This is a genomic window from Pseudoalteromonas sp. bablab_jr011, from assembly GCF_016464045.1.
Taxonomy (GTDB): Bacteria; Pseudomonadota; Gammaproteobacteria; order Enterobacterales; family Alteromonadaceae; genus Pseudoalteromonas; species Pseudoalteromonas lipolytica.
Genome location: NZ_JACDWU010000092.1, coordinates 1 through 55463 on the forward strand (window position 1 = coordinate 1; position 55463 = coordinate 55463).

A 55463-nucleotide genomic window follows, 5' to 3' on the forward strand; every position below is an offset into this window, starting at 1 on the left:
ATAGAGTGTTTTCGGGCTATGACGAAATTGTTGATGAAGTTTCAAAAGCATGGAATCACTTTATTTCAATACCGGAGCGAGTGATGAAGATATGTAATCGGGAATGGATAAAGTTGATTTAATCTTTATGCGGAATGGTATAAGTACGCAGTCTAACAAAATTAACGAAGGGTATTGTGCAATAGGAGGAGTCCATATAAGGCACTTGAGTGCCGAAAGTGTCTGATATGCTCTTCACACATAACCAGAGACATTCACGGCTAAAGCCGTTCCTACGCTTTGTAATCACGATGTTCAATCACGCTTTCCATGTTGTTTAATCATGATGACAAGGTTGAAGGCTCTAAAATTGGCTACTTCACTTTACGCTAACCAAATTAGCGCGTAGGTGGCACTTGAGTGCCGAAAGAGTCTGATATGCCCTTCACACCTAATCACTGATATTCACTGCTAAAGCCGTTTCCATGCTTTATAATCAGATGTTTAATCACGATGTACAAATCAAAAGTGAATAGAGTAGTGGGCTCAAATCTTTAAAATAGGCCCACTTTATCAAGCATTCATTCTCATCTATTAATAATGAGTCTTCACTTGGCAAGCTGCCTGACGAATTAGTACCCTATTTACCCTTTGTTGCAATTTTCATCTTGGTTTAGTACCTGAGCTATGTAAAACTAATCGGGTTTTTAACCACAATCAGGTGACATGAATGTCTCAAATAAAAGCTTGGAAACTTATTAGCCTGTTTTGTTTGGTAAGCTTGCTTATGGGCTGTGAGTCGAAGGAAGAGCAGCTGAAACAAACAATACAACAATCCATAGAAAAAGCTGAAGTAGAGTTAAATCAGTTGGGTACTGCGCTTGATAATGGCTCTCTTCGTAATTCGACTTTACTTAAACAGTATGCAAAGGTCCTCACGGAGCAGCAACCACAACTTTCTGAAATTGCGCGTGTTATTAGCCTTGATGCAACCCGAGAAGGTGCTATTTACAGTGGGCTTAAACAGCGTTTAGCGGATGTCAAAGCAACGAGCTTAATTCCGCCTTATGAAGACACCCTTCATCAACTTGATTTAATTCGTGACGCCGCAAAACCGTCTTTATTCCAAGACGCTTTAACTGACCCAATAAATATGCTCGCCGATATGTCAAACGGTGCGCTTGCGCGTGTTGGGGCAATTAGTGAGGCTGCAGAAGGTGAAAGCGTAGGAAATCAGCTTGTTGGCAACCCTAATTACGGCCAATGGCAAACCAATAGTAGCGGCACTAGCTTTTGGGTTTGGTATGGCATGTATCGCATGCTCGGTGATGTGTTTGATCGTGTTGAATATGGTCGTTGGAGCCGCAACAGAAAATACAGCTATTACAATGACTATGGCCGTTATCGTTATTCGAGCCCTAAACAAATTAAGGCACAACAAACTGTTGAGACACGAACACGCCAGTCTTATCAACGTCAAGGTAAACAATTCACTAGCCCGTATGCAACCAAGCGAAGCGGTGCATCAGGGTTAAGCCGTAGCAGCTATACGCCGCCACGCACACGTAGTAGCTATGCTTCTAGTAGTAGTTACAGTAAAAGCTCCGGGTCATTACGCAACAGCTCGAGCAGAACATCACGTGGCATTAGCCGCGGTAAGTAGTGAAAAGAATAACCATCGGAGTTACAACACATGTATGAATTTAATGGAATAACAACGTGGTCATTGCAAGCTTTAGCAATCGACTTTGCAATCATTATCGCCTTATTTGTAAGCTTAAAGTTTATTAAAGGCTGGGTATCTAATCTACATGCCAATGATGAGATTACGGAACGTGACAATTTTGCGTTTGGTATTAGTTTTGCAGCAGGGCTTGTTGCGTTAGCCATTGTACTTAGCGGTGTGAGCAGTGGTGCATTTGCAGTCAGTTTACAACAAGAAGCACTACAAATGGTGGGCTATGGTGTAATGGCGATTGCGCTCATTAAGCTTGGTCATTTCTTCCAAGATAAAGTGGCGCTGCGTAAAGTGAGTTTGCATGACGAAATCGTCAAAGGTAATGCAACAGCTGCACTTATTGATTTTGGACATGTTGTTAGTGTTGCCATTGTTATTCGTTCAGCTTTATTTTGGGTTGCTACTGAGGGGTGGCATGGTCTTCCGATAGTAATAGCCGCATTTGTGATTGGCAGTATCGCCATGTTGTTGGTGAGCCAATACCGAGTTCAGCTGTTCAAACGTACAAATCGCAGTGGTGATTGCTTACAGCAAGCGGTGATTGACGGTAACTTAGCAGTGGGAATTCGTTATGCAGGCTTCTTAGTGGGCAGTGCATTAGCGCTTACAGCAGCATCAGGCATAGCCCCGTACGCTGCGGATAATATTGGAGCAAGCTTAGGGTATTGGGCATTGAGTGCCGCGCTAAGTATCGTAGCCTTTATTTTATTGCACTTACTAACGATTAAAATCATTTTAGCAGGGTGTGATATTTCCGATGAAGTTAATCGCCAGAAGAATGTCGGTGTAGCGGCAATTTCTGCTGCGGTATCATTTGCTATAGGCTCTACCATGGCCACGTTGTTAGGTGCTTAATTAAGTGTCACATACAGCGGCTTCGCCAAGTAGAGCCTCTCTACTTGGGCATGATTTTTTATTAATTACTGTGATGGCCGTACTCGCTGGGTGCGGCCTAATTTATGAATATCTACTATCGCATTATGCAGGGCGTGTTCTTGGCTCTGTTGAGAGCGCCATTTATGCCATGATAGGCACAATGATCGTGGCAATGGGGATCGGGGCATTTTTAGCGCGTTGGTTTAAAGACGCATTTACTGCATTTGCATGGCTTGAAAGTATCATTGCCTTAGTCGGTATGGGGTGTATTTTAGCAATTGCCAGTGTGATAGCTGTTAGTTATTCATTGCCTCATCTCTTCTCTAGCATCTTTAACTTACCAGCAGATACCGTACTGGATGGCTATGTATTTGAAAAGCTACAAGAGTGGTCGCGTTTTTTACCTTATGTGTTTGGTCTGTTGCTTGGGCTTTTAATCGGTATGGAAATCCCGTTAATAGCACGTATTCGTCAGCAAGTTTATGGCCGTTTTTTAGAGAATAACGCGGGTACAATTTACGGTGCTGATTATATTGGCGCTGGGGTCGGTGCTGCAATTTGGGTGAGTATTATGCTGGCAATGCCAATCATGCAGGCTGCTGCTTGGACGGCATTGTTTAATATTATTGCCGGGCTGATCTTTTTATGGCGTTACCATCAACACGTGCGTTTTGCGAAGGTGTTATTAATGTGTCACGTGTTGCTATTAGTATTCTTCGCTTTTGTGTTAGTGCTTGGTACGAGCTGGATGAAAAATCTTAGTAACGTTTTATATAAAGATAAAGTCATCTACTCGCAAGCAACTAAGTATCAGCACTTGGTGTTAACCGAGCGTTTGAGTCGCAATCAGCCAACTGCGATCACAGATTTATACCTCAATGGTCGTTTGCAATTTTCAAGCGTTGATGAGCAAATTTATCATTCGATGCTGGTGTATCCTGCGATGCTAGCTTCAAATCGCCATGACCGTGTGTTAATTATAGGCGGCGGTGATGGGTTGGCGCTTCGCGATGTTTTAAAGTGGCCAGTAAAGCATGTCACCTTGGTTGACTTAGATGGTCAGCTGTTAAACTTATTTGGTAATGATGTGGGCGACTATGATGCGCCAGAGACTATCAGAAAACGCTTAATTGAGCTGAATAATCACTCGATGAGCGATCCTCGAGCACAAATCCTTATTGCAGATGCCTTTTTGGAAGTTGAAGCTATGCTTGCGAAAGGAGAGCGTTTCGACACCATTTTAATTGACTTACCAGACCCTAATCATCCTGACTTAAACAAATTGTACAGTGATTATTTCTATAATCATGTTCGTCAGTTATTAGCCCCAGATGGTGCAATGGCAGTGCAGTCAACGTCTCCTTATCACGCCAAAAAGGCGTTCTTAAGCATTGCCAAAACAGTCAGGGCTGCCGGTTTTAATTACGTAGAGCAATACCAGCAAAATATCCCTTCATTTGGCCAATGGGGATGGACTATTGCTACCACCACAGGCAAGCCTGCGAGTAGCCGAATTCGCGAAACAGACAAATTACCAGTACCTTCTCGCTGGGTAAGTAAAGAGTATTTATTGGCATCTTTTGTTTTTCCGAATCATTATTTTGAACAAGTAAATACAATTGAAGTCAATAGATTAGGTTCTGGAACTCTGTATGATTATTATCGTCAAGCGTGGCAAGTTGAAACCGAATTGTACAAAAATTGATATTTTATAGTTGACATAATATGTCGGCTATGCAAATCTTAACTCAGACATAATATGTCAAAACGTAAAAAGGTGAGACATGGAATTAAATGAACTATCAATCAAACTGGCTTCTTTTGAAACAGAAGGTGTGAGCTTTGAGTCTTTCTTGATTGCCAACCCAGGCGAACAAGATGTATTGCAAGTTATCGTCGATGGGAATGATGAGTTACCTATCTTTGTTACGCAAACCGAGGAGCAGCTACTGTGTATTAGCTACTTGTTTGCAGAGGACGAAGTAAAAGCAGATATGCGTGATGAGTTAAACGAAACCTTATTACGTTTGAACGTGCCTATTCCATTAAGCGCATTTGCAAAGATTGATGATAAGTACGCTATTTTTGGTGCACTGTCGGTTAATTCATCGTTTGATGATATTACCCATGAGCTGGTAACACTCGCTGATAATGCGATTGATGCACTTGAAGCCGTGACGATTTATTTAAACGATTAATTAGCAATTTCTGGAGTTAAGATTATGAGTATTTTAAAGAAACTATTTACAGCTGTACGTGGTGGCGCTCGTGAAGCAGGGCAAGCGATTGTTGATGCAAACGGTATCCGTATCTTCGAACAAGAAATTGCTGATGCACAAAACGCGTTACAACGTGCTAAAAAAAGCCTAACAGAAGTGATGGCAAAAGAGATGCAAACAAAGCGCAAAATTAGTGCGTTAGATGCCTCTATTGCTGAACATGAAGCCTATGCAGGCCAAGCGCTTGAAAAAGGCAATGAAGCATTAGCGCTTGAGATTGCTGAGAAAATCGGTGACTTTGAAACAGAAAAAGCAGAGCATGAAGGCGTGTTAGCCGGTTTTAGTAATCATATTGTGACACTAAAACAGCAAGTAAAAGAAGCTGAAAAGTCGATTAAAGAGAACCAACGTCAATTAACGATGGTTAAGACAACTGAAAGCGTGCAACAAGCAACGATGGCAGTAAACAGCACACTGAATACAAACAGCTCATCAATGACATCAGCGCGTGAGTCGTTAGAGCGCATTAAACAGCGCCAACAAGACCGTCAAGATCAGCTTGGCGCAGCTAAGCAGTTAGAAGCGGATACGAATGGCGATGATTTAAAAGCGAAAATGGCTGAAGCGGGTATTGGTGATACTAGCCCTAAAAGTGCAGACATTTTGGCGCGCATTAAAGCTAAGCAAAACAGCTAATTTTATTAGCGGAAAGACAAAAGGTAACCCATGCACAGGGTTACCTTTTTTGCTTCAACAAGGAGTCAGCCAATGTTTAACTTTTTCAAATCTAAAAAAGCCCCAGAGCGCCAATTAACTGAACCTAGCCAATTACAAGTAGGTGATATGCTGAGCGTGATTGATTCGTTTGCTTATCCAAACTGGTTAAAGGGGCAGACATTACGTGTTATTGATGTACAAACGTATCAGTACCAACGCAGTGCTGAGTATGAGCTCGTTCTTGAGAGTGAATCGGGCCAAGTGGTGTTCTTGCAAATTGAATCTGATGATGGTGAGCAATGGGCAAACTTCGCGATTAAAATTCAACGCGATGATGTAGACGAAATATTTACGCTTGATGAGTTTGCACGTATCTTCGATGAAGATGAGTTAACCACAATTAGCGTGCAAAACACCCCTGAACGTTTTAGCCACTTTTTAGCTAAGAGCTACAAGCAAACTGAAGCGCCTTATGTATGTTATTTCCATAATAAAGATTATCGCAATAAACCATTACCTCGCTACGAAGATGAAGGCGGTGAACCATGCGAAATGATTTGTTTAAGCTCGGATGACGAGAGTTATGGCTTGAACATAGAAATTTGGGAAGGTGGTGAAACCGAGGTATCACTCACGCTAACACGCCCGATTAGTGATATTGTTGATTTATTTCCTGGGGATGCCAAGTGAGTGATGCAAAAGCAAAATGGCAGCGTCAGGAGCAAGCGGTTCGTGCCACGCAAATGGCGTTTGATCTAAGCAGTGAAGTACAAAAATCAATTAAAAAGCAAGCAATTGATCAAGAACTGACCCCATCAGATATGATTCGGAAAATTCTTGAGCTCGACGTTAAGTCTAAAAAAACCAGACAACGCTTATCGTTTAATTTAAATGACGAAGAAATTGCTCTGTTAGCTGCGCGTTTTGGTGTTGATGCAGATGATAAACGTGCGGTAAAGCAGCGAGTTGCAGAGCTATTGATTGCCCACAGCCAACGTAAATAAGGGGTGTAGTTTTGCCTTTGTGACATTAAGCCCTTACACTGAGGGGGAGATGTTTTAAAGAAGTGGCGTGTTGTGGATATTATTTTAATTGCGTATTTAGTTATTTTTGCATTATTTGGCACCGCCGCAAGTTACTTTGTGCGTTACATTTATGCTTACTGGGTGCACAACACGATGCATGTGCACTACATCTATAAGGCCGGAGTGTGTATCATCAGTGTGGTGATTGTATCCGGCCTTATGACATTATTTACTTAATTTCGATTGCTTGGCATTGCTCTGAAATACACAAAGATTGTACAGGCAAAACTGGCGAGCAGTCGTTAACACTTAACGGTTGTTCTGAATCTTTTTCTAATGAAGTGATCTGCTCAGCCAGCTGCTCGGCCTGCTCTTGTGGGGTGTTTAGCGTTGAATAAACCACATAGCGGCTTGGGCCACCACATGCGCGCTCACCTACTTCTAACACCTTACACTGGAAGCTTGCACTGCAACTATTGTTACTTACGATCTCGTCCAGTTGTTCATTTAAATCACTTAAATCAACACCTGTAGAGCCGCCAACAGAGGTGCTCTCACAGCCTGTTAATGCAAGCGCTGCCAACATCGTTGTGGTGATGAAAAGTTTATTGAAAGTCGATGAACGAACCATTATTGCTTATTCCTTAGTATACACTTGCCGCTGAGCCATCGATTTTAACACAAGTATTTGCAGAACACTGTGTGCCTGGTGCCGTTAGATGCTGACAAATACTCATAACGTCATTGGCTGCATTGTATTGGCTTTCAAGGCTCGTGATTTTTTGAGCTATTTTCTCAACTTCACTGCTATTGGCTGTTTTAGTTGAATACACAACATAGCTGCTTGGGCCACCGCATGCACGGCTACCAACAGGAAGTACTTTACACTGGCTACTGTTATCGCAGCTTGGGTCTTGAATGAGTTGTTTGAGCTGTTGATGGGCAGCAGTAATTGTTGTTTTTTCGGGTGCCGACTTGCTGATTTCAACTGCTTGAGGTGCATTTTCAAGTTTACTGGTTGTTGCTTGTAATTCGGTTTGTTTGGTTGTTGCTGCATCAGAGCACGCGGTAAGTAGCGCGGGAAATAATACAGCTAAAAGTGAAAAGCGCATAATGGACCTATAAATCGTTGAATAAGTACTCACCATCATACACTTTGCACTCAGAGGGGCAATAAAAACGTTGTCTTTCAGTAAGTAGCTCTGTCATTACAGAGCTACATTGTGTACAGGTTTAATTGCTATAAGCCACCTTTTGTAAGCTTTGCTGGGTCGAGCAATGTATTCAATTCTTCGCGTGAAATGTCAGTATGCTCAGCGGCAACATCAATAATAGGGCGACCTTCTTGATAGGCCAGTTTGGCAATTTTAGCGGCTTTCGTATAGCCGATCACCGGATTAAGTGCGGTGACTAAAATAGGGTTTTTAGCTAATGCTTTATCAACATTGTCTTGATTAACACTGAAACTGGCAATGGCTTTATCGGCAAGTGCCTCACTACTATTTGCCAACAGCTCAATGCTTTGCAGTATGTTTAATGCAATCACGGGTAACATCACGTTAAGCTCAAAATTACCGGCCTGACCTGCTACTGTAATGGTAGCATCGTTACCAATGACTTGCGCACTGACCATGGCGGCAGCTTCTGGGATCACAGGATTCACTTTACCAGGCATGATCGATGAACCGGGCTGTAAAGCTTCTAATTCAATTTCACCTAGACCAGCAAGCGGACCTGAGTTCATCCAGCGTAAGTCATTGGCTATTTTCATTTGCGCCACAGCTAAGACCTTGAGCTGTCCAGATAATGAAACAATGGCATCTTGTGAGCCAATGTTGTAAAAAAAGTTTTTACTTGGACTGAAACGGATACCTACGTTTTCGCTTAGGTGTTGGCAAAAAGTAGCAGAAAATGCAGGGTCTGCATTGATACCAGTACCAACCGCGGTGCCTCCTTGAGCCAGCTCGCAAACACGCTCAAGTGATTGGCGTATGCCTGTCATTGCGTTATCGATTTGGCATTGCCATGCTGAGAGTGTTTGCGCAAAACTGACGGGCATTGCATCCATTAGGTGAGTACGCCCCGTTTTAATAATATGACCCACTTTAGCTTGTTTACTCTGTAAGCGTTGGCTCAGCTTGTCTAGTTTAGGAAATAACTCGTAAATAATATTAATTGCACTGCTGACGGCAATTGCAGTGGGGATCACATCATTAGAACTTTGCCCCATGTTGACGTCATCATTCGGGTGTACTGGCTCATTAGCAAGGGTCGTTGCCAGTGTGGCAATAACCTCGTTAGCATTCATGTTCGAGCTGGTGCCGGAGCCGGTTTGGAATACATCGACAGGAAACTGCGAAAAGTGCTTACCATCAATGATGGCTTGGCAGGCTTGTTCAATCGCATTCGCTTTTACTTGGCTCAAATGTCCTAGCGCTGCATTACTCTGCGCCGCTGCTTGCTTAATGTAGGCAAGGGCAGTAATAAATTGCTTTGGCATGGTCAAGCCGCTAATTTTAAAGTTGTTGATAGCACGTTGAGTTTGAGCTTGATACAAGGCATTTACGGGAACGTGTAGCTCACCCATACTATCTGATTCGGTTCTAAATTTGCTCATAAACACTCCTAAATAGGGTTAAACTCTTGACTTAGAACGCAGGCTTCTCGCTCTAAGCAAAAATATTTTTCAATACAGTTATGAGTTTTGTAGTAACGCTTTAACGCGAGCTGCGGTTTGTAGAGTTGAGCTAAACATTGCTTACGAATAGCATTGTGAACTAGAGAATCGCACATTTTCTCAAGTAGTTCATGAAACGTACGCCTTAAATACAATTCTTGTAAAATAAAGCTTTGATGTTTTTCGTAATAGCGTGCGATGTTTAATCCCGCTTCAATATAGCCCGCAACCAACGCTGGAGCATGAAGCCCCGGTCTTTGACAAACACATTTCATTTGCCGCTGATAATTGAGCATAGCATTGTGAGAGTACATAAGAAAACCGATTGGCTGTAATGATAACTATTATCATTACAGCCAATCGGTTTTAGTGCAAGTCTTATATAACGGTGTTAAGACTGAATAGATTAACTGCAGAGGTTTAATTATAACCAAGAATAAAAATCTGGTCTGTTTCATGTTTTTTCGGCGCCTGTACATTTTCTTTATTGCATTGAGAAAGAAGATCAATCACGGTTGCTCTGTCATCACAACTTGTTAAGGCGGCTTTTTCGCTTTCTGCACGCTCGCTCGCGGCAATGGCTGCATCGACAGCAGTGTAAGGTGAGATATACATTATATTGCTCCTATTGGTTTGCTCATTACTGAATTTGCATAAGCTATACCAATCATGTTTATAAAATATAATCCTTTGAATTAAATGAATTTAAATTATTTTTAATGCAATAGAGCGCGACATTATTGTGGATTTTTGCTTTACTGTTGTGCATTAATTACCAAACATGGTGCAAAAACTGGTATGGAAAAACCATTCTCTCAAGCCTGTGAAAATAACAAATCACCCATTCTTCACGTATTAAAAGACTTTTTTGCCGATGTAGAAAATGTACTCGAAATTGGCTCAGGTACAGGGCAACATAGTGTGCACTTTGCCAAGCATTTAACGCATTTGCAGTGGCTATGCAGCGATCGTGAGGTGAATCACTTAGGTATTTTACAATGGCATCAGGAAGCATCGTTAGCTAACTTGCATGCCCCTTTGTCACTAGATTTACAGTATGCTTGGCCTGTTGATAGCGTGAACGCAATCTATACCGCCAATACACTGCATATTATTAGCTGGCCGCTGGTTGAGCGTTTCTTTCAAGGGGTTGAAAAGCATTTAGCCCACCAAGGAAAGTTATGTATTTATGGGCCATTTAAATACCAAGGCAATTATACAAGTGCCAGTAACGCTGAATTTGATACCTTTTTAAAGCAACAAGATGCAAACAGTGCAATACGTGATTTTGAAGCTATTTGCCAACTTGCAGAGCAGGCAGGCTTAACGTTTGTTGAAGATGTACAAATGCCAGCTAACAACCAATTACTGCTGTTTAAACGGCAGTAGGGTATCGCACTGTGCTTTATAGAGTGCCATGTGTTGGCGCTCTCTGGCGATAAAATCGTTGATAGCCGCAGCAAAATCAGGCTGTTGAATATGGTGTACTGAGTAAGTGTAAACGGGCTGAAACCCTCGGCTTATCTTATGCTCACCTTGTGCTCCAGAGTGAAACTGTTTTAGCTTATTGGCAATGCAGTATTCAATCCCTTGGTAATAACACAGCTCAAAATGCAGGCTGTCGATTTCATCATTGGCGCCCCAGTAGCGACCATACAGACACTGTTTATCTTTAAAGCTTAAAGTCGCAGCGATAACTTCATCAGCCTGTTTAGCAAGCATCAATACTAACTGTGTGGGCATTGTATCTCGTAGTCGTTGAAAAAACGCATTATTTAAATAACCTGTGTGACCTGAGCGTTTAATATAAGTTTGGCTATAAAAGTGGCTAAAGAGCTGCATGTCCTGAGCGCTTATAGTGTTACCTTCTCGCCACTCGATGGTTATGTGTTGTTGAGTGATTTTGGCACGCTCTTTTTTTATCGACTTTCGCTTGCGTGCTGTCAGTGAGTCTAAAAAATCATCAAAGTGAGAGTATGCTTGATTAAACCATTGAAACTGGACGCCTTGACGTAGCATAACAGCATCGCTTTTTAGTGATTCAGCCTGTTGCTGGTGGCAAAAGTTGATATGCCAGCCCGACCATTGCCTATCGTGCGCAGTATTTGTTAATACTTGCGTTAAATAATTATAAACACTGTCTGGATTGGGGTGGTTAATGCTCAGTCTTTGACCTTCAATGGGGGTAAAAGGCACGGCAGATAACCATTTGGGGTAGTAATCTAAACCATGTTGTTGATACGCCTCTGCCCATGCCCAGTCAAACACATATTCACCGTAAGAGTGATACTTTATATACCCGGGTAGTAGAGCAACGATATGTTTTTGCTGGTAAATTGCCAGGTGCATTGGTTGCCAACCTGTGTTTTTACTCACGCAGCCACTGTGCTCAAGCGCAGCTAAAAAAGCATGATCGGTAAAGGGGGTATCATGAAAAAAACGCTGCCAAATTGTCGTATCAATATCCGTTATTTGATTAAACCAACGGTGATTAAATTGGCTCATTGTTCAGAGGCTCTTTCAACGTCTTTAATAAAGTCTGTGATGTGCAAGCTGAGCTTATCGAAATATGGATTGAAGGTGAGTCTTGCAAATGGCTTATACTTCGCTAAATTCTCTGCTGTGCGCTCACCAATAACAATTTCAGGCTGATATTTACAGGCTTTGTATAGGGTATCGTCATCTAAATAACTGCCACAATTTCGATAGCGGGCAGTGCGGCCATAGTGTGGATTGCTTGGTTTATTAACGATACCAATATGTGACATGCCTTGAATATTTTTACAGTCTTCGGTGTCGCAGTCATCGCTAATTATCGGGTAATCGGCAGGAAAACTATTGGGTATATTTTTATCATCACCGTAATAAACAAGACGATTAAGTTGGCTGTTTTTATGAGTTTTGGGATTGTGTAGCTTAGCTAATAATTTAAACGTTACTTGATTATCAATCGTGGTATCAACATCGCTAAAGGTGCTAAAAAAAGCAACATCAGGTAGTGAACGGTGTTTTAGTTTATCTAAGCTGATGCGCTTCATGGCTTCATAGCTGGCTGATGCGGCATTAAATGGAAAGGACTCATATTTTGCAAAATCGAGATCGGCATCTTTATCTATCCAGTTTATAAAGGGTATCGCGTCAACCCACTTGGCTAGCCAGCCATTTTTATTATGGGGCTCAGTCGCGGGTGAAAACAGCATCGCGCCGATAATGTGTTTATCAACGGGACCTTGGGTTAAATAATCAATGATCATTGCTGCACCTGTTGAATACCCCCCTAAAATGACCTGATCAAAATCTTTTAACGTGCGCTCAATAGCGTAAGTGCTCGCCTTGTACCAGTCGTCGGCATTAATCTCTTTGAGTGCTCCTGGTGCTGTACCGTGCCCTGGTAATAACAGGGTACGTACCGTGTAACCTTGTTGATAATACACTTGAGCTAGATCATGGTAGGTAAAAGGTGAGTCGGTTAAGCCATGGATTAATAGCACTGCCTTACGGCTCTGTTTTTGTGTTAACTCAAAGGGGCTGATTAAATCTGCTACTGTTGCATTTGCAGGGCGTAATCCTTGCGCAACGAGTTGCTTATAGGTGTCTGTATAGACTGGGCAAGGCAGCGTTGCGCGGGGATTTTCGCTGCTAATTTCAAGGTAAGCAGCTGTAAGGTAGTCACTATACGCTTGCTCGGTGTTATAACTAAAGGTGCTGTGTGAGCGAGGAAGAGGTTCTCTGAAAAGCCCTTCCCGCTTACTTTTCATCATGAGATTTTCATCTTCCAGTTGGGTTAAACACGTTTCTTGCTGTGCCTGTAATGGGGGGCTGCCGAGTCCAAAAAGAATGAGAATAAAGGCAACTAAGTTGATGAATTTCATTGTATAAGAGTCCTTTTAAGTATTCAGCTTATCGCGTTATTGTCGTATTGCAAGTACGCAGCGTCACGCTAAAGGTAAATGGCGTTTAGTGAATGCTTGCTTTAATACCACCGTCGATTCGATATTGGCAATACAATTGATACTGCCTAATTTATGTTTTACAAAACTTTCGTAGCTTTCTAAGTCAGCGGCAATTATTTTTAATAAATAATCATAGCTGCCTGAAATAACCGAGCATTCCAGTACGTGTTCAAGCTTTTCCACTTGCTGTTCAAACTGCTCTGCAGCAGCAACCGAGTTTTGATTTAAGCGTACAAACGCATAAACAGAGACATTTAAGTCAACCGCTTTGGGGTTAATTGCAGCATGATAACCACTAATCACATTACTTGATTCAAGCTTCTTAATTCGGCGCAGGCAAGGAGTGTCAGAGAGGCTGACTGATTGAGCAAGCTCAGACACAGATGTACGTGCATTATCTTGTAGTGCGTTGAGTAATTGTTGGTCTTTTTTGTCTAGTTTCATTTCTATTTGAGTGATTTTCACTAATTATCGCAAATTCTAGCTTATATTTTAGCGATTAGCACTCAGTGAACTCTGTTAACATTATCGCAATATATTTATTTTGGAGTAAGCCTGTGACTGAGAACACCAAGGCATTTGATAGCTGGCTGCGTACCCGATTTGTTGAGATCAATAGCGAACTAGAAAAACTATATTGGCAACAAGACGATAAAGCGAATGTAGAAGGCGTTGGCGAACACCTTAAACACCAGTTAGAGCAGGAAGGGAATGAGCATATTCGTGCCTTATTAGCAGAAGGCAATACCGACGAAGGCTTTGATAATGCCTTTGATTTATTAGGCAATGTTGGCTTATTTATGGCTGCATGTCGTCGCCATGAAATTACTGAACCCTCACGCGAAACCACTTCTCCCTTGGTTGATGCGTCGGCACTTGCTATGCACATTGGCGCATCCATTGGTGTTACACCACGCTTTGCGACTGCTCATTTAACCACCCACAATAAAGCGGTTGATGGTCTTTATAAGCGCTTTACAAATCTTGAAGATGAAAAAGTCTTTGTTGATTACAACACCAAAGGAATTTTGGCTTACAAACGTGCGGCAGATGCGTTACTAAAAATTCAACCATTAGGAATTTCGCACCCAATTGCCGCTGATTTATTGGCTGTAGCCAAACATGCATTACTGGATGTCATCGAGTCAAATAATGCGCTGTATAACAAACTCGATACTGATCGTTTCTTTTACTGTGTGCGCCCTTATTACAAACCCTATCGCGTAGGGAAAGAGGTTTATCGTGGTGCAAATGCCGGTGATTTTGCAGGCATTAATGTGATTGATATGTTGCTTGGACTTTGTTTTGCTAACGAGCCAAGCTATTCGCAAATGCTGGTGGATAAATTTTTATACATGATGCCAGAAGATCAGCAAATATTGCGTGAAAGCATGCGGATGACGAGTATCATGGATGACTTTTTAGCCGCAGAAACTGAACGAGATAGTGAATGGCTGCAAACAAACTTAAAGTTATTTATTCAAGTTTGTAAATTGCATGGTGACACAGCAATCGGTCATCATAATCAACTCGTGAGTAAGTACATTGCACAGCCATCACAAAAAATGCAGCAACAACATATGGATAAAGTCACGGCGAGTGGGCCACCGTTACATGTGTTGCTTAACTCTCTTGAGCAATTACGTGATCGCCGAGCCGCAGCAAAACGCGACGATATCCGCACTCGCTACGATGATTTAACTAAGCTAAAACAGTGGATTAAGTAATGCGTAAACATGACTTTATACTCGCCCCAGGAAGCTATTTATTAAATCATTCTGTGGGCCGCGCTTTAAAATCGGCAGAGCCGTATTTTCATGAGCATTTTTTTGCCGCTTGGCAAAATGAAAATAAAGAGCCTTGGCAGCAATGGTTACACGGCGTTGAGGCATTTACATCAAGCTTAGCGCGGCTGTTTAATTCGGATGCAGAGCTATTTTGCCCACAAGTGAATTTATCGAGTGGCTTAACAAAGTTAGTGATGTCGCATCCGCGTTTGCAACAGACAAACTGCACAGTATTAATGGCAGAAAGTGATTTTCCTAGCATGGGATTTGCGATGCAAAAAGCGCTCCCTGCATGCGCTGAAATTGTGTTTATTGGCGCTGATGAGGATTTAACCGATGCTCAGGTTTGGCAATCATATTTGGCTAAGCAAGCGTTCGATTTAGTGTTTGTGAGTCATGTGTATTCAAATACTGGCCAGCAAGCTCCGATTGCTGAAATCATTCAAATTGCAAAGCAATCCAATACGCTAAGCCTGATAGATATCGCTCAGTCGGCAGGTATTTTAGAGGTGGATTTAACAGCACTTGACCCCGATTTTATGCTTGGCTCGAGTGTTAAGTGGTTGTGCGGTGGCCCAGGTGCTGCTTATTTGTGGGTCAATCGTCATCAACTTGCATTGTGTCAGCCAAAAGATGTTGGTTGGTTCTCTCATCAAAATCCATTTGAGTTTGATATCAAGCATTTTACTTATCATCATACGGCACTGCGTTTTTGGGGAGGAACGCCATCAGTCGCACCGTGTATTTTAGCTGCGCATAGTATTCGCTACTTTGCCGATTTAGGCATTGATAAAGTACGCGCCCATAACTTAGCAATGCTTGCTACGTTGCATGCTGAGCTGAGTGAATATATGCGTTCGCCAAGTGCAGCAGATAAATGCTCCGGCACGGCAATCATGCATTTTGGTCGTCAACAACAGGCGGTTAAAGCGGCGTTGCATGAGGCTAATATCGCTGTTGATGAACGTCATTTAGGGCTAAGGGTCTCAGCCCATGTTTATAATGACGACAATGATATAAATGACTTTATTAAGACTGTGAAAAGCGTTTTAGATTAAGTGCTTGTCGCGCTTTTGCCTTTACAGAACGCCAGTGTGTCATCGGCTTTTTCGGTACCAGCGCTAAAATGTGTTCGAAATCGATGTCATCAATATGCATTTCATTACTGTGCGCAAACATAATGCGTTGAGGTTTAAGGGCTTTTAGCATTAATAAAGAGTTTAAATACAGTTTAGGATAAAACACAGGAAAGGGTGGCATAAGCTGCCCTTTCACTTTTACGAGTAAGTCGGCAATGTAAATTCGCTCTGTGGGAATATGGTACAAGCTAATATCGCGGTCGGTATGACCTGGCGTATGCAGTGCTTGCCAGTCATCAAAATCCGGCAGGGTAGAGTCGGTTGCTAAGTAATAGTCGGCATCTAGATATCGGCTATACCAAAGATTGCGTCTTTCTTTGTTTAGCCGACCTGCAACCCACCATGCAAGAGCGATATCGGTCAAGTGCATTAAAATACCATCGAGGCCTTTATACCATTGCCCCGGTGCATTAGATGTCGCAATTTTTGCACCGCTTAGTTTTCTTAGGGCATGGGCGCCACCGGCATGATCGGGGTGCATATGAGTCACAACAATCAGTTTTAAATCTGTCAGAGGGCGGTTGAGTTGTTCGGTAATATAGTTAAATACGGTGTCGACATCAGCGCGGCAACACCCATCGAGTAGCATTAGTTTGTCGGGATATTCAACTAAGTAAATATTTTGAATATAACCTTCGATTGTGTGTATGTGCATTACCCTCGCTCCCTTAATTAACCCGTCTCAATTGTTATATCATGCCTGACCAGTTTAGGAAAATTAGGGGGTTTGTGTGCCTTTCAGTTGCTTTTTACGCTCTTCTAATTGTTTTATCTGTTGTTCAAATTGCGTAAGTTGGTTTTCATAGTATGAATTTATGCGCTTACTTTGTTTACTTATTGCATCGTCAATCGAATCTGCACCTAATCTGTTCGCCGCATCTTGAGTCATTAACTTAAGTTTTTCTATTCGTTCGCGCTGTTGTTGCTTTAGGTTTTTACGTTCTAATTCTAGTTGTTGAATTTTGCGATCGATTTCTTGGACTTGTAGGTAGTCATCAACGCTTAGCTCAGGCTGTTTTTTTGTATTATCGGTGAGTTGTTTAGGGGGAAGGTTGATTTTTATGATAGTGGCGTCTTTTCCACAGGGTTGCTCTGAGAAAGTGGCAACACCCTTTATCATGCATTTATAGACAGTTGCTTGGCTGCTATTCGCGCCTAACAGTAATGTTAAAGTTAACAAAGCTGAACTGATCATGGCGTCTCACCGATAATTTAACTGAGACTTAGCATGCATGATTAACAATAAAAGGTGCAAGTTTTTGGGCATAAAAAAACCGCTAAAAAGCGGTTTTTAATAATAAAATGGTGGAGAAGGAGGGATTCGAACCCTCGATAGAGCTACAAACCCTATACTCCCTTAGCAGGGGAGCGCCTTCGGCCACTCGGCCACCTCTCCAACGCATAATTCAGATTGTAACTTGCTGATAATTATCAACAAATAAAAATAAGTGGTGGAGAGATAGGGATTTGAACCCTAGAGGGGCTACAAACCCCTGCCGGTTTTCAAGACCGGTGCATTCGACCACTCTGCCATCTCTCCACAAAGTGTTGCGAGAATAATACTTAGCTGAATCGGTTGTGTAAATAGGAAAAAGTTCGTTTGCTTGTTTTTTGAGCGTAAAGACGGTGTTTTTTGTAAAAAGCTTTAAATTTTTGCTGTTTTAGTGCTTTTAAAAAGAGGGGAGCAGCAAACGAGGAGCTAAAGAAGATGCTTCGTTAGTGGTTGGGTGTTTGCTGCACCTAAAAAGTAACCATGGTTGGGGATTACTTATATTGTACTGCACCGCCAAGCGCTAGCTTTTTGCCGTAGCGATTAAGTTTTGCCAACATTTTTGCTTTGCGGTTAGTTGGTTTTACGGCAACATGAGTTGCAGCATTTTGATTTAAAGTGTTAATTGGGTTCATTACTTTGCTCCAGATTGTGTTTGGTTGAAAACATGGGTATTTTGCAGGCAAAGTGAACAAAAATAAAACGATAAAATTTGAGTCTACCGGATAACTTTTTCTTATCTGAATGTGCCTTGTTAACGGTGGGTTAAGTTACGTGTCTCATTGTTTTTTGAATAATTATGCTAAGGGAGTTCGCTCTAAAACCCTTGTTTATAAGAGTTTTTAGATTTTGAAACTTTGTTTTATGCGTTTTTAAAGTTTCAAATTGAGTATTTATTCAGATTAATTTAATTTGAATAAAAAGGGGTTTCTTACTGAGAAGATGAAGTGATAGTTGATGTTAATAATAATAAAGCCAAGTGACAAAAAAAATACTAAGCAAAGTGTCGAATGGTTATTAAACGAATGCACATTACGGCACATTGAGCCGCAACTTTTCTTTACCACGGGACACTTTGAAAGTGACCATAAAGCAATTGCGAATCTTGCAAAGCACGTTAATCAGGCTGTTGTTATTGGTGGCGATGGTTCACTGCATTTAGCCATTAATGCACTGTTTGGTTGTGATTGTTCAATTGCCTTATTGCCAGCAGGGACCGGTAATGACTTTGCGCGAGGCTTTGCTTTTAAGCCGCAACAATGGCGAGACGCTGTCTTTTCAGGCCATACTCAGTTAATTGATGTTGGGAAAATTAATCAGCGGTATTTTATTAATGTGGCTGGGGTCGGTTTTGATGCGGATGTTGTTAGTCAATTAAATCAAGTGGGGCGGTTTACTGCGTTTGGTTATCTATGGCAGGGCATTAAACAGTTATTTTCTTTTCAAGCAAAGTCTTTATCAGGGGTATTTGCCGACAAGCATGAAGAGTTCACTAATTTAGTGACTTTATTTGCTAACCATCATTATTTTGGTGGAGGCTTAAAAATTGCGCCTCATGCCATATTGAATGATGGAGAGCTTGAGTGTTATCGCATGCCAGCAGGTAACTTAGTGAAGAATTTACGCAGTTTTTTACATCTCATTTTTGTAAAACATCATAACTTAAACGAGCTTCAATACTGCCGTTTGTCTCGTGCCGAAATACACACTGCCGGTTTACTAATAGAGGCTGATGGCGAGTTGGTCGGTGTGACACCTGCAAAAGTTGTCATGTATCACCAAGCATTACGTTTTCATTTACCATAAAAAAGCGCCTGCTATTTTTAGCAGGCGCTTGGTGTTAGAGGTGACATAATCACTTCTAACTGGGGACAGAGCGATTTTGCAGATTATTTCTTGTAGCAAAAAACGCTTTAATTCGTTGTGTGGGCGTTAATACAATGGCATTGCCAAATAGCACTAAACTAAACCCTATAAATGTGTTGGTTTGCCACTCAAACCCTTCAAACAATGTACTCAGTACGACTGCAACCAGAGGAAATAATACAATGACGTAACTGGCGCGCTCGGGACCAATATTTTTCAACAGCGCAAAATAACAAGCAAATGCGATGACAGTGCCAAATATGGCTAAGTAAAGTAGCGATACCCAGTAACTTGCAGGTGCAGTGAATGTCAGTTGCACGTCGCTTATTAATACATACACGGCTAAGCCAATAGCACTGTAAAGCATGCCCCATGCATTCCCCTGCATAACGCCAATATCACGCTGAGAATTGCGGACGCTGATCATATTACCTAATGAAGCCACAAAGGTCCCTGACAGCGCAAGTAGTAACCCGACCAACGTACCATTACTCAAGTCGAACTGCTGAATTTGTGGCCAAAACAAGCTGGCGATACCCAAAACGCCTAACAATGCGCCAACGTAAATTCGCTTGGCGATTGGTTTCGAAAAAAACAGTCGGGTATTAATAATATTCATCACTAATAGCATTGAGAATGCAATGGAGGCCATGGCAGAACTAAGGTAGTTTTGTGCCCAATACAGTGTTAGGTAGTTCAAACCAAAGTTAAATAATGCCAGTAGGGTAAAAAAACCATGATCACGCCATGAATAACGCATCGGCAGGTTTTTAAATAACACAAATGCCCACATTAAAATGGCGGCAATCGCAAAACGATAGAACAAAGAAATTTCAACGGCGACATCACCTAATTGAAACTCAATAGCCAGCCACGTTGATCCCCAGATCAATACAGTTGCAAGGTAAAGAGCGGCGCTTTTCATCTTTATTGCCTAAATAGGGTAAGTGTGTTTATTTTAAGTTGATTCTGTATACTTAACATATACAGAAAACTACAAATGCAACCTATACAGTTTGGTGGGCTATGTCACAAGTGAACAGTCGCAGTAACAGTGAGTTCTTGTATCAGCAAGTGACTCAGTTAGTAAGAGATTTATCGTCACAGGGATCGTTATTACCCGGTGAAAAACTCCCTTCATTGCGAAAAATGGCTGAAAAGCTTAATGTCAGTATTCCTACCGTTAAGCAGGCCTATCAGCTTCTTGAGGGGCAAGGGTTGATTGAAGCGAGAGAGAAGTCGGGATACTTTTTAAAATCATCGCAGTTAAATCAATCAAGACCCAAGCGCGTGAAATTAAGCCGCGAGCCAATGACTGTCAACAAGCAAGCGCTGATAGAGCAAGTTTATAGCGCAATTCACAAAGCCAATGTTGTCCCGTTTGGTATTGCTAATCCAATTGCTGCGGCACCCACCGATAAAGCATTAGCACGAACGATGCGCCGAGTGATGACATTGGCCGGAGCTACGGTAATTAATTATGGGCCGATGGATGGCTTTGCTCCGTTAAAAAAGCAATTGATTCATCGTTATTTAGATTTCGGAATTGGTGTGGCGAGCGATGAATTGGTGATCACCAATGGGGCACAAGAAGCGCTTGCCATTGCACTAAAATGCGTGGCAAAACCTGGTGATGTGATTGCGATTGAATCACCTTGTTACTTTGGCATCATTGAGTTAATTGAAAGTTTAGGATTGAAAGCGCTGGAAATCCCACTATGCCCAGATGAAGGCATTTGGTTAGATGACTTACAACAGGCGCTAGATGAGCATGATATAAGAGCATGCGTGTTCTCTACCTCATTGAATAACCCCGTGGGGAGTTTTATGCCTGATAGTAAGCGTGAACAGCTGGTCGCTTTACTTGAGGCTCGTGATGTTGTGCTGATAGAGGATGATGTATACGGTGACCTACATTACACCGCAAAACGTGCTACACCAGCGCAGGCTTACTCTAAAAAAGGATTGGTGATCACCTGCGCCTCATTTTCAAAAACGGCTGCGCCGAGTTATCGGATTGGTTGGATTATTGCGGGCCAGTTTGCTGAACAAGCCAGACGTTTTAAACGAGCCTTGAGCTGCTCAGCGCCATTGATCAATCAATGGACCTTGTATGAATTTATTGCCAGTGGTGAATACGACAGAAATATTCGTTTATTACGCCAGCGACTAAGTGCCAACAAAGAGCGAATGATTTGGTGCCTGCAGCAATATATGCCAAGTTGTGCACGTATTAGTAACCCGCAGGGAGGGTGTGTTATTTGGGTGGACTTAGGGAGCCAATATGATGCCGTTAAACTATTCCATTTAGCATTAGATGCGGGGATTAGTATTACTCCTGGGCTTATTTTTTCGGCGGGGAAAAAATACCGCAGCTGTTTTCGATTAAGTTATGGTTTGCCTTGGTCAGAGCGTTTGGAAGACGCGCTCAAAACGTTGTCACAACTAACCGTACTTGCAAAAAAATAAAAAAAGCGCAGAGCAAGCTCTGCGCCATAAGACCAAGTAGATTGGTTCAGGGATGTTAATGCATTACAGGGTGTTCTGTTTGAACGTGAACAGTTGGTATTCTTTGAGTTGTGGCACTAAAGCAACGAGCTGTTGCTCTTTGTGAGCAATATCGGCAAAGCTGCCACACAATGCGTCGGCACGTTTTTCAAGTTGCGCTGCTTGTGTTTCTACACGCGCTTCGATTTGTTCACCCATGTTTTCCATGCGCTGTTCAAACGTGTCCATATCACCACCCGAGCCAAGAAGCTCAGAGCCTAGCGCAACTAAAATACTGCCCATTGATTGCATCATTGCCGATTCAACTGCAGACTCAATTTGTTGGTCGAATTGTTCATCAAAATTTTGACCAAACTTTTCAAAACTTTGCTGACCCATGGTGAATGCACCTTGTTGGTAAAAGGTATTTTGCACTTCTACACTAATCTCATCCATTAATTCCGAGATGTCATCAAAGCCACTAATGTTGAATGCGTTTGCCACTTCTTCAATTGCAACACCGGCAATTTTCACACCCTCTAGAGCAATGTTTGCCACTTCGGGTAGTTGGCTACGTAAGCTATCTGAGTAATTTGCAATAGCTTGTTGTTGAGATGCATTCAGCGAGATGTTTTCGCCATCAATGTATAAGTTATTTTGATCAATGATTTTCATTGTGCGGTTATCAGCAGTGAACACTTCTAATTCGTTTGGCGTGATGCGAACATCGTTCTTGAACTCAACATCACATTGCTCACCACTGAATGAAATATGCGTATCATTATCGTTATGAGCCATAGCGCTGGTTGCGATAAATAAAGAACTTACTAACAATAACTTTTTCATTTTTTTCTTTCCTGTTTGAAATGACGAAAATAAATAATCAAACTTAATGCCAAGGTTTTTATTGTGTTTATTTTCATTGAGTTATGTTGTTTTTGTGGTTTTTTAAAATGAAAGCTGTTTGGTTTTTTAGCCATTTTTTAGTCAAATTAACTAAAAAACACACATGGATAAATGTGTTTTATCGAAACGATAAAAAACTCTCACTTTTCAGAAATCAAATTTAGCGCTATTTATTCACAATATTGACATATCGCCACTTTAGCATGGCGGTGTGGCTTTATTTTGGTGGTTTTTTACATACTAAATAACCACTGAGCTTTTTAATCTTTGCCAATTCACAGAGCAAATTTTAATCTCCTGAATTGGTCTCAAACACTTTATGGAGTGGGTTGTGGGTAAGACATTTAGTTATGATGCGCTAGATGACGATTTTGTTGAAGACGAGTACGAAATGGTCGGGCGTAATCAACACGACAAGAAAAAGCAACGCGTTAAGAAGAAGTTGGAAGACTATCTTGAGCAAAAACGCTTGCGCAGAAACTTAGGCGAAGACGACTTTGATGAGTACATGAACGACTAAGCATAAATTTAGATAAAGAGGCTATTGCCTCTTTATTGCTTTTTGGTTCGAGGTTTATTTGCTCAGTGCCGTAATAATTGCAGACTCGATGTGTTCTGGTTTAGTGAGGGGCGCGAATCGTTTAATCGCTTTACCATCCCTACCAATCAGAAACTTTGTAAAGTTCCACTTTATTTTACGGGTGATAAAGCCCGGTAATTCTGATTTTAGGTGCCTAAAGACAGGGTGAGCATGTTCACCATTGACATCCACCTTACTCATCATTAAGAAACTCACGCCATAGTTGATGAGGCAGCCTTCCTTAATTTCTTTTGCGTCACCGGGCTCTTGTTTACCAAACTGATTACACGGAAAGCCGATAATAATGAGGCCTTGATCATGGTATTTTTCGTGCAATTTTTGCAGGCCCTCGTATTGTGGTGTAAAACCACACTTGCTCGCTGTATTGACGACTAAAACGACTTTATTTTCGAAATCAGAAAAGTGAACCGTTTGGCCTTGTAAGTTGGTTGCTGAGAGTTGATAAAATTCGTTCATAATAGTGACTTTTTATTATTATTTGATTGATTCTAACCCGCTTGCCTTATTTCTGAAAGTGTGAATTTTATTCAGCGAATTCATTGGTAAGGTGCTCAATTAGTAAACGTACGCGGTAAGGCAAGAGATCTTTGCGCGGATACACCAACCAAGAGGCGTTGTCGCTGACTTGAAAGTCATCCAGCACTGTTACAAGTTGCCCTTTTGCAATATAGGGCTCAACAATGTCGTGTGCCAAATGTGCGATTCCGATGCCAGCAATAGCTGCACTTAAAATGGCTTGAGGGTGATTGCTGCGCCAATTGCCATTTATACGGACTTCTTTGATGTGTTCATCAATGTTAAAACGCCAACGTTTCCTCATCGCGATTAGGCAATTGTGTTCAGTCAACTCATAAGGGTGCGTTAAGCGTGGATGGTTGGCTAGGTATTCAGGGCTTGCGACAAGCGTCATTATTCGCTTGCAAAGAGGTCTGGCGATAAGATTGGAGTCTTCCATGCGGCCAAAACGAACGGCTAAGTCAAAGCCCTCTTCAACTAAATTGACATTACGGCTATTGAAGTCGATTTCGACTTCGACCTCCGGGTAGCGTTTGACAAATTCGGCAACTTTCGGTGCAACTTGATTGGCAACAAATTCACCGGCACCTGTAATACGAATAAGCCCTTTAGGTTGGCGTTGCTCACCCTGTAACTGGTTATTCGCATCGATAAGCTCTTGCCGGATTGCTTTAAGTTTGATCGCATATTCTTTTCCGGCCTCTGTCAGGCTTATTTTTCGCGTGGTACGCTGAAAAAGGACTGAGCCTAAGCGGTTTTCAAGTTGTTGAATTTGCCTACTAATATGTGAAGTAGAGACCTCCATCGCCTTGGCTGCATGAGTAAAGCTCCCTTGCTCAACAACATATAAAAATTCGTCTAAACCTTGCCACATATTCATATCCTAAGATTTCTAGCTAGTGTGAGTTTACGTTAATTATTGTTGCATTACTGCAAAAGTGATTATCTATTTTACCGCTTTATCCCTATATAAAAATAACTAAAATGGTTTATTCACTGATAAAAACTCACATCAACGATGAGGAAGCCACATGTTAAATTTTAGTTTTGAAAACCCAACCAAGATTCATTTTGGTGAGCAACAAATTAAAGAAATTCAGTCAGAAATCCCTAAAAATGCCAAAGTACTCGTCACTTATGGTGGTGGCAGCATTAAGAAAAATGGCGTTTATGATCAGGTTAAAGCAGCATTAAGTGAGCATACGTGGTTTGAGTTTGCAGGTATTGAGCCAAACCCAAGTTACCAAACCTGTATGAAAGCCGTAGAGCTTGTTAAAGAAAAGCAGATTGATTTCATTCTGGCTGTGGGTGGGGGGTCTGTGGTTGATGGCAGTAAGTTTATTGCCGCTGCGGCTGAATTCACGGGTGAGCCTTGGGATATTTTAGCAAACGGCGCAGAAGTAAAATCGGCGGTTGCACTCGGTGTGGTACTGACCTTACCTGCAACGGGGTCTGAGTCGAATACCTTTAGTGTTGTCTCAAACCTTGAAACTCACGATAAACTTCCATTTGCCAGTGAGTATGTGCGCCCTCGTTTTGCGGTACTTGACCCCGCAGTAACGTTTTCATTACCAGAGCGCCAAGTGACTAACGGGATTGTTGACGCATTTGTACATACTATGGAGCAATACCTTACGTATGATGTAGGTGCAAAGTTGCAAGACCGCTTTGCCGAAGGAATTTTAATGACCCTCATTGAAGAAGGACCTAAAGCATTCTCAGAGCCAGAAAATTATCAGGTGCGCGCTAATATTATGTGGTCAGCAACAATGGCATTAAATGGGTTGATTGGTGCGGGCGTACCTCAAGATTGGGCAACACATATGATAGGGCATGAAATGACAGCAGTGTACGGCCTTGATCATGCGCAAACCCTAGCGATTGTATTACCACGCATGATGGCTGAGCAAAAAGACACTAAGCGCGGTAAGTTACTACAATATGCAGAACGTGTGCTGGGACTGGATATTACCAATGAAGAGGCGGCAATTGAACACGCGATAGCTGCAACGGAAGCTTTCTTCCACAGTGTTAAAATGCCAACACGTTTGAGCGATTATAACTTAGACGACAGTGTGGCAGATAAGCTTGTTGCGCAGTTAGAGCGCCATGGCATGACTGCACTGGGTGAGCGTGAGCAAGTGACACTTGAGAAAAGCCGCGCTATTTTGCTCGCCAGCGTATAAGTTGCGTTAGCTCAAGATTATAAATAATCCCATCCCTGCCAGTGTTGTGTAGTAAATGTTGTGTGTTTTGTAAGCCACAATAACGGCAAGTACCGCAGCACTTAGGTAGGGATTTTGCCAATCTAAATTAATCCCTTCATCATTAATAAGTACAATGGGCACCCAAATAGCAGTGAGCACGGCAGGAGCACTAAAACTCAAAAACTGCTGCATTTTAGGGCCTACCTTAAAAGGCAAAGCGCGGTGTAGAAACAAGTAACGCGTAAAAAAAGTAATACACGCCATTAATACAATCGTGGTCATCATGCACTATGCTCCTCTTTTGCTTGCCAGCGGCTAATTGCGTACCCAACCGACATAGCAATCAGTGCTGCTGTTACTAACCATAACTGAAAACCGTGGCTTTTAAGGAGGGTTGCAACGACTCCTGCGGTGACGACGGTGGCAAGAGTTGCGAGGTTTTTCACCCCTGGCACCACTAATGCAATAAAAGTGGCGGCAATAGCAAAATCAAGGCCTAGGTTTGTTAAATCGGGCAATAAGCTGCCAGCAACAATACCAAGCAATGTCCATATGTTCCATGCGATATAAAAACTAAAGCCAGCACTTAAAGCATAAATAAGGCGCAGCTTTGTTTGGTAGGCTTTAGGGTGATGCGAAAAAGCAAATAACTCATCGGTTAAAACAAAGCTGACAGGTAAACGCCAACCAAATGGTTGATCAATGACTTTATGGCGGATGGCTAGGCCATACAAAAAGTGTCTTGAACTTATAATAAGCGTGGTAAATAAAATAGTGAGTAAGGGGGTATTACCAGCCATTAATTCAATCGCGACTAACTGCGCAGAACCGGCAAATACGAGTAGTGACATTGCTTGTGTTTCAAACGCACTAAAGCCATTTTGGATTGCTAAAGAGCCACACAGAATGCCCCACGGGATGACGGCTAAACATAGCGGGAGCATGTCGAAAAAGCCTTTTAATAACGCTTTGAGAATAGGTTTTTGCATTTTATCGCTCTTACTTGTTGTTATGGCTCAGATCAAAACACTTGTAATGGAGGCGTGTCAAAATAACCGAAGTTTGCAATAATGTATACCCCAATGCCTTGCTGGTTCTGGTCTTTTTAAGTGCTTTGAGTATATTTCATAGGGAGCGTTATCATGTCTAAAGTGAAAGTATGGGATGGCTTTATAAGAAGCTTTCATTGGTTATTAGTCGTTGCAATTGCAACGCTTTATTTTAGTGCTGAAGAAGGCATGCTGGAGCTACATTTTGCAACCGGGTATTTCACGCTAGCGCTCATAATCACGCGTCTTATATGGGGGGTTATTGGCAGTAAAACGGCCAAGCTGTCCTCATTGATACATTCACCGATTGCGGCAATTAAGTCATTTAAAAATAATGAGCATAAAGCTGGTCACGGGGCTGCCGGCAGCTATATGGTCATCGCGTTTTTTATATTAATTTTGGCGCAACTAGGCTCAGGATTGATGACCAGCGATGACATACTTACCGATGGACCGCTTGTTAAATATGTATCTACGGATACGGTTGAGTTTGCTGGTTGGTTACATCACCTGAACTTTGATATTTTACTGTATGCTATTGTGCTGCATGTAATTGCGATTGTGATATATCGCATTAAAGGCAAGAACCTCGTTAAACCAATGCTGACGGGCAGTAGTGAGCAAGTTTCTGTGACTGAGTCTGTGACAAAATCACCCTTGCTTGCATTCGTTATTTTTGCGCTGTGTTTAGTGGTACTTTTTACCACATGGGGTGCTGAGCCATTAAGTTATTTGTTTAATTAAGTGAGTTGAGTGAGTTAAGTGTTAAAAAAGGCGCAGACGGCGCCTTTTTTAATGTCGTTGACTAGTCTTTAAATGACTTATGACAGTCTTTACATCCTTTAGCCCACGCACCGAATGCTTTACCAATTACTTTCTGATCACCACTTTTTGCTGCAACCGCAAGTTCATCCGCATATTGCTGGAAAGCGACTGCTTTTTTCATAAAAGTATCGTTATCGCTCCACACCGCGGGAAGCGCTGATGTTTCGCCTTTGTCTGAACCTGCAACAAATGCTTCCCATGGCATTTTTGATAAAGCGGCAGCATTATTTGCTCGCATTTGGAAGCGCTCAGCATCAAAAGGGACTTTTCCTTTTAACATGTCGCCCATATCACCAATTTGTACACGGATCATAGAAAACGCAGCTTGGCGGTATTCAATCGCGTCGCTAGGTTCTTCGAATACGGTGCTTGCTGTTGCGCCTAGTGCCAGTGTCGATAACATGGTACCTAATACTAAGTGTTTTAATTTCATTCCTTTTGCCCCTTTAGATGTCATAAAGATAAACTGTTTGAGTTGTATCTTAGCTAGGTGTTTTATTCAAGTGTAATGCGGTTAATCTTAACTTAAGTTTAATTTAATCATTAATATCAATGTCAGCGAAGATCATCCCGCGTCGCATGCTACGTGTTGCTAAGAAAACTTCGCCAAGTAACGATAAAAAGCCACAAATGAGCAGTGCCATCGCAGCCACAAAGCAACTCGCAATGGTCACACTTAAGTTGATAGAGTGAATGTGTGATAAAAATAAACACATAACCACGGCGCACACGAGCAAAGCACTTAATACACTTGCACTAAATGCAATATGAATACAGCGAGAACGTTTTAGCAGGGCTCTTAATTCTGTGGTCAGTGACTTATTGAACTCTTCGTCGGTACTGACTTTTAGCTTTCGCTCTAACTGCCTAGCGCGGTCTGTAATACGCGCTAAACGATTTGATAAAACACCTAAGGTTGCCGCAATACCGGTGATTAAAAAGACCGGAGCGACAGCGGTTTGTATAACCTTTGCCATCGTTAGTATGTTAATGACTTCTGAGTTCATTTGGTTTCTCCACCAATATAAGTGTTTTGTTTACAGTGATTTACAAATTCAATTTTCATTTATTTTGTTTTAAATCAATGCCTTGCAGCTTTATTTAGACGGGGTTGTCATTACGCTGTAATCATACTGTTGCTAGCTTGTGTTTTTGAGGTTTATATTCGTTTAACAATTCTAACAACATTGAATTGAGTAAATACAATAATATAAAACTCATCCGAGGGAAAATGATGTCTTCAAATACAATGAAGCGAACCGCTTTATCATCGGCTATTGGTTTAGCTATGATGTCTTATGGTGTTGCCGCAGCTACACCAGTTCTAAAAAAGGGCTATGTTCCTGAAATATCAAGTGTAAAAAGTTATTCTCAAAATAAAACAACGAATAGTAAATCTCGCTATATAATCCAGCTTGAAGATGAGCCTCTTGCAACATACAAAGGCGGCATTGTTGGTCTTGAAGCTACTTCTGCAGAAGTGACAGGCGACAGTAAATTAAACCTTTCTTCACAGCAAGCATTAAAGTACAGCAGCTATTTAAAAGCCAAGCAAAAGAGCGTAGCAAAAGATGCTGTGTCTGTTAGCGGTGGGGCTGTGTCTCATACTTTCAGTACACTTTTTAATGGTGTTGTAGTTGAAGGTGCTGAAGGTCAACGTGAAGCGCTTGCGAAATTACCAGGGGTTAAAAAAGTATTTTTAGATACTGAATACCATACTTTTATGGATGCATCGATTGATGTAATCAAAGGTGTTGAAGCATGGCAGGCATTGGGTGGCCAATCAGAAGCGGGTAAAGGTGTAAAAGTAGCGATAATAGACTCAGGTATCCGCCCTGAAAACCCAATGTTTTCTGATGCTGGCTTCGCTGCTGCAGAATTTAGCGAAGAGGAAGCTGCGTACTTAGCTGAAAATCCTGATTATTGCCGTATGGAAGGTGGTCAAGCTGACTTTTGTAATAATAAATTGATTGTTGCGCGTGCTTTTGGACCAACTCCAAGTGGTGTTCACCCTGATGAATATATTGGTTCTCCTCTAGGGTATGATGGTCACGGTACACACGTTGCAGGTACTGCAGTTGGTAATCCGTTAGAGATTACATATGAAGGTAGTAATGTGTCTATTTCTGGTGTGGCACCTGCGGCACAGTTAATGGCATACAAAGCACTTTGGCACACTGAAGATGGTCGAGGTAGCGGTACTACTACAGCGCTTATGTCTGCTTTGGAAGCTGCTATTAAAGATGGCGCAGATGTAATTAACAATTCTTGGGGTGGTGGCCCTGGTGGGAATCCAGCTTCAAGTGCATATAGCGACTTGTTTACTGCTGCAGAGGAAGCGGGGGTTGTTGTTGTAACTGCGGCAGGTAACAGTGGTAATGGCCCACAAACAATTGGTTGCCCTGGTTGTATTGAATCAGGTTTAACAGTTGCTAATACGCAAACAGGTCGTTTCTTTTCGCAAAAAATAGAAGTTGATGGACAAAGTTATTTAAGTGTTGAAGGTAGTAATGGTCTTTTAACTGAAGCTGTTTCATTGCCTATTATCTCTGCTCAAGTTATCGCTCCAGATAATTTTGAAGGGTGTGAAGAATTTGCAGAAGGTATAACATTTGCAGACTCTGTTGCTTTAATTTCTCGCGGTAACTGTGCTTTTTCAGTTAAAGCTGAAAATGCTGCTAAAGCCGGTGCATCAGCGGTAATCATTCATAATAATGCTGCTGGCGGTGCGATGGGTATGTCTATGGATGATGCACCAATTCCTGCATCGGCAATTAGTCAAGAAGATGGTTTAAGTTTAGTTGAACTCCTGAAGGAAGCTGAAGAGCCAGTAATTGCAACCCTAGATCCAAGTGTACAAAGAACTATTCTTGCCAAGTACACTGACTCGGTTAGCTCTTCAAGTTCACGTGGACCAAATGGTGAGCCGAGCTTCTTAAAGCCTGATATTGCTGCTCCAGGTACAAATATCTTATCTGCTTTTTCTCCTGATGAAGGCAACGGTATTACTTTCAATGCAATCTCAGGTACAAGTATGGCTAGCCCTCATGTTGCAGGGGCTGCAGCACTTCTAAAGCAAGCTCACCCAGAGTGGGATGCTGTGCAAATTAAAACTGCACTGATGAGCACATCAAAAATGGATGGACTCCATAAGGAAGATCTAGTGACCAAGGCTGACGCTTTTGATGTCGGTGCAGGCAGATTAGATGTAGAGAGTGCCTTAAGTGCTTCATTAACATTCGGTCATGGTTCGTATGCTGATCCTAGTTGCTTAAATGTGTGTACTTTCAAAAATACAATGCAGAATATGAGTGATACTGCAGGTGAATGGACTGCAAAAGTTGTTAGTGATATGGGCGGTGCAGAAATCTCTGTATCACCAAGCACAATTACACTTGAGCCTAATGGGTCAGTTAAAACAGAAGCTGATAGTTCAGAAACGCCTACCGATGTTGCTGAGTTTAATTTAGATATTGACTCAACGTTCAACAGCAATAAAGGTTGGAATTTTGGTCATGTTGTATGGACTAACACAGAAACGGGACAAGAAGCTCATTTGCCATTTGCGGTTTATGACAATGAGGAAACAGATGCTAGTTTCTTTACTGCGTATGTAGATGCAGATTCGTTAAACTCTGCTACTCCAGCAAAAGTAGGTGTGAAATTTACTAATTCTGGCTTTGAAGAAGAATTAAAAGTTAATGTTAAGCTTGATGAAAATGCAGAACTGCTAAAAGGTACATTACCAGTCGTTGATGTCTCTCGCGGTGAAGGTAAAACATCTGTTAGCAGTGACAATAAAGAAATTACTTGGACAGGAAAATTACAACCTAAACTAATGTCTATTTCTGAAGACAGTCTAGTCGGCACTTTCTCATTAGCTGAAGCTGGTGCAACTCCTGTTGAGTGTCCTGATGGTTGTGATGAATTTACAATTACAGTTCCTGCTGATTTTATCTTTGATGGTAAACAATATTCTGCATTTACAGTTTCTGACAATGGTTTAATTGCTGTTGGTAGTGATGTTAGCATGACGGATGCTTGGTTCCCTCGGGCTTTCCCTAATGCTATTGCGCCAAACGGTATTATTGCGCCATTATGGGCAGATTATGATCTTGCTGGCGGTACGACAGGTGGCGGTGAACTCTATGTAAATAAACTCGAAAGTGGTCATATAATTATTGAGTGGCATGATGTTGAAGAATACGCTAGCACTTCAGGTAATAAATACACTTTCCAAGTTATTTTGAAAGAAGGTACAGATGAAGTCCGAATCAATTACATTGATGTACCTGTACTTCCGTCAATGTATTCGGCTGGAGCTGAATCAGCTGATGGCGGTGTAGGTGTATCAGTTGAGACCGTACCTACGGGCACAGCGATTGGTCAAGGTTATATTATTGACCAATTCCAAGGTGGTTCAGTAGATATTCAATATCAAGCGTTTGCAACAGATCGTAGTAACTATACAGTTGCAGATTCTGTGGTTGTGGATGAAGAGCAAACGATTAACATTAATGTTCTAGCAAATGATTTAGGTGAATCTCGTTTTGTATTCGATGGAACAGCTACATCTGAATTAGAGAATGCTGAATTCTTAGTACATAAAGGTGTTAAAATAAAAGGTAGCCTTGAATCTTCAACAGTTAAAGTTATCACAGCGCCAGCTAATGGAACAGCCACGGTTAAAGAAGATGGTACTATCGATTATAAACCAAGCGCTCAATTTTCTGGAGAAGATAGCTTTACATACACAGTTCGTGAGAGCTCTGGTGTAGAGTCTGAGGAAACGACAGTGTCTATCGTAGTAAACGATACGATTCCTGATCCAGTTCCTGTAGTTGATGAACCTAAGAAGAAGTCTTCATCAGGTTCATTAGCATGGTTAACTTTACTAGCTGCACCGTTTGCATTTATGCGCCGTCGCAAGCAAAAGTAATGACTTGATTTGTAATTAATAAAGGGAGCTTCGGCTCCCTTTTTACATTGCTTCACAAAGCATGCTTATATCTTGCTCTGTTTTTATTTATATTGGAGGATGAATAATAAAAAATACAACAGGAATCTCATGAACGTTGGTTACTCTCTCTGCTTTGCAACACTCTCATTTGCCGTTTTAACGGCGTGTAATAAAGTCCCTGATACCGCACATAATATTGAGCAATCACGTACTACAGAAAATGCAGGTATAGCGGCACCTATTGCAAAAAAAATTCGCCATGAAATGAGTATTCATGGTGATACGCGTGTCGATAACTATTACTGGATGCGTGATGATGCGCGTAAAAATGAGGCGGTAATTGCCCACCTCACTGCTGAAAATACATACGTAGAACGCACGATGGCGCATACAAAAGCGCTGCAAGATACACTTTTTAATGAGCTTAAAAGTCGTATAGAGAAAGACGATAACTCTGTGGCTACCAAAAAGGGAGACTATTATTACTCATCGCAGACGCGAGGTGATGATGAGTATCCAATTTATGTGCGAAGCAAATCCAGTGATGGTAACAACCAACAAGTCATATTGGATGTTAATGAACTTGCTAAAGAGCATGACTACTTTGCTGTAACAGGCATAGAGGTAAGCCCTAATGGGCATTTATTGGCATACGGTGAAGATACTTTAAGTCGGCGTATTTATACCATTAGAGTGAAAGACTTGGTCAGTGGTGAGCGACTGGCAGATACGATAGAAGGGAGTGAGGGAGATGTTGTTTGGGCAAATGACAACCGCACTTTTTACTACATTAAAAAAGATCCACAAACGTTATTAGGTTATCAGGTTTATCGCCATACATTAGGCACCCCACAAGCTGATGATGAACTGGTTTACGAAGAAAAAGATACTCGCTATTACACCAGCATAGGTAAGAGTAAAGACCATCAAAAGATCTATATTTATCATGAAAGTACTAGTGCTTCTGGTGTCTCTGTTATTGATGCAAATGACACAGGTGCTTTGCCGAAGCGGTTCATCGAGCGTGAACCAGAACTTGAATATAGTATTAAAAAGCACGGGGATTGGTACTACATAGTCACCAATCTACATGCCGTTAATTTTCAATTAATGAAGGTACATCAATCACAAGCGCATGATAAAGGCCATTGGCAAACGGTGATTGCGGGTAGGGATAACGTTAAACTTGAAGATATCGAGTTATTTAAGAATCATTTGGTATACAAGGAACGTGAAATGGGGCAAACCCGTTTAACTATTCGTGACTTACGAAACCAAAATGAACAAGTGATTGTTTTTAATGATCCAACTTATATGGTTGATAGCTATGGAAATTTTGAGCTGGATAATCCTCGTTTACGTGTTTACTACTCAAGTATGACAACCCCAGATACCCATTACGATATCGACCTTATAAGCGGCGAAAAAACAGTGCTTAAGCAGCGCAACGTTTTGGGTGACTTTACGCCAAGTAACTATGCATCTGAGCGTATCTATGTAACAACCCGTGATGGTGTTGATGTACCGGTCAGCCTTGTTTATCGTAAAGATAAGTTTAAAAAAGATGGCAGTAATCCTCTTTTACAATACGGTTATGGTTCGTATGGTGCGACGATGGATCCGCGTTTTTCGAGCTCGCGTTTGAGCTTACTCGACCGCGGTTTTGTGTTTGCGATTGCACATATTCGTGGCTCTCAAATGCTAGGTCGCCCTTGGTATGAAGATGGCAAATTACTTCATAAGAAAAATACGTTTAATGACTTTATTGATGTAACTAAATCTTTAGTTGCACAAAAGTATGGTGACAAAGAACGCATATTTGCCATGGGAGGCAGTGCCGGAGGGTTATTAATGGGGGCGGTCGTTAATCAAGCGCCAGAGCTTTATAGCGGGGTGATTGCTGCAGTGCCATTTGTTGATGTAGTCACCACGATGTTAGACACAAGTTTACCACTAACAACCAATGAATATGACGAGTGGGGTAATCCGAATGAAAAAGTATTTTACGATTATATGCTGTCATATTCACCGTATGATCAAGTTAAAAAACAAGCCTATCCTCATATGTTGGTCACTACGGGGTTACATGATTCGCAGGTGCAATATTTCGAACCTGCAAAGTGGGTTGCTAAACTGCGTGAATACAAAACAGACAACAATTTAGTACTGTTTAAAACAGATATGGAAGCCGGGCATGGAGGGGCGTCGGGACGCTTTAAAAGCTTACAAGACACAGCCTTGTACTATGCCTTTATGCTTGATTTAGCGGGTTATCAACAATAAGCAAAAAGGCATCAATGCGCTTTTATTGATGCCTATTTTGATAAGTTAAAGCGAAACTGGCTGCCTTTCCCTAAGGTACTATTTACTTCGATATTACTGTTCATTAGGGTTAGTAAGTGCTTGCATATTGCTAACCCTAGCCCTGATGTTCCTCGTTTTATACTGTTTCGTGCTTGATAATGTGGCTCAAAGGTAGCGTGTAACTCGTCTTCGTGTATGCCGATACCCGTGTCTGATACTGTGACGTAAAGTTGCTCACTTTGCTGTGACACGCTAATTGAGATAGTGCCCTTTTCCGGAGTATGGCGAATAGCATTTTCGATCAGGTTGGTTATTTATACAGTCAATTCGGTGCGTGTTGGAGCAACAGCCACGAGAGGCTGCATTGGCAGATCATTATTAATAAGATTAGCCACATGCAGTGAATTTTTCACCCAGCACGAATATAGGCTCTAAATTTCCGCCTTCAGCCATTGTTTGTAATGCCGTTGAGGCAGGCATTGCTACGTTAAATAACTTATGTTCACTGTTGTGGGCTGCAATGAGCACTGGGGTAAAATGTAACCCTTGGGTGAGGTTGGTCAGTTTAATGTCCAGTTCAGCCGCTTGGCCTAAAAAACTAGTCAAAGCGCTGGCTGCTAACATTGATAAAGGTAAAGCTTTCATTGTTCTTTCCTGTTTTTGATGATTTTAAAACAGTATCAAAGCGCAATATCAAGAAAGCCTCACGAAGTTATCACTTTTTTATCACAGCAAATTAAGTAGCCGTTCAAGGGCGTATACATCTTCGCCATTTTCTTCTTGAATCAGTCGGTTATCTTCATCGAGTAGCAATAGGCGAGGAATCCCTTTGTTTGCATAGGCATTATAAATTGTGCGATTTTCATCACTGATAAGCGGATAGTTAAGATGGTAGTCACGTTTAAACGGTGCCAACGACGTGGAATTTTCTTCACGGCCAATCGCAATAATTTGCAGTTCAGAATTATTGACCCATGGACTTGCTTGTAATTGCTCAATAGTACGCTGAGAATCAGCGCACCAGGTGGCAAATAAAATAATTAGTTTTTTCTTATTCTTAAGTTGTACGATATAGTTTTCAATATCAGTAAATTGGCTATGTTTAAATGATTCGCCTGGTTTAATAAACGTGACGTAATCGTTTTGAGGTAACGCTGGGGCCGTAGCTTGCTTTGCTCCGTTTGAAGAACAAGCGGTTGCTAGAAAACTACAAAGTATCAGTGTTATGCGTGTTTTTTTCATTTGCATCGTGAGCGTTTAATTTTTAATCTGCCCTCATAATATGGGCAAATGAAAAACGAAAACAATACAACAAGGAGATAAAATGGAAGATAATCAAAAAGTTGAATTAGTAGAGTGTAATAAAGAGCAACGCACTTGGGCGATGTTATGCCACTTAAGCTCGTTTGCAGGGCTGTTGATCCCCTTTGGTTCCGTGATTGGTCCGCTTATAGTGTGGCTTGCTAAAAAGGATGAAATGCCATTAGTCGCCGAGCATGGCCGTAAATCACTTAATTTTCAATTAACCATGATGATCGCCTACATCGTGAGTTTTTTACTTATATTTGTAGTGATTGGCGTGATTTTACTGCCTGTGATTGCGGTGTTTGCTTTTATCATGGTGGTGGTCAGTGCTATTAAGGCCAATGATGGTAAAGACGTTAACTACCCGTTGAGTATTGAATTTATAAAATAATGGGATTGCAATATACTGTTAAAGCTCAGTAACCGTGCTGAGCTTGTCTTTTTTGGTGTGCAATGGCCTATTTATCACTTTTTTTTACTGCTTTTATTTCAGCCACCTTATTACCGAGTTCCTCAGAATTAGTCATGACCGCGATGGTAGCCAAAGGCAACTACGTTTTATGGTTACTGTGGCTTAGTGCCACCTTAGGCAATGTGTTAGGGAGCTGTGTAAACTATTGGTTAGGAACACAAGTTTTACGTTTTAAAAACCGTAAATGGTTTCCGGTGTCTGAAAAATCAATTAAAAAAGCAGAAACGCAATTTAACAAGTACGGCATATACAGTTTGTTGTTTGCATGGCTGCCTGTTGTGGGCGACCCTCTGACAGTGGTTGGGGGAATATTTAGAGTTAAATTTTCTGTGTTTTTGATATTAGTTGCCCTTGGCAAAGGCGCACGTTATTTAGCCGTGCTTGCCTTTGCGGTTGGGCTAGAAGGGTTGCTTTAGTCTTTTTGCCAGTCAAGTGTGAGTGACACAGAGTCAGCAAAACGAAGAGCATGAGGTTTATCAACGCGCACTTTAGCGTAATGAACGCTCTGGTGCTCATGGCAAATTGCCAGTATCTCTGCAACGAGTTTTTCTAAGAGTAAAAAATGCCCTTGCTCCACAAGACTGATCACCTCTTTAGTGATGGTTTTATAGTTGAGCGCTTTATCAACGGCATCTGTTTCACATGCTTGGTCAGCCGGGTAGTGAATTTCTAAGTTGATCACCACATCCTGCTTTTTTTCCCGCTCGTCTGGGTTAAAACCAATAAAGGTTCTCAGTCTTAAATTCGTTACATTAATAATTGCATTGGCCATAATTACCCTCTAACTAGTTGTAAAAACTCGTTACGGGTTTTTGGATCAGCCCTAAAGTTGCCAAGCATCACTGAGGTGCGCATGCTTGAGTTTTGCTTTTCAACGCCACGCATCATCATGCACATGTGCTTCGCTTCAACAATCACCCCCACGCCTTTTGCTCCAGTGACTTCTTCAACTGCTTTCGCTATTTGATGAGTAAGTTGCTCTTGGATTTGAAAGCGACGCGCAAACATATCAACAATACGTGCAAACTTTGATAAACCAAGTACTTTACCATTTGGAATATAAGCAATGTGGCAACGACCAACAAAGGGTAGCAAGTGATGCTCACACATTGAGTAAAGTTCAATATCTTGAATTAATACCATGTCATCAGCATCTGAGGTAAACACCGCGTTGTTGGTAATTTCATCTAACGTTTGACGATAGCCTTTTGTTAAATATTCCATCGCCTTTGCGGCACGCTTAGGTGTATCTAGTAAGCCTTCGCGTTGAGGGTCTTCGCCTACAGCGCTAATAATGCCTTGGTAACTCTTTTTTAAATCATCGTGCATAGGTTTCTCAATAATTCGTTATTTTAAATGTCTGCCACCATCAACGGGCATCGAACGGCCTGTGATGTAATGACTGTTAAGTAGTAGCTCTACACTGTTAATAATTTCGGCGCAGCCGGGCTCAATACCCATCAACGATTTTTTCAATGTTTTGGCTTTGTATTCGTCGCTATCGTGTTCATTAAAAATGATGAGTGAAGGGGCGATAGCATTGACCTTGATTGCTGGGGCAAATTTTGCAGCAAATGATTTTGTTAAGTTATCAAGCGCGGCTTTACTCGCAGAATAAGCAAGGTGTTTAGGGCTGCCTTTTTCAACTACGTAATCAGTAAGATGAATAATATCGGCAGGGTGTCCTGTATTTTTTTGATAATTAAGTAATAAGTCTGCCGAAGCGAGATTTATTAAATAGGGGGCTTTCGCGTGAATGCGCATCATGTTGTCGAACAGGGCTGCATAATCGTGATTATTTGCTTCGCAGTCCCAGCTTGAAGCGTTGTGAATAATTGCTTTAAGCTGGTTTGTGTGACTTTTTAATTGTTCAATAAAGTGCGCAATTGCTTCGTCGTTATTAAAATCTGCATGAATGCAGGTTGCCCCTTTTCCAGCAAGTGTATCAATCGCTTCATGACGTGTGCGATAAGTGACAATGATTGCTTGCCCTTGTGCTAAAAAGTGCTCTGCTAAAGCAAGTCCTATACGTTGACCTGCACCAGTAATTAAAATGGGCGATGACATAAATTAATATAAATCCTTAGACTTTTTAATGCGATAAGGTATGCATTAAGAGTACGTTACTGTAACAACTATAAACCAAATTACAGAACTATTTCATCTTTACTGCAATCATGTAAGCAAAACTTTTACGTATCTAATCTCTATATAGATCATTTGCTGAACTTCAAGAGTCAGGCATAATAATCGCACTCGAGATTCTTCTAGCTGCTTATGTTTGCTTTTTTAAGGTCATGGCATTGGTTACGGTTTATGCCATGGCTGTTCATTATCAGTGTGTACTGTTCCTTATTATTTTCTCAAGGAGCCACCGGGCTAATGGGTCACTTTATGGCGCAATTGAGTATTGCCGCCACGATGGCTCTCGGATCCTTTGTTGCCGGAGGTACGGCATTAGGGGGCGGGGCGGTGGCGTTTCCTGTGATGACCAAAGTATTAGCAATAGAGCCTGCAACAGCTAAAGTTTTCTCTCTAGCGATTCAAAGTTTTGGTATGACAGCCGCGGCTTTAACAATTATTTTTGGTCGTATTGCCTATTACAAGCACGTGGTGTTGATTGCTGCGCCTTTGGCAATTGTGGGCGCTATTTTTAGCTTACTGTTTATTGCAGATTACGTGCCTCGCTTAGTCGTGAAAGGGGTATTTAGTTCACTACTGTTGTGTTTTGCGCTCACATTAGCGTGGCGTATTTACCGACGAGCCCAGCATATTTGTAGTCAAACTGATATTACCGTGAATAAAGCGCGAGTGGCGCTGGTGGCTGTTATTGGTGGCATTGCATCGGGGTTAGTTGGTTCAGGGGCTGATATTGCCATATTTGCACTGCTCGTCATTGCATACAATGCGAATATTCAACGTGCGACAGCAACCACGGTGATTATAATGGCGTTGACTTCGGTGGTGGCCAGTTGTGTAAACTATTTCTTTCTTAACGTAGTTACTGCGCAGATTGAAGCGTATTTATTAGCCGCGATCCCTGTGGTTGTGCTTGGTGCGCCATTGGGGGCGTATGTGTGTGCGCGGGTCAAAAGTGGGCAATTAATAGGCTTTTTATTGCTGTTAATTGCCCTTGAAGTGTCATTTACGGTTTATGAGCTGTTTAATGCAGTTTAAAGCGCGTCGTAAACAGTGGGGATAGCTTGGCGTTTGTGCTGTGTACGCAGGTAAATCGCCGTTAGTTTTTGCTCTACTTCACTGCTCACATCTTTCCCTTCTAAAAAGTCATCAATTTGCTCATACGTTAAGCCGAGTGCCTCTTCGTCGGTTAAACCTGGGCGGTCACATTCTAGGTCGGCTGTTGGTGCTTTGTGCACGAGCAGTGCTGGGGCACCTAAGTGCTCGGCAAGCGCTCTAACTTGACGTTTCGACAGACCAAACAATGGCGCAAGGTCGCATGCACCATCACCAAATTTAGTGTAAAACCCTGTGATATTTTCAGCACTGTGATCTGTGCCTACAACGAGGCCTTGGCAAAAACCAGCAATTTCGTATTGCGCGACCATACGTTGGCGAGCTTTAACGTTACCTTTAATGAAATCGATTTTTGCTTGTTCAGGCAATTCACCCCCAGCGCCGATGACAGCCGCCATAGCTTGCTCATGCATGCCATCCACAGCGGCTTTAATATTAACGGTCATGCGCTTGCTGGGTTGAATAAAGTCAACGGCCATTTGTGCTTCGTCTTCATCGGCTTGAATACCGTACGGTAAGCGCACAGCAATAAATTGATACTCGTTGGTGTTATGCTCTTGGTTTAATTCATTCACGGCTAATTGACATAAACGGCCACAGGTTGAAGAGTCCACACCGCCACTAATACCTAATACTAGCGAGCGCGAGTGCGCAGCAAGCAGTCGGCTTTTAAGAAAGTTGACGCGTCGAGTGATCTCCGCTTTTACGTCAATCGTGGGTTGGACTTTCATTTCTGCCAGAATATCGGCACGCATGGTAGAGCTCCTATTTATGTTATTTTTGGCGTTGAATCTAGGGGTATTATGTTACGGGTCTGCTTTTTATTAAAGCCCTAAATGTGCTTTTATAGTGTCTATATGTCGCTTAAGTTCTTCGATCTCAGCCCGTAATTGCTCAACTTCATCGACACGATCGTGTTCAGGCTCTGCTGAATGCGTTATTTCATGTACACTTTGTGGATCAACAAATAGATGTTGATAACGGCTTTCGCGTTTACCGGGCTCACGCGCTAAGCGAGTAACATACTCTTGCTCAATTAGAGAGTTTAAAGCGCTTTCGACCTCATTGACGCTTGCAAACTCAGCAAGGCGATTACTGCGCGTTCTTAATTCGCCCGGCGTCTGTGCGCCGCGCAGTAATAACAAGCAAATAATGGCGCGTTGCTGCTCGGTAAATTGCAAGCTGCCGAATTCAGTATTACAAAAACGGTGCGCGTACTTATTCACGCGACTCGACAGCCCCTCATCAACAGTGACAAGGCGTAATGCAATTAACTCATCAAGCGTGTCTTGCACATCGGCTTCAGTAAGAGAGAGCACAGGCTCCCGATTTGATTTTTGATTACAGGCATTGGTTAATGAATTTAAAGACAGTGGATAATGCTCGGGTGTTGTACTTTGTTTTTCGAGTAAACAGCCAATAACGCGTTGTTGATTAGGAGATAATTGCATTGTTTTACTCTCTTTCTTGGTGGGTGTCTAACCACACGGATAGTTTTTTATTAAGTGAATCAAAGTTTAGCGGCTTGGTTAAATAATCATTCATACCGGCGTTTAAACAGCGCTCTTTATCGCCTTGCATCGCATTAGCTGTAAGCGCAACAATACTAACTTCGCGATGTGCTGTGCCTGCATCGCCGTTACGAATTGCCCGTGTCGCTTGGTAACCGTCCATTTCAGGCATTTGACAATCCATTAAAATTAATTCGTAGGGCATATGTTCTCGGTTTGCGATTTTTGCAATTGCTTCAAGGCCATTTTCGGCAATGTCAAAGCTAATACCGGCTTGTTTTAGCAGCGCGCCTGCAACCATCTGATTTACTTTATTATCTTCAACTAACAGTATTTGCGATGCCGAATTTACAGTGTACGTTGCTACTTTTTTTACTAAGGTTTCTTTATTGATTTGTTGCTGCTCGATATATTTATCGTTAGCAAGAGAGTTAAACAAATCAGAGGGCGTTAATGGCTTAAAGATAATACTCTCAACTTTCAGTGTTTGTCTTGTTTGTTTTTCTGTCAGACTCATCGGGGCCATTAAAATGCGTTTACAGCGGGTTGCATTAAAATGTGTTTTAAAGGCCTGTTTTTCGGCTGCACTTGCTTGCATATACAGTTGATAATCAACAAAAATGGCGTCGCAACGTTGACCATTTTGTTGTTTGGCACGATTTAATAAACTGGCCATGTCGTTTATTTCTTCGACTTCTGCGCCCCATAATTGCAGCTGCTTTTTGGCAATATTACTGCTTAGAGTACAGCTGTCGGCAATTAATATCTGTTTTTTATCAATGATATGGCTAGGCTCGAGGGACTGTTTTTTATAATCTAATTTTACCTTAATGGAAAAGTTAAAGGTGCTGCCTTCGCCATAAGAACTAACCACATTGACATCACCCTGCATCAACTTACACAGCTGCTTTACAATAGCAAGACCCAAGCCCGTGCCACCGTATCGGCGCGTGGTTGAAGCATCGGCTTGGGTAAATGAATCAAATAATGTGGCTTGTTTTTCAGGTTTAATACCGACCCCAGAATCAACGACAGAGCAATCTAAATACATCGCATCGTCAATCGGTTTGACCGTTGCAAGGACGATTATTTCGCCATCTTTTGTAAATTTAATCGCATTTCCGAGTAGGTTATTAATAATTTGTCGAATACGATTAGGATCGCTAACAATAAATTCATGGTTAATTTGGGTGGCATCAAGCACAAGCTTGGTGTTATTTTGCTCTGCTTTAATCGCAAATGACTCAACGGTATCACCCAGTAGTTTTGATACATTAAAGCTAATATTTTCAATATCTAATTTGCCTGCTTCAATTTTCGAGAAATCTAAAATATCGTTGATAATATGCAATAACGACTCAGCAGATGATTGTGCTAATTGAATATGATGATTTTGTTGGCTATCTAACTTGGTTTGCTTGATGATATTAAGCATCCCAATTACGCCATTCATAGGCGTGCGTATCTCATGACTCATACTGGCTAAAAACTCACTTTTAGCTTTAACAGCCTGCTCTGCGGCTTCTTTCGCTTTCACCAGTTGTTGCTCAGTTTCTATACGACGTTGGCTGGCATGTAGGCTACCAATCAGAGCAGCCACGGCAATTAAAAAGCTTTCTTCGTTTTTACTCCATTGCTGGCGACTATGGCATTTTTCAGCACATACCACCCCCATGGTTTTACTGCCAGTGGGAATAATCACCGTAAGCAGAGAGCGAATATCAAACTTATCAAGGTAATCCGTGTATAAGTCTTTAGTAAAGGGGTGTTGTTGAGCATCGCTGGCGTTAATGACGGCATTATTGTTAATGGCATCAAAATAGTTTTGCACCTCAATCTGCTGCAAACTGATGGGGTCACTAAATTGTGGGTTGCTCTGATCATGAATAGCAAAAGTGTTGAGTGACTGCCTATCGTCGCTAAACAACCAAATGCTTGCACGGTCGACATTGAGCGCATGGCAAATTGCTTGCACAATTACATGCTTAGACAAGTTTAAGTTGCCAGTCAGGACTGCATCATTCACGGTTAAAGATGCTAAAATTTCGTTGTGTAGTGCTATTTTCTGGTTTTCAAGTTCGATTAGTTTGCGCGCATCTATATCTTGAATTGAGCCAAATAGCTTGATGCATCGACCATTCTTATGCTCAGCCTCACAGTGGACTAAAACCCAAACCGCATCACCTTTTGCATTAATAATTTGAATTTGTGTTTCAAAGCTCTTGCCATGTTTAAGCGCCTGCTCGTAAAGGTGGCGAATTTTGTCGCGGCTAAAGCCCGCTTTAAAGCCGTTAAAATTGGTAGGCCATTCAGGTTGTTTATTTATCGGATAGTTAAATATTTGCTTGGTCATATCTGACCAATACATGCTTTTGGTTTCAAGATTAAAAGACCACGCGCCGATTTTGGCAAGACTGCTCATGGTTTCAAGCATTCGTTCGCTTTTGTATTGTCGTTCTAGCATTTTTAAGAAAAATAGCGATGCGCTAGCAAATAACGCACAAACCAAAATTATGGCTATCCTAAGTGGCCATATTGTTGAACTAGGAGGGCTCCAACCTGCTTTTGGCGCCACATACATGCGCCATTCACCACCCGGAAATGTAATACTGAAACTGAGTGGCGTGTTTTCTAAAATATGCTTTTGACCATAAAAGAATTCACCGTGTTGGCCTTTGCCGTTTCGCCCTTGTAGTGCTACGTCGTAATGATTACCTAATGAGACCAAGCCAGAGTTGGTATAGATCTTATTAATATCAAGCACCACCGAGAGTAAGCCCCAAAATTTATGGTCAGGTGGCATAAAAACAGGCATTCGGGCGACTAATGCGTGGCCACCTTGCACCAATTCTAATGGGCCCGCCATGACAATGGTATTCTCGTCACGTGCTTTAATGGCATCATCGCGCTGTGCTGCATTCTCTAAAAAGTTAAGGCCAATCGACTTTTCGTTACCTTCTAATGGGTAGGCCATACGAATAACCATATCGGGCGCGCCACCAATATTTCTAAGCTCTGAAGAGGTCTCAAATAGAGGGGCTGCAATTTGTGCAAAGCGTGTTTGATCAAGGTTGGGCTCGGCAGCAACCGCGACAGCAAGGCCACGAACAAGCTGGATATTTGAAATGAGGATTGATTCAAGTTCAGCACGGTAGGCGCTTAATTTAGCCAGTTCTTGAGAGCGAAAGGCGTCTTTTCCGCGGTTGTAATTAATGTGATCTAATACAAAACCAATCAATACAATTAGCGCGAGCGAAAACCAGAAAGCGAGCCTGAGTTTTCTTAGCTTTTTATTGTCGTTTTCAGTCGCTAGCGGCATAAGTCTTATTGCGTATTATACTATCTTCCTACTATAGACAATTTCTGTCGTAATTAACAATGGACAATTGAGCTGTCCACGTTAAATTTAATTATTTGTATCGTAACACTATTTTTTCACAAAGCACGGGTTACTATACCCATGTATTTGTTACTTTCGCGCAAGGAATTTGGGCATGTTTAAGATAATCAAATGGTTACTAATAAGCTTACTTATAGTGGGGCTACTCGCTACGGGGATCACTTATGGTGTGTTGAATTTAAGTTTACCTGCTTTAGATGGTCGGGGAACCAGCTCGGCAATTACCCACTCAGTAAAAATTGAGCGCGATAAGCTGGGGCAAGCCGTAATTCATGCTCAAAACCGTTTAGATGCCGCTTATGCACTTGGCTTTGCGCATGGGCAAGATCGCTTTTTTCAAATGGATTTATTGCGTCGAAACGCAGCAGGGGAACTGAGTGAGCTATTTGGAAAAGCAGCTCTAGGCCTTGATAAAAAAATGCGTTTTCATCAATTGCGACAACGCAGCCAAATTATGCTCGCACAATTACCGGATAAAGATCAGGCTTTATTAAAAGCCTATACAGCGGGAGTCAATGAAGGGCATGCACAAGTTGGTTTCGACAGTTTTGAGTATATTTTAACGGGCGCAGAGGCCAAGCCTTGGCAAAGTGAAGACAGTTTACTGATTATTTTTAGTATGTACTTAGATTTGCAAACGGCAACCTTTGAGCGTGATAAAACACTGATTGAAATTGAACAACGGTACGGTAATGCAATGGTTGAATTTATAACTCAACCGAGTCCCTATCAAGCCGCGCTAGATAATAGTAAATTAGTCCCATATTCAGGCAAGATTCCCGCATTAAATGAGCCGCTGTGGGCGATGACTCACATTGATGAAAACCAAGAAGTAGGCAGTAATAACTGGGCAGTAACAGGCGATTTAACCGCCACAGGGTCGGCCATGTTATCGGATGATATGCATTTGTCGTTTGCTGTGCCAATCATTTGGTATCGCGCGCAATTGAATTACCCATTAAAGGGAGAAATGCAGCAAATTACAGGGGTGTCATTACCGGGAGCGCCCGCTATTGTTGTGGGCACTAATAATAAAATCGCTTGGGGGTTTACCAATGGGTACCTCGACACTGCTGATTGGGTTGCACTGGATGGAAAAGAAAAAATATGGCAAATCGACGAACCCATACTCTTAAATGATGGCAGCACTGAGCATTATGCATTAACGATGAGTGAATATGGCCCTGTGACAGAGATTAACGGTAAGCCATACGCCTTAAGCTGGGTTGCCCATCATGATTATGCTGTAAACATGGCGCTTTTAAAGCTTGAGCAAGCGCGCAATGTCGATGACGCTTTAGCGCTTGCAGAGTATGTTGGTATTCCGGTGCAAAACCTCATGGTGGTTGATGATAAGGGCAGTGCGGCATGGAAAAATATGGGGGCTATTCCAGCACGTAAAGTGCCTCATCAGCTTGCGGTATCGGAGCAAGATTACTCACCCAAATGGCATGATAATGAAACCGATCGCCCCTTTGTTAAAAACCCTGAGAGTGGTCGCCTTTGGACGGGTAATTCACGTGTTGTTTCTGCAGCAGACCATGCGCGTTTTGGTAATGGAGCGTATGCGATGGGGGCTCGTTCAGCGCAAATTCGCGATCGCTTATTTGAAAAACAACAGTTTAACGAACAAGACTTTTATGACTTACAACACGATAACGAAGCGCGCTTTTTAAAAGATTGGCATAATTTACTTGTTAATCAATTAACTGCTGCCGGTGATAAGTATGCTGTTTACTTAACAGCGCTTAACAACTGGCAAGCCTGTGCTTGTAGCGACTCAATAGGCTATACCTTAGTGAAGCGTTATCGAGACGAAGTTATTAATAGCCTATTTAGTCCTCTTGAAAACACACTTAAGTTAGACGGCGGTAGCTTGAAATATGTAAAGCGTGATTTAGAGCCTGCGCTTTGGCAACTGATTGAGGAAAAACCGGCACACTGGTTAAATCCAAAGTACAGCGATTGGCAGCAGCAAATGTTGGCCGCATTCGATCACACCGTCGCTAAATTAACGAAGCAGTATGGCAATAATTTACATAGTTGGGAGTGGGGAAAAGTGAATCAATTGGTGATTGAACACCCATTCGCTAAGCAGATCCCAGTGCTTAAAAAGCTGTTGAATATGCCAACGGCTCCGGGGTTTGGCGATACTTTTATGCCCGCAGTACAAGGTCGAAGTTTTGGCGCATCACAGCGCTTTATCGTACAGCCAGGTTATCTAGAAAATGCGATTATGGCGATTCCTGGAGGTCAGTCAGGTCATCCTTTATCGGAGTTTTACCGTGCAGGGTTTAATGATTATGTGTCTAGCGAGTTGACGCCACTGTTGCCGCAAAATATCGTACACAGTATTACGATTAACGCGATTAACTAACGGCGTCAATGTTATTAAATACGCTACTTTGTCCGGTCGCGATGGTGGTTTTATTTCGTCCTGAGTGCTTGCTTTTATACAATGCGGCATCTGCTTGTTGCAGCATGCACTCAAGCGACGCTAACGGTTGCCATTCAATAAGGCCAAAACTCATCGTGACGGTTAATTCAGGAAAGTCTTGATGCGGTTTAATGGCTGCAATTTGCTGGCGTAATGCTTCGACTTTGGCAAAGGCTTGTTGTTGATTGGTGTGCCCTAGTAGTAACAAAAACTCTTCTCCTCCCCAGCGCACCGCAATATCATTTTCAGTTAAAAAAGCACGAATAGCGGCAGAAATATTCAATAATATGGTGTCGCCTTTATCATGGCCGTAGCTGTCATTTATATTTTTAAAGTGATCAATATCAGCCATAACTAAGCAGAGGTTATCAGCGTTCTCAATGCTTTTTTTATGGGCTGCTAGGATGAGTTTTTTTGCAAAACGACGGTTATACAATTTTGTAAGTGGGTCACGAGAGGCCATTTCTGTCAGCTCTATTCGCTGTGATATCGTTATTTCTCTAATCAAGCCAATGCCATATACCATGGGTAATCCAGCGATAATGATGTTGATCACATTGATATGAGGAATGAGTTCAGGGTAGGAAAAGGTATAGGTTACTTCGGCAAAAAAGACGTATAACAAAGCAAAGGTGATGATCATTAAAAAGCTATAAATAGCAGCGCGTTTTAACGGCAATTGATAGTCGATCATTAAAATACAAGAAATTGTCCATAAATAAAATTGAAACCCTGCGCTGAGTCCCAGTGTTGCACATACCACCACTGCATGAATGAGCACTTCGAGGCAAAATACTCTCAACGCTAATGAGGTTAATCCTTGGTTTATAAGAAAGATGCCACCGCCCCAAGCAAAAACACTTAATACGTTTACTATGGCAAGCGTATTAGCTCCAATGTGGGCAAAGGCTGGTATTAATAAGGCATGAACTGCTAACGCAAAATAAGCAATTCTAGAAATGATGAGAAACTTTACATGTTCAATTTCTTCTAATCCAGACTGCGTAGGTTGTTTAAGTAGATGTTTTATCAAACCAACCTCATAGATACAGACAGGGAGAATGTAAGTATAGATGATAATTTCAGCAGTGATCAGCTATTCTAGGTTATTCACATAGATAACAGTAAAAAAGTTCACAATTTGGGCGCAGGATTAAACACGTGTTCACCTGATATTTGCTAAGCTTAGGGTTTAGCATAACAAGCAAAAGATGCAGACTAGAATCAATTAGTTGAGAGAATAGTATGCACATTGCCGCTTGGTTTGTCCTCTCGTGCCTAAAAGGAGTATGTATGCCGGCAGAAAAAACGCATTTAGCGATCTGTAATTTAACGAAAGAGCAGTATCCACAAATAAAAACTTTAATGGATCAAGCCTATCCTGGGCTGGGGGGCGCGTGGCCAAGCCATACGATTTTCAGACTGATTGATCAATTTCCTGAAGGTCAAATCGGGATTGTGGATGATGGCGTTTTAGTAGGCATAGCACTGAGTGTGCAAGTTGATTATGCGCGTTTTTCTAACCCCCATACTTATGAAGATATTGTTGATGGTCATGACCGTGTCTTTAGTGATCCAGAAGGCGATGCGTTATACGGATTAGATGTGGTTATTTCATCGACCCACCGAGGTATGCGACTCGGTCGTCGTTTATATGACGCACGTAAAGAGCTTTGTCGTCAGTATAACTTACGCGCTATTTTAGCGGGCGGGCGTATTCCACGTTATTACAATCACAGCAGTGATATGTCGCCAATGGAATACATTGAGAAAGTTGATCACAAAGAATTATATGATCCGATTCTCAGTTTCCAGCTTTCGAATGATTTTCAGGTAAAGCGACTGCTAAAAAAATACCTACCTGAAGACCAAGAGTCAGTGGGCTACGCTACGTTGTTAGAGTGGAATAACATTATGTTTGAACCCACTGATACTGTGCTTGAATCAACTAAATCTATAGTGCGTGTAGGGGCTGTACAATGGCAAATGCGCTGTGTTGACTCGGTAGAAGAACTGCTAAAACAAGTTGAATATTTTGTGGATACAGTGTCTGACTATAAAAGCGACTTTATTTTATTTCCAGAGTTCTTTAATGCGCCAATAATGGGCTTAACTGAGCAAAGCAATCAAACAGAAGCGATCCGTTACTTAGCTGAGTACACCGAAACTTTTCGCGATGCGATGTCACGTATGGCTGTTGAATACAATGCCAATATTATTACCGGTTCAATGCCACTGGCAGAGGGCGATAAGATTTATAATGTCAGCTACTTGTGTCATCGAAGCGGTAAAATTGATGAGCAGCGTAAAATACATATTACGCCTCATGAACAAAACGACTGGGTTATTCAAGGCGGCGATAAAATTGCGGTATTCGAAACCGACGCGGGGCGTGTGGGGATCCAAATTTGTTATGACGTTGAATTTCCAGAGTTGTCGCGTATTTTAGCAAAACAAGGCCTAGATATTTTATTTGTGCCTTTTTGGACAGACACTAAAAACAGTTATTTACGTGTGCGCCATTGTGCACAAGCGCGTGCTATTGAAAATGAGTGCTACGTGGTTATTGCTGGCTCTGTTGGTAATTTACCTGAAGTTGAAAGCCTTGATGTACAGTATTCACAATCGGCAGTATTAACGCCGTCAGATTTTTCATTTCCACACGATGCGACATTAAACGAAGCAACCCCAAATACCGAAATGCTGTTATTCAGTGATTTAGACATGGATAAGTTGAAGATTCTTCACAGTGAAGGAACCGTGCGTAACTTAAAAGACCGTCGTGAAGACTTGTACGATGTGATACTGAAAAAGAGAGACGACTAATGGCGTGGCTATACTTAATTGTGGCGGGGTTATTAGAAATAGGCTGGCCTGTTGGGCTTAAAATGTCGCAAGATCAAGAAAGCCGCTGGTTAGGTATTTCGATTGCCGTGGCGTTTATGGTCGCCAGCGGGTTCATGTTATGGCTTGCACAAAAACAAATACCCATGGGGACATCTTATGCAGTATGGACAGGCATTGGTGCTGCAGGTACTTTTTTAGTAGGTATTTTGTTTTACGGCGATGCAGCCACATTTGGTCGCATCGCGGGTGTATTACTGATTATAAGTGGTGTGATCACGCTTAAAATCAGTCATTAAAAAAGCGGCTATTGCCGCTCTTTTAAGGAAGCATAACGAGTATAGCCGCGAGCGCAATTAACACGAGCCCTGCCGTGTCTTGGCGTTTTAGCGGCTGTTTAAGCCACAGTATTGATACCATTATGGTAAAGAACACCTCAATTTGCCCTAGCGTTTTCACATACGCAACATGCTGTAAACTCATGGCACTAAACCACCCTATAGACCCCAAACAGCTACACACACTGACGGCAGTTGTCGTGCCTTTGTGTTGCCACATTTTTGCAAAGGTGTCGCGTTCTTTTAGCGCGATATAAAAACACAACATAACAGTTTGCAGACTAATAATAAGTACTAAAACCCATGCTGCAGAATGCGGAAAACTCAGTCCTGAGTGAAGACTTGCTTCGCGGATCCAAGATGATGAAAGCGCAAATGAAGTACCACAAGCCAATCCCAATAACGCGGTACCTAAGTTGAAGTGTTTGACATTGGCAATCCCACTGAGCAGTAAGACGGCAATGGCACCAATAAATACACCAAACCAACCTAATAAAGACAGCGCAGAACCAAAGAATAGCACCCCTAAAATGGCGGCCATTAAAGCTTCACTTTTAGCAAGCCCTGCTCCAACAGCAAAGTTGTTCATTTTAAACAGTTTAACCATTAAGCCGGTTGCGACAATTTGTACAACACTTGCACCAACAATATAACCAATAAAAGCAGGGTTGAAGTCGGGGAGTGCGGTTGCTTGATAACGATAAAGGCTCAATAAATACAGCGCTGCAATAGGACTTGCAACAATAAAACGTGCCAAAGTGACCCCTGCTACACTGACATGTGCGCTGAGTTTACTTTGTAATGCATTTCGCCACGACTGCATAAAGGCGGCAAAAATGGTTAAGAAAATCCAAGTCATATTGAAAATAAATTAATGGGGAGAGGCTGTTAGAGTAACAAAGCCGTGTTATAAGCGCATTAGTTTATCGATCAACTTGAGAAAAAATCAGCTCTGTTAGACGGTGTCGTTAAAGGTAGCGGCTTTTTTCTGTTTACGTTAGGGTAGGTGTATACAACAGAATAGGGAAGCGTTATGACAACATTAATACTGTGTGCACTCATTGCTGTATTATTGCCTTATTTAGCGAAAGCGCCCGTCGCATTTGCACAAAATAAGCTTGCAGGATACGACAATAAACACCCAAGAGAGCAGCAGAGCAAACTAACAGGATTTGGCGCTCGCGCGTTGGCTGCACACCAAAACAGTTTTGAATCTTTGATTGTTTTTGGTGTTGCTTTAGCGGTCGTTATGAGTACTAACAATGTGTATCACGTTACCGAAACATTGGCTGTTATGCATGTTGTTTCACGTGTTATGTACTGCATTTTTTACTATATAAACCAAGATATTCTGCGTTCATTGGTTTGGCTCGTTGGTTATGTTTGTGCCGTGGCGATGATTGCAGTCTGTTTATAAAAACCACAAAGCAAGCGGCTTAAAAAAGGCGCTTGCTTTAGGGTCTTTGGTGCTCGTTAATTACTTAGAGCTCACTTTAATTTTCTCAATTAAATCCTTCGCTTTAACGTTTTCATCCAAAGCAAAGTCGAGCTGCACGAGGACATTTTTATAGCCTGATTCAGTTGGCGCGTATTGCCATTTTTTTAGTGCGCGCTTAGCCTCTCGGTTAAATACATCCTCAGGCTCAGCACTCACAACACTGATATTGCTGGTGGCCCCGCTGGGTGAAATATCGTATTTCAATACAACTGAGCCGCTTATTCCTTGCTCTACTGCCTGCACTGGATAGATAGGCTCTACACGCATGACAGCTTGGTAGTCTTTTTCTTTCTCTGCATTCACAGGCTGTTTTGCAATTGCAAAGCTACTAAGCATACCGGCCGCAAAAATAACAAGCGCTGTTTTTGCAATAAACGAGCTATTATCGAGTTGTTTAATTTGATTGAGTCTTTGTAACATGGTGTTTTTATCTCCGTATTGTGAGTAAGCCATGAGTCCCACGGTGCTAAAGCTTGCACAATGCACTAATGCCTTGCTGTATAGAATTCGCTGTTCCGTTGATTTATCTTTTAGTACGTGTTCATCGCATGAAAGCTCTTGCAATCGACGCAGGCTGGCATAGCCCAACCAGGCGAGTGGGTTAAACCAAATTAACAAGGTGCCCATGAGCGCCAACGCGTTAATTAAATTATCTTTACGATGAATGTGGACACACTCATGCTCCAAAATAAGGGCTAAAGCATGCTGGTCGTAATTAATGTTGTAATTAGATGGCAGGACTAATTTGGTTTTTATCAGCCCAATGACTAAGGGTGAGCTGACTTTTTCACTTTGATAAAAACGTAATCCTTTATAGTTGTCATTAGGGGTCGCTATTGGCTTTAATTTTAAGCGAGTGAGAAACTGATAATGAAAGTACACGGCACAGAGCATAAGTGTAATTGTTATTAGGCTATAAATAGCGAACCAGCTCAGTGATAGCTGTGGCGTCACTGGATTAGATGGGGTAATGGTAAACTGACTAATGAACTGATTGTGTATTGGTTTTAAATGATCAGGCAAATTTGCCAACATTAAACACGCAGGGAGTAATGCCCATAACGCATAAACAAGGCGAGCAGATACGTGGCTGAGGAGCTTTCGCTCAAGAAGGATAAGAAATAAAATAGCGCTAGAGATAAAGAGTTGCTGCTCTAATAGCCAATTAAAAAACGTTTCGAACATGACATCACCTTACTTTTGCTGCTTTTCCCAATCATTAATGACTTTTTTAAGCTCATCAATGTCGTTTTGAGAAAGTTGTTCAGACTTTGCAAAGCCGCTAACCAGCGGGGCTATACGGCCATTAAAGAAACGTTCAACAAAGCTTTGGCTTTCTTTTAGTGTGTACTCTTCACGCGCAATGCAAGGCGTGTAGTTATACAGTCGCCCTTGTTTTTCAAAGCTGAGTGCGCCTTTTTTAACTAAGCGGCTGAGTAAAGTTTTTATGGTTTTTTCGTGCCACTCTTTATCGTCACTCAAACGCTCAATAACTTGGCTGGCTGTCGCAGGATAATCGAGCCACACGGCATCTAATACTTCGAATTCTGCTTTTGAAAGTTCAATCATTTTATTGCCTACACATGTAATCTTTAATTGAAGATTACATGTGTAGTCAAATAATGCAAACTTTTTTTGTTAGATGATGTCTGTTTTTTCGATACGGATTGTTTGCCCTTCTGCAAGGCCGAGCTGTTCGATAGATAAATTGGCAATTTCAATTCTATAAAGATCAATAACCTTGTAGCCACAATAGTGCGCCATTTTGCGAATTTGACGGTTAAGCCCTTGCCTTAAGGTAATCATAAACTGCTGCTCATTTACTTGCGTTACTTCACACGGAAGAGTGATGTGTTTATCGACAGGCACGCCATGTGCCATTGTTTGGCAGAAAGTGTGATTTAACGGTTTATCGACCGTGACTAGGTAGCGTTTTGGCTGATGAAAGTCAGGGTGGATTAATTGGTTACAAAACTCACCATCATTGGTCAGTATTAACAGTCCGCGGGAGTCTTTATCTAAGCGGCCAATTGGGTAAACGCGGGTTTCGCTCGGTAGAAAATGGATAAGGCTCTGTGCATCGCTACGATTGAGTTTGCAATCAATGCCTACGGGTTTATGGTATGCAAAATAAACCATTGGTGCTTTTCCTGTGATCGTCTGTCCTTCAACAATCACTTCATCTTCGTCGTTTACATGGTCAATATGATTTGCCGCTTGGCCATTAACCCTTACAACGCCTTGGTCAATTAAGCGTGAGGCTTGTTTACGAGAGCATATGCCAGCATGAGCAATATATTTAGCAAGCCGTACTTTTTCTACCATGGATGATTTTTGCACAATTAATTTGATCACAGTATACCAAATTCACGTATAGATAACTCTATACACAAAGAGGATTTCACATGGCGATTAAGTTATCTGAACTTGCAGCGCACCAACCACTGCAAAAAGTTATTGTGCACTCATTGGAAATGGCGCTTTATCAAGTGTCTGTGGTTATCAATAATGTGGAGTACTATGTGACTGACGAGAAAGGCGAGTTTATCCGTGATTTGAGCCCGCTGCATATTCAAAAGCGACTTGATCATTTGAGCTATGGTGAGATGGTGTTACGTCATACCAGTGCGTACGATGAAATGTGTGGCCAACCAGAAAAACTTGCGAGCAACATGCTAGAAGTCCCATACGGAAAAAATCATTTATACTGAATACGTTAAACGCTTATACTGAGTCATAACATTTATAGGTATGCTATGTATCAATTAAAAAGTGATGACTCGGTAGAGCTAAACGATGAGCTAAGGGCGCATGTTGTTGCATTTAATAAGCAGCACTTTAATGCTGAACGCGTGCCGTTAGGTTTTAAATACGTAAATAAAAATTGTGATACCGTTGCAGGTATTCATGGTTATGTATTTGGTAACTGGCTGCTGATAAGTTGGCTGTGGTGCGACGACTTTACACGAGGTAAAGGGCTTGCAACGCGTTTGCTCCATGAGTTAGAAACCAAAGCTATTGCGCTTGGGGCAACGGTCGCTCAACTCGATACGCTTGATTTCCAAGCTAAACCTTTCTACGAAAAAAACGGCTACCAAGTGGTGTACCAAATGGCAAATTACCCACTCAACGGCTGCCGTTATTTTATGGAAAAAAAGCTGTAGTTATACCAATCCGCAAAAATACTTAATCATTTTGAGTGATCAAACCAGTCGCTACCTGCGTTAAAAATTTCTGATTTAGAACAACTAAATAACTAAATTTTTGCCTTGTTATCAACGCGGTTTTATTGCCTCAAAATA

The 55463-nt window shown here is 41.8% G+C and carries 59 protein-coding genes and 2 tRNA genes; 27 read left to right on the plus strand and 34 right to left on the minus strand.

Features of this window, described 5'->3' with window-relative positions; translation table 11 throughout:
* The first annotated feature begins 709 nt into the window (after positions 1–709).
* The 8 genes from JIG41_RS02970 to JIG41_RS03005 all read left to right on the plus strand — a co-directional run bounded on the left by JIG41_RS02970 (position 710) and on the right by JIG41_RS03005 (position 6791).
* Positions 710–1642: a CHAD domain-containing protein gene (locus JIG41_RS02970; protein ID WP_199524237.1), complete on the plus strand. Its 933-nt coding sequence runs from the start codon at positions 710–712 to the stop codon at positions 1640–1642.
* A 30-nt stretch (positions 1643–1672) separates the two neighbouring features.
* Positions 1673–2572 carry a DUF350 domain-containing protein gene (locus JIG41_RS02975; protein WP_036974315.1) on the plus strand — a complete coding sequence of 300 codons (900 nt, stop codon included), beginning with the start codon at positions 1673–1675 and terminating at the stop codon, positions 2570–2572.
* Between the two features lie 4 nt (positions 2573–2576).
* Positions 2577–4298, plus strand: a complete 1722-nt coding sequence (locus tag JIG41_RS02980; protein WP_118843873.1) for a polyamine aminopropyltransferase — start codon at positions 2577–2579, stop codon at positions 4296–4298.
* Positions 4299–4377: 79 nt separating this feature from the next.
* Positions 4378–4791 (plus strand): YjfI family protein, encoded by a 414-nt coding sequence (locus JIG41_RS02985; protein ID WP_036974320.1) that lies wholly within the window; start codon positions 4378–4380, stop codon positions 4789–4791.
* Positions 4792–4815: 24 nt separating this feature from the next.
* Entirely contained in the window at positions 4816–5508 is a 693-nt protein-coding gene (locus JIG41_RS02990) for a PspA/IM30 family protein (RefSeq protein WP_074989603.1), read from the plus strand.
* 72 nt (positions 5509–5580) lie between these two features.
* Positions 5581–6219, plus strand: coding sequence for a hypothetical protein (locus tag JIG41_RS02995; RefSeq protein WP_036974324.1), 639 nt, complete (start codon positions 5581–5583; stop codon positions 6217–6219).
* Positions 6216–6533 carry a hypothetical protein gene (locus tag JIG41_RS03000; RefSeq protein WP_036974326.1) on the plus strand — a complete coding sequence of 106 codons (318 nt, stop codon included), beginning with the start codon at positions 6216–6218 and terminating at the stop codon, positions 6531–6533. The genes JIG41_RS02995 and JIG41_RS03000 overlap by 4 nt, the downstream gene beginning before the upstream one ends.
* Before the next feature lie 72 nt (positions 6534–6605).
* Positions 6606–6791 (plus strand): hypothetical protein, encoded by a 186-nt coding sequence (locus tag JIG41_RS03005; protein ID WP_036974327.1) that lies wholly within the window; start codon positions 6606–6608, stop codon positions 6789–6791.
* On the opposite strand, the gene JIG41_RS03010 is transcribed toward JIG41_RS03005, so the two are convergent.
* The 4 genes from JIG41_RS03010 to JIG41_RS03025 all read right to left on the minus strand — a co-directional run bounded on the left by JIG41_RS03010 (position 6784) and on the right by JIG41_RS03025 (position 9846).
* Entirely contained in the window at positions 6784–7185 is a 402-nt protein-coding gene (locus JIG41_RS03010; protein ID WP_036974328.1) for a hypothetical protein, read from the minus strand. The genes JIG41_RS03005 and JIG41_RS03010 overlap by 8 nt on opposite strands.
* 13 nt (positions 7186–7198) lie before the next feature.
* Positions 7199–7666, minus strand: coding sequence for a hypothetical protein (locus tag JIG41_RS03015; protein WP_036974330.1), 468 nt, complete (start codon positions 7664–7666; stop codon positions 7199–7201).
* Positions 7667–7794: 128 nt separating this feature from the next.
* Positions 7795–9171, minus strand: a complete 1377-nt coding sequence (locus JIG41_RS03020; RefSeq protein WP_199524238.1) for a lyase family protein — start codon at positions 9169–9171, stop codon at positions 7795–7797.
* Positions 9172–9651: 480 nt separating this feature from the next.
* Positions 9652–9846 carry a hypothetical protein gene (locus JIG41_RS03025; RefSeq protein WP_036974335.1) on the minus strand — a complete coding sequence of 65 codons (195 nt, stop codon included), beginning with the start codon at positions 9844–9846 and terminating at the stop codon, positions 9652–9654.
* Between the two features lie 183 nt (positions 9847–10029).
* On the opposite strand from JIG41_RS03025, the gene JIG41_RS03030 reads away from it, so the two are divergent.
* Complete coding sequence (locus JIG41_RS03030) at positions 10030–10620, plus strand: DUF938 domain-containing protein (RefSeq protein WP_074989605.1); 591 nt, start codon at positions 10030–10032, stop codon at positions 10618–10620.
* Here the strand turns inward: JIG41_RS03030 and JIG41_RS03035 are convergent.
* The 3 genes from JIG41_RS03035 to JIG41_RS03045 all read right to left on the minus strand — a co-directional run bounded on the left by JIG41_RS03035 (position 10597) and on the right by JIG41_RS03045 (position 13628).
* On the minus strand, positions 10597–11736 hold the full coding sequence (locus JIG41_RS03035) for a GNAT family N-acetyltransferase (protein WP_199524239.1): 1140 nt from the start codon (positions 11734–11736) through the stop codon (positions 10597–10599). The genes JIG41_RS03030 and JIG41_RS03035 overlap by 24 nt on opposite strands.
* Positions 11733–13103, minus strand: a complete 1371-nt coding sequence (locus JIG41_RS03040) for a carboxylesterase (RefSeq protein WP_199524240.1) — start codon at positions 13101–13103, stop codon at positions 11733–11735. The genes JIG41_RS03035 and JIG41_RS03040 overlap by 4 nt, the downstream gene beginning before the upstream one ends.
* A gap of 63 nt (positions 13104–13166) precedes the next feature.
* Positions 13167–13628, minus strand: coding sequence for an Lrp/AsnC family transcriptional regulator (locus tag JIG41_RS03045; RefSeq protein ID WP_036974343.1), 462 nt, complete (start codon positions 13626–13628; stop codon positions 13167–13169).
* Between the two features lie 113 nt (positions 13629–13741).
* Here JIG41_RS03045 and JIG41_RS03050 point away from each other — a divergent pair, with 113 nt between their 5' ends.
* On the plus strand, positions 13742–14911 hold the full coding sequence (locus JIG41_RS03050; protein WP_036974345.1) for a monodechloroaminopyrrolnitrin synthase PrnB family protein: 1170 nt from the start codon (positions 13742–13744) through the stop codon (positions 14909–14911).
* Positions 14911–16029 (plus strand): aminotransferase class V-fold PLP-dependent enzyme, encoded by a 1119-nt coding sequence (locus JIG41_RS03055; RefSeq protein ID WP_036974347.1) that lies wholly within the window; start codon positions 14911–14913, stop codon positions 16027–16029. Before JIG41_RS03050 ends, JIG41_RS03055 begins: the two co-directional genes overlap by 1 nt.
* Here the strand turns inward: JIG41_RS03055 and JIG41_RS03060 are convergent.
* From JIG41_RS03060 to JIG41_RS03080, 5 genes are all read right to left on the minus strand, one after another.
* Positions 16001–16765, minus strand: a complete 765-nt coding sequence (locus JIG41_RS03060; RefSeq protein ID WP_036974349.1) for an MBL fold metallo-hydrolase — start codon at positions 16763–16765, stop codon at positions 16001–16003. The two genes, JIG41_RS03055 and JIG41_RS03060, sit on opposite strands and share 29 nt — an antisense overlap.
* A 63-nt stretch (positions 16766–16828) precedes the next feature.
* The gene (locus JIG41_RS03065; protein WP_199524241.1) at positions 16829–17305 is read right to left on the minus strand and encodes a DUF4124 domain-containing protein; all 477 of its coding nucleotides are present in this window, start codon (positions 17303–17305) and stop codon (positions 16829–16831) included.
* A gap of 108 nt (positions 17306–17413) precedes the next feature.
* Positions 17414–17506 (minus strand) — tRNA-Ser (locus JIG41_RS03070).
* 53 nt (positions 17507–17559) lie between these two features.
* Positions 17560–17650, minus strand: a tRNA-Ser gene (locus JIG41_RS03075).
* Positions 17651–17874: 224 nt separating this feature from the next.
* Positions 17875–18015, minus strand: a complete 141-nt coding sequence (locus tag JIG41_RS03080) for a hypothetical protein (RefSeq protein WP_162898013.1) — start codon at positions 18013–18015, stop codon at positions 17875–17877.
* Positions 18016–18337: 322 nt separating this feature from the next.
* Here JIG41_RS03080 and JIG41_RS03085 point away from each other — a divergent pair, with 322 nt between their 5' ends.
* Positions 18338–19186, plus strand: a complete 849-nt coding sequence (locus JIG41_RS03085; protein WP_036974456.1) for a diacylglycerol kinase family protein — start codon at positions 18338–18340, stop codon at positions 19184–19186.
* A gap of 55 nt (positions 19187–19241) precedes the next feature.
* Here the strand turns inward: JIG41_RS03085 and JIG41_RS03090 are convergent, their stop codons facing one another.
* Positions 19242–20171: a DMT family transporter gene (locus JIG41_RS03090; RefSeq protein ID WP_180311275.1), complete on the minus strand. Its 930-nt coding sequence runs from the start codon at positions 20169–20171 to the stop codon at positions 19242–19244.
* A gap of 101 nt (positions 20172–20272) precedes the next feature.
* On the opposite strand from JIG41_RS03090, the gene JIG41_RS03095 reads away from it, so the two are divergent.
* On the plus strand, positions 20273–21715 hold the full coding sequence (locus JIG41_RS03095; protein WP_199524242.1) for a PLP-dependent aminotransferase family protein: 1443 nt from the start codon (positions 20273–20275) through the stop codon (positions 21713–21715).
* Positions 21716–21778: 63 nt separating this feature from the next.
* Here the strand turns inward: JIG41_RS03095 and JIG41_RS03100 are convergent, their stop codons facing one another.
* The gene (locus JIG41_RS03100; RefSeq protein WP_065978869.1) at positions 21779–22579 is read right to left on the minus strand and encodes a YggN family protein; all 801 of its coding nucleotides are present in this window, start codon (positions 22577–22579) and stop codon (positions 21779–21781) included.
* A 391-nt stretch (positions 22580–22970) separates the two neighbouring features.
* On the opposite strand from JIG41_RS03100, the gene JIG41_RS03105 reads away from it, so the two are divergent.
* Positions 22971–23159 (plus strand): PA3496 family putative envelope integrity protein, encoded by a 189-nt coding sequence (locus JIG41_RS03105; RefSeq protein WP_036974357.1) that lies wholly within the window; start codon positions 22971–22973, stop codon positions 23157–23159.
* A 54-nt stretch (positions 23160–23213) separates the two neighbouring features.
* Here the strand turns inward: JIG41_RS03105 and JIG41_RS03110 are convergent, their stop codons facing one another.
* The gene (locus JIG41_RS03110) at positions 23214–23696 is read right to left on the minus strand and encodes a glutathione peroxidase (RefSeq protein WP_065978870.1); all 483 of its coding nucleotides are present in this window, start codon (positions 23694–23696) and stop codon (positions 23214–23216) included.
* A 67-nt stretch (positions 23697–23763) separates the two neighbouring features.
* Positions 23764–24630, minus strand: a complete 867-nt coding sequence (locus JIG41_RS03115; protein ID WP_051501983.1) for a LysR family transcriptional regulator — start codon at positions 24628–24630, stop codon at positions 23764–23766.
* Positions 24631–24787: 157 nt separating this feature from the next.
* On the opposite strand from JIG41_RS03115, the gene JIG41_RS03120 reads away from it, so the two are divergent.
* Positions 24788–25942, plus strand: coding sequence for an iron-containing alcohol dehydrogenase (locus JIG41_RS03120; protein ID WP_036974363.1), 1155 nt, complete (start codon positions 24788–24790; stop codon positions 25940–25942).
* Between the two features lie 6 nt (positions 25943–25948).
* On the opposite strand, the gene JIG41_RS03125 is transcribed toward JIG41_RS03120, so the two are convergent.
* Together JIG41_RS03125 and JIG41_RS03130 are read right to left on the minus strand one after the other, a co-directional pair.
* A complete protein-coding gene (locus JIG41_RS03125; RefSeq protein ID WP_199524243.1) occupies positions 25949–26248 on the minus strand; it encodes an AzlD domain-containing protein in 300 nt (99 codons plus the stop codon).
* Positions 26245–26952, minus strand: a complete 708-nt coding sequence (locus tag JIG41_RS03130) for an AzlC family ABC transporter permease (protein WP_036974367.1) — start codon at positions 26950–26952, stop codon at positions 26245–26247. Before JIG41_RS03130 ends, JIG41_RS03125 begins: the two co-directional genes overlap by 4 nt.
* Before the next feature lie 153 nt (positions 26953–27105).
* Between JIG41_RS03130 and JIG41_RS03135 the strand changes: the two genes are divergently transcribed.
* Positions 27106–27756 carry a cytochrome b/b6 domain-containing protein gene (locus JIG41_RS03135; RefSeq protein WP_199524244.1) on the plus strand — a complete coding sequence of 217 codons (651 nt, stop codon included), beginning with the start codon at positions 27106–27108 and terminating at the stop codon, positions 27754–27756.
* Between the two features lie 61 nt (positions 27757–27817).
* On the opposite strand, the gene JIG41_RS03140 is transcribed toward JIG41_RS03135, so the two are convergent.
* The gene (locus tag JIG41_RS03140) at positions 27818–28270 is read right to left on the minus strand and encodes a cytochrome c (RefSeq protein ID WP_036974371.1); all 453 of its coding nucleotides are present in this window, start codon (positions 28268–28270) and stop codon (positions 27818–27820) included.
* Between the two features lie 103 nt (positions 28271–28373).
* On the minus strand, positions 28374–28844 hold the full coding sequence (locus tag JIG41_RS03145; RefSeq protein ID WP_036974373.1) for a DUF2721 domain-containing protein: 471 nt from the start codon (positions 28842–28844) through the stop codon (positions 28374–28376).
* A gap of 227 nt (positions 28845–29071) precedes the next feature.
* Between JIG41_RS03145 and JIG41_RS03150 the strand changes: the two genes are divergently transcribed.
* Together JIG41_RS03150 and JIG41_RS03155 are read left to right on the plus strand one after the other, a co-directional pair.
* Positions 29072–32776, plus strand: coding sequence for a S8 family serine peptidase (locus JIG41_RS03150; RefSeq protein WP_199524245.1), 3705 nt, complete (start codon positions 29072–29074; stop codon positions 32774–32776).
* Between the two features lie 129 nt (positions 32777–32905).
* Positions 32906–35080, plus strand: coding sequence for a S9 family peptidase (locus tag JIG41_RS03155; protein ID WP_199524246.1), 2175 nt, complete (start codon positions 32906–32908; stop codon positions 35078–35080).
* A gap of 32 nt (positions 35081–35112) precedes the next feature.
* Here JIG41_RS03155 and JIG41_RS03160 read toward each other — a convergent pair whose 3' ends face one another.
* From JIG41_RS03160 to JIG41_RS03170, 3 genes are all read right to left on the minus strand, one after another.
* Complete coding sequence (locus JIG41_RS03160) at positions 35113–35415, minus strand: cell wall metabolism sensor histidine kinase WalK (protein WP_199524250.1); 303 nt, start codon at positions 35413–35415, stop codon at positions 35113–35115.
* A 73-nt stretch (positions 35416–35488) separates the two neighbouring features.
* The gene (locus JIG41_RS03165; protein WP_249406602.1) at positions 35489–35746 is read right to left on the minus strand and encodes a spondin domain-containing protein; all 258 of its coding nucleotides are present in this window, start codon (positions 35744–35746) and stop codon (positions 35489–35491) included.
* An 81-nt stretch (positions 35747–35827) separates the two neighbouring features.
* On the minus strand, positions 35828–36343 hold the full coding sequence (locus tag JIG41_RS03170; RefSeq protein ID WP_199524247.1) for a TlpA disulfide reductase family protein: 516 nt from the start codon (positions 36341–36343) through the stop codon (positions 35828–35830).
* An 82-nt stretch (positions 36344–36425) separates the two neighbouring features.
* Here JIG41_RS03170 and JIG41_RS03175 point away from each other — a divergent pair, with 82 nt between their 5' ends.
* Entirely contained in the window at positions 36426–36797 is a 372-nt protein-coding gene (locus JIG41_RS03175) for a DUF4870 domain-containing protein (protein WP_036974384.1), read from the plus strand.
* Between the two features lie 62 nt (positions 36798–36859).
* On the plus strand, positions 36860–37294 hold the full coding sequence (locus JIG41_RS03180; RefSeq protein ID WP_036974386.1) for a YqaA family protein: 435 nt from the start codon (positions 36860–36862) through the stop codon (positions 37292–37294).
* On the opposite strand, the gene folX is transcribed toward JIG41_RS03180, so the two are convergent.
* The 3 genes from folX to folM are packed head-to-tail and all read right to left on the minus strand — an operon-like array spanning position 37291 to position 38945.
* Positions 37291–37650, minus strand: a complete 360-nt coding sequence (gene folX / locus JIG41_RS03185; RefSeq protein ID WP_036974387.1) for a dihydroneopterin triphosphate 2'-epimerase — start codon at positions 37648–37650, stop codon at positions 37291–37293. The genes JIG41_RS03180 and folX overlap by 4 nt on opposite strands.
* 2 nt (positions 37651–37652) lie before the next feature.
* Positions 37653–38207: a GTP cyclohydrolase I FolE gene (gene folE, locus JIG41_RS03190; protein WP_036974389.1), complete on the minus strand. Its 555-nt coding sequence runs from the start codon at positions 38205–38207 to the stop codon at positions 37653–37655.
* An 18-nt stretch (positions 38208–38225) separates the two neighbouring features.
* Positions 38226–38945 carry a dihydromonapterin reductase gene (gene folM, locus JIG41_RS03195; RefSeq protein ID WP_036974391.1) on the minus strand — a complete coding sequence of 240 codons (720 nt, stop codon included), beginning with the start codon at positions 38943–38945 and terminating at the stop codon, positions 38226–38228.
* Positions 38946–39260: 315 nt separating this feature from the next.
* On the opposite strand from folM, the gene JIG41_RS03200 reads away from it, so the two are divergent.
* Positions 39261–40055, plus strand: a complete 795-nt coding sequence (locus JIG41_RS03200; RefSeq protein ID WP_249406603.1) for a sulfite exporter TauE/SafE family protein — start codon at positions 39261–39263, stop codon at positions 40053–40055.
* Here the strand turns inward: JIG41_RS03200 and nadE are convergent.
* The 3 genes from nadE to JIG41_RS03215 all read right to left on the minus strand — a co-directional run bounded on the left by nadE (position 40052) and on the right by JIG41_RS03215 (position 44963).
* Complete coding sequence (gene nadE / locus JIG41_RS03205; RefSeq protein WP_036974395.1) at positions 40052–40888, minus strand: ammonia-dependent NAD(+) synthetase; 837 nt, start codon at positions 40886–40888, stop codon at positions 40052–40054. The genes JIG41_RS03200 and nadE overlap by 4 nt on opposite strands.
* 69 nt (positions 40889–40957) lie before the next feature.
* Positions 40958–41584: a YceH family protein gene (locus JIG41_RS03210; RefSeq protein WP_036974397.1), complete on the minus strand. Its 627-nt coding sequence runs from the start codon at positions 41582–41584 to the stop codon at positions 40958–40960.
* 4 nt (positions 41585–41588) lie between these two features.
* The gene (locus JIG41_RS03215) at positions 41589–44963 is read right to left on the minus strand and encodes a response regulator (protein WP_036974399.1); all 3375 of its coding nucleotides are present in this window, start codon (positions 44961–44963) and stop codon (positions 41589–41591) included.
* 175 nt (positions 44964–45138) lie between these two features.
* On the opposite strand from JIG41_RS03215, the gene JIG41_RS03220 reads away from it, so the two are divergent.
* Entirely contained in the window at positions 45139–47421 is a 2283-nt protein-coding gene (locus JIG41_RS03220) for a penicillin acylase family protein (protein ID WP_199524248.1), read from the plus strand.
* On the opposite strand, the gene JIG41_RS03225 is transcribed toward JIG41_RS03220, so the two are convergent.
* Entirely contained in the window at positions 47414–48514 is a 1101-nt protein-coding gene (locus JIG41_RS03225) for a diguanylate cyclase (RefSeq protein WP_206770693.1), read from the minus strand. The two genes, JIG41_RS03220 and JIG41_RS03225, sit on opposite strands and share 8 nt — an antisense overlap.
* Positions 48515–48774: 260 nt before the next feature.
* Here JIG41_RS03225 and JIG41_RS03230 point away from each other — a divergent pair, with 260 nt between their 5' ends.
* The gene (locus JIG41_RS03230; RefSeq protein ID WP_036974402.1) at positions 48775–50307 is read left to right on the plus strand and encodes a carbon-nitrogen hydrolase family protein; all 1533 of its coding nucleotides are present in this window, start codon (positions 48775–48777) and stop codon (positions 50305–50307) included.
* Positions 50307–50624, plus strand: a complete 318-nt coding sequence (locus JIG41_RS03235; protein WP_036974404.1) for a multidrug efflux SMR transporter — start codon at positions 50307–50309, stop codon at positions 50622–50624. Before JIG41_RS03230 ends, JIG41_RS03235 begins: the two co-directional genes overlap by 1 nt.
* 22 nt (positions 50625–50646) lie before the next feature.
* On the opposite strand, the gene JIG41_RS03240 is transcribed toward JIG41_RS03235, so the two are convergent.
* A complete protein-coding gene (locus tag JIG41_RS03240; RefSeq protein WP_199524249.1) occupies positions 50647–51522 on the minus strand; it encodes a DMT family transporter in 876 nt (291 codons plus the stop codon).
* A 174-nt stretch (positions 51523–51696) separates the two neighbouring features.
* Here JIG41_RS03240 and JIG41_RS03245 point away from each other — a divergent pair, with 174 nt between their 5' ends.
* Positions 51697–52080: an MAPEG family protein gene (locus tag JIG41_RS03245; RefSeq protein WP_065978879.1), complete on the plus strand. Its 384-nt coding sequence runs from the start codon at positions 51697–51699 to the stop codon at positions 52078–52080.
* Between the two features lie 60 nt (positions 52081–52140).
* On the opposite strand, the gene JIG41_RS03250 is transcribed toward JIG41_RS03245, so the two are convergent.
* The 3 genes from JIG41_RS03250 to JIG41_RS03260 form a co-directional block, all read right to left on the minus strand.
* Positions 52141–53346: a M56 family metallopeptidase gene (locus tag JIG41_RS03250; protein WP_065978880.1), complete on the minus strand. Its 1206-nt coding sequence runs from the start codon at positions 53344–53346 to the stop codon at positions 52141–52143.
* Positions 53347–53355: 9 nt separating this feature from the next.
* Positions 53356–53730 (minus strand): BlaI/MecI/CopY family transcriptional regulator, encoded by a 375-nt coding sequence (locus JIG41_RS03255; protein ID WP_036974407.1) that lies wholly within the window; start codon positions 53728–53730, stop codon positions 53356–53358.
* Positions 53731–53799: 69 nt separating this feature from the next.
* Complete coding sequence (locus JIG41_RS03260) at positions 53800–54486, minus strand: pseudouridine synthase (RefSeq protein ID WP_065978902.1); 687 nt, start codon at positions 54484–54486, stop codon at positions 53800–53802.
* 80 nt (positions 54487–54566) lie between these two features.
* Here JIG41_RS03260 and JIG41_RS03265 point away from each other — a divergent pair, with 80 nt between their 5' ends.
* Positions 54567–54872 (plus strand): DUF6482 family protein, encoded by a 306-nt coding sequence (locus tag JIG41_RS03265; protein ID WP_036974408.1) that lies wholly within the window; start codon positions 54567–54569, stop codon positions 54870–54872.
* A 45-nt stretch (positions 54873–54917) separates the two neighbouring features.
* Complete coding sequence (locus tag JIG41_RS03270) at positions 54918–55325, plus strand: N-acetyltransferase (RefSeq protein ID WP_036974409.1); 408 nt, start codon at positions 54918–54920, stop codon at positions 55323–55325.
* The last annotated feature ends 138 nt before the right edge of the window (positions 55326–55463 follow it).

Excerpts from the sequence above, each read along its gene's own strand:
- JIG41_RS02970 (WP_199524237.1), top strand. The coding sequence starts at position 710 with ATGTCTCAAATAAAAGCTTGGAAACTTATTAGCCTGTTTTGTTTGGTA.
- JIG41_RS02975 (WP_036974315.1), top strand. The coding sequence starts at position 1,673 with ATGTATGAATTTAATGGAATAACAACGTGGTCATTGCAAGCTTTAGCA.
- JIG41_RS02985 (WP_036974320.1), top strand. The coding sequence starts at position 4,378 with ATGGAATTAAATGAACTATCAATCAAACTGGCTTCTTTTGAAACAGAA.
- JIG41_RS02990 (WP_074989603.1), top strand. The coding sequence starts at position 4,816 with ATGAGTATTTTAAAGAAACTATTTACAGCTGTACGTGGTGGCGCTCGT.
- JIG41_RS02995 (WP_036974324.1), top strand. The coding sequence starts at position 5,581 with ATGTTTAACTTTTTCAAATCTAAAAAAGCCCCAGAGCGCCAATTAACT.
- JIG41_RS03010 (WP_036974328.1), bottom strand. The coding sequence starts at position 7,185 with ATGGTTCGTTCATCGACTTTCAATAAACTTTTCATCACCACAACGATG.
- JIG41_RS03015 (WP_036974330.1), bottom strand. The coding sequence starts at position 7,666 with ATGCGCTTTTCACTTTTAGCTGTATTATTTCCCGCGCTACTTACCGCG.
- JIG41_RS03020 (WP_199524238.1), bottom strand. The coding sequence starts at position 9,171 with ATGAGCAAATTTAGAACCGAATCAGATAGTATGGGTGAGCTACACGTT.
- JIG41_RS03025 (WP_036974335.1), bottom strand. The coding sequence starts at position 9,846 with ATGTATATCTCACCTTACACTGCTGTCGATGCAGCCATTGCCGCGAGC.
- JIG41_RS03030 (WP_074989605.1), top strand. The coding sequence starts at position 10,030 with ATGGAAAAACCATTCTCTCAAGCCTGTGAAAATAACAAATCACCCATT.
- JIG41_RS03035 (WP_199524239.1), bottom strand. The coding sequence starts at position 11,736 with ATGAGCCAATTTAATCACCGTTGGTTTAATCAAATAACGGATATTGAT.
- JIG41_RS03040 (WP_199524240.1), bottom strand. The coding sequence starts at position 13,103 with ATGAAATTCATCAACTTAGTTGCCTTTATTCTCATTCTTTTTGGACTC.
- JIG41_RS03045 (WP_036974343.1), bottom strand. The coding sequence starts at position 13,628 with ATGAAACTAGACAAAAAAGACCAACAATTACTCAACGCACTACAAGAT.
- JIG41_RS03055 (WP_036974347.1), top strand. The coding sequence starts at position 14,911 with ATGCGTAAACATGACTTTATACTCGCCCCAGGAAGCTATTTATTAAAT.
- JIG41_RS03060 (WP_036974349.1), bottom strand. The coding sequence starts at position 16,765 with ATGCACATACACACAATCGAAGGTTATATTCAAAATATTTACTTAGTT.
- JIG41_RS03065 (WP_199524241.1), bottom strand. The coding sequence starts at position 17,305 with ATGATCAGTTCAGCTTTGTTAACTTTAACATTACTGTTAGGCGCGAAT.
- JIG41_RS03080 (WP_162898013.1), bottom strand. The coding sequence starts at position 18,015 with ATGAACCCAATTAACACTTTAAATCAAAATGCTGCAACTCATGTTGCC.
- JIG41_RS03085 (WP_036974456.1), top strand. The coding sequence starts at position 18,338 with ATGTTAATAATAATAAAGCCAAGTGACAAAAAAAATACTAAGCAAAGT.
- JIG41_RS03090 (WP_180311275.1), bottom strand. The coding sequence starts at position 20,171 with ATGAAAAGCGCCGCTCTTTACCTTGCAACTGTATTGATCTGGGGATCA.
- JIG41_RS03095 (WP_199524242.1), top strand. The coding sequence starts at position 20,273 with ATGTCACAAGTGAACAGTCGCAGTAACAGTGAGTTCTTGTATCAGCAA.
- JIG41_RS03100 (WP_065978869.1), bottom strand. The coding sequence starts at position 22,579 with ATGAAAAAGTTATTGTTAGTAAGTTCTTTATTTATCGCAACCAGCGCT.
- JIG41_RS03110 (WP_065978870.1), bottom strand. The coding sequence starts at position 23,696 with ATGAACGAATTTTATCAACTCTCAGCAACCAACTTACAAGGCCAAACG.
- JIG41_RS03115 (WP_051501983.1), bottom strand. The coding sequence starts at position 24,630 with ATGTGGCAAGGTTTAGACGAATTTTTATATGTTGTTGAGCAAGGGAGC.
- JIG41_RS03120 (WP_036974363.1), top strand. The coding sequence starts at position 24,788 with ATGTTAAATTTTAGTTTTGAAAACCCAACCAAGATTCATTTTGGTGAG.
- JIG41_RS03125 (WP_199524243.1), bottom strand. The coding sequence starts at position 26,248 with ATGATGACCACGATTGTATTAATGGCGTGTATTACTTTTTTTACGCGT.
- JIG41_RS03130 (WP_036974367.1), bottom strand. The coding sequence starts at position 26,952 with ATGCAAAAACCTATTCTCAAAGCGTTATTAAAAGGCTTTTTCGACATG.
- JIG41_RS03135 (WP_199524244.1), top strand. The coding sequence starts at position 27,106 with ATGTCTAAAGTGAAAGTATGGGATGGCTTTATAAGAAGCTTTCATTGG.
- JIG41_RS03140 (WP_036974371.1), bottom strand. The coding sequence starts at position 28,270 with ATGAAATTAAAACACTTAGTATTAGGTACCATGTTATCGACACTGGCA.
- JIG41_RS03145 (WP_036974373.1), bottom strand. The coding sequence starts at position 28,844 with ATGAACTCAGAAGTCATTAACATACTAACGATGGCAAAGGTTATACAA.
- JIG41_RS03150 (WP_199524245.1), top strand. The coding sequence starts at position 29,072 with ATGTCTTCAAATACAATGAAGCGAACCGCTTTATCATCGGCTATTGGT.
- JIG41_RS03155 (WP_199524246.1), top strand. The coding sequence starts at position 32,906 with ATGAACGTTGGTTACTCTCTCTGCTTTGCAACACTCTCATTTGCCGTT.
- JIG41_RS03165 (WP_249406602.1), bottom strand. The coding sequence starts at position 35,746 with ATGAAAGCTTTACCTTTATCAATGTTAGCAGCCAGCGCTTTGACTAGT.
- JIG41_RS03170 (WP_199524247.1), bottom strand. The coding sequence starts at position 36,343 with ATGAAAAAAACACGCATAACACTGATACTTTGTAGTTTTCTAGCAACC.
- JIG41_RS03175 (WP_036974384.1), top strand. The coding sequence starts at position 36,426 with ATGGAAGATAATCAAAAAGTTGAATTAGTAGAGTGTAATAAAGAGCAA.
- JIG41_RS03180 (WP_036974386.1), top strand. The coding sequence starts at position 36,860 with ATGGCCTATTTATCACTTTTTTTTACTGCTTTTATTTCAGCCACCTTA.
- folX (WP_036974387.1), bottom strand. The coding sequence starts at position 37,650 with ATGGCCAATGCAATTATTAATGTAACGAATTTAAGACTGAGAACCTTT.
- folE (WP_036974389.1), bottom strand. The coding sequence starts at position 38,207 with ATGCACGATGATTTAAAAAAGAGTTACCAAGGCATTATTAGCGCTGTA.
- folM (WP_036974391.1), bottom strand. The coding sequence starts at position 38,945 with ATGTCATCGCCCATTTTAATTACTGGTGCAGGTCAACGTATAGGACTT.
- JIG41_RS03200 (WP_249406603.1), top strand. The coding sequence starts at position 39,261 with ATGGGTCACTTTATGGCGCAATTGAGTATTGCCGCCACGATGGCTCTC.
- nadE (WP_036974395.1), bottom strand. The coding sequence starts at position 40,888 with ATGCGTGCCGATATTCTGGCAGAAATGAAAGTCCAACCCACGATTGAC.
- JIG41_RS03210 (WP_036974397.1), bottom strand. The coding sequence starts at position 41,584 with ATGCAATTATCTCCTAATCAACAACGCGTTATTGGCTGTTTACTCGAA.
- JIG41_RS03215 (WP_036974399.1), bottom strand. The coding sequence starts at position 44,963 with ATGCCGCTAGCGACTGAAAACGACAATAAAAAGCTAAGAAAACTCAGG.
- JIG41_RS03220 (WP_199524248.1), top strand. The coding sequence starts at position 45,139 with ATGTTTAAGATAATCAAATGGTTACTAATAAGCTTACTTATAGTGGGG.
- JIG41_RS03230 (WP_036974402.1), top strand. The coding sequence starts at position 48,775 with ATGCCGGCAGAAAAAACGCATTTAGCGATCTGTAATTTAACGAAAGAG.
- JIG41_RS03235 (WP_036974404.1), top strand. The coding sequence starts at position 50,307 with ATGGCGTGGCTATACTTAATTGTGGCGGGGTTATTAGAAATAGGCTGG.
- JIG41_RS03240 (WP_199524249.1), bottom strand. The coding sequence starts at position 51,522 with ATGACTTGGATTTTCTTAACCATTTTTGCCGCCTTTATGCAGTCGTGG.
- JIG41_RS03245 (WP_065978879.1), top strand. The coding sequence starts at position 51,697 with ATGACAACATTAATACTGTGTGCACTCATTGCTGTATTATTGCCTTAT.
- JIG41_RS03250 (WP_065978880.1), bottom strand. The coding sequence starts at position 53,346 with ATGTTCGAAACGTTTTTTAATTGGCTATTAGAGCAGCAACTCTTTATC.
- JIG41_RS03255 (WP_036974407.1), bottom strand. The coding sequence starts at position 53,730 with ATGATTGAACTTTCAAAAGCAGAATTCGAAGTATTAGATGCCGTGTGG.
- JIG41_RS03260 (WP_065978902.1), bottom strand. The coding sequence starts at position 54,486 with ATGGTAGAAAAAGTACGGCTTGCTAAATATATTGCTCATGCTGGCATA.
- JIG41_RS03265 (WP_036974408.1), top strand. The coding sequence starts at position 54,567 with ATGGCGATTAAGTTATCTGAACTTGCAGCGCACCAACCACTGCAAAAA.
- JIG41_RS03270 (WP_036974409.1), top strand. The coding sequence starts at position 54,918 with ATGTATCAATTAAAAAGTGATGACTCGGTAGAGCTAAACGATGAGCTA.